The following is a 56,401-nucleotide window of genomic DNA, read 5'->3' as shown; positions in this document are numbered from 1 at the left end:
TCGTATCGAACAGGACTGGTATCGGGGGGTGGAGAATCTGGAGGCGGCCTCGGACAAGGCGTCAGCCAATCGAGCACGCAAGATTCTGCTTGAGAGCCTCGTGTCTTCCAGCGAGATCTTTGCCATCAAGCCCTATTTCCTCAGTGATGAATTCAGTCTTGTTGATGCGGCAGTGGCGCCGGTGCTGTGGCGTCTGCCTTCTCTGGGCATCCCCATGGACAAGTTGCCCAAGCCGATGCGGGATTACGCCCGGCGCGTTTTTGCCCGGGAGGCCTTTCAGCACAGCCTGACCGAGGCGGAAAAGGAAATGCACTGATCAACAGGGCCGTACGCGGGGGGTGGCTTTTCGTCACTCGTCGGTGCGAGGATGCCCTGCGACCCATGTCAGCAAGAGCAGCCGAGTTTGAGCCCTACCATGACTTCCAGCCGTCCCTACCTGATTCGAGCCATTTACGAATGGATCGCCGATAATGACATGACCCCCCACCTGCTGGTGGACGCGGCCCCGGAAGTGGTGGTGCCGCGCGAGTACGTGGAGGCAGGACGCATCGTGCTCAATGTGGCCCCCATGGCGGTCAGTGCCCTGAATATCGGCAACGATGAGGTCACCTTCAGTGCCCGTTTCGGTGGGCGCCCCATGAACGTCATCATCCCGGTGGATCGCGTGCTGGCCATCTACACGCGCGAGAATGGCCAGGGCATGATGTTCGCCGAGTCGGGGGATGGGGAGGAACCGCCGCCGGAGGGTGGTGGTGAGGACGGTGGCCCGAGCACGGGAGAATCCGGACCTCAGAAAAAGGGCCCCAGCCTCCGGGTAGTCAAGTAACCCCCACATACACAAACGGCACATCGGGGTGCCCTTCTGGTGGCGGTGCTACTGCGGGGAGGGGGGCACGCCCTTGCCCGGGTTCAGGATCCCCGCCGGATCGAAGGTGGCCTTGATGCCCTCCATCAGGCTGAGCACCTCTGTTCCAAGCTCCCGGCCCACGACATTCCGCTTGGCCAGCCCCACGCCATGTTCGCCGGAGATGCTGCCGCGCAGGTCCAGTACCAGGGTGAACACCTGATCCAGGCAGGCCCCGGCGGCCTTCATCTGGCGGGGGTCGTCGGGGTCGATCAGCAGATTGACGTGGATATTGCCGTTGCCCGCGTGACCGAAGCAGACGATGGTGATGTCGTGCTTGCGACCCAGGGACTCCAGACCCCGGATCAAATCGGGGATCCGGGAGACCGGCACGACCACATCCTCGTTGATCTTCTTGGGCGCAACGCGACGCAGGGCGGGGGAGAGAGCCTTACGGGTGGCCCAGAGGGCCTTGACCTCATCCTCGGAGCGGGCCAGTTCCACTTTCAGACAGCCTTCTCCGTGAGCCGCATCAGCCACTCGCCTGGCGGCCTCATCCAGCCCTGCCAGCGGGCCATCCACTTCGATCATCAGCAGGGCCCCGGCCCCCTCGGGCAGGCGTGCCTGGGAATAGTCCCGGATCATCTCAATGGCCCGGCCATCCATGAACTCCAGGGCACAAGGCACGACCGGTTGCGCCATGATGCGGGAGACGGCCTGGGCGGCAGCGTCCATGGAGCCATACACCGCCTGCAGGGTGCGCTTGGCCTCCGCCAGGGGGGTGAGGCGCAGGGTGGCCTGGGTGATGATCCCTAAGGTGCCTTCCGAACCGATCAGCAGGCGGGTGAGGTCGTAGCCCACCACGCCCTTGGTGGTGTAAACACCTGTGCGCAGCAGGCGCCCGCTGCCGGTCACGGCGGTCAGGCCCAGGGTGTTTTCCCGAGGGGTACCGTATTTCACGGCTCGCGGGCCCGCCGAGTTGTAGGCAAGGTTGCCCCCCACGGTACAGTAAGCCGCACTGGTGGGGTCCGGTGGCCAGAAAAAGCCGTGTTCGGCGGCGGCGTCCTGTACGGCCTGGTTGGTCACGCCTGGCTCCACCACCATCATCCGGTTGTCGGGGTCCACTTCCAGAATGCGGTTCATGCGCTCCAGGGACAGGACCACGCCACCCTGGTCGGGCACGGTGGCACCTGTGGTGCCTGTACCACGCCCGCGGGTCACCAGGGGGATCAGGTGGCTACGGCAGGCATCCACCAGGGCCTGGACCTGGCCGGTCTCGGTGGCAAAGGCCACCGCCTGCGGGGGGGCATGCAGGCGTGAGTTGTCGCCCCCGTAGGGCCAGCGATCGGCTGCTTCAGTGAGCAGATTGGCTGCACCAACCGAATCCCTGAGGGCCTTGATGGCCGCCTTGGGCAGCGGCTTGTCCGGGGCGGAAGCGGTCATGTGCGGATGCCCAGGAGTTGTCGGTCGATCAGGTCGCACAGGGAGTGGATGACCACCAGGTGGGTCTCCTGGATCCGTGCCGTGCGCTCCGCGGGAACACGGATTTCCACGTCGCGCTCCGTCAGTAACTCTGCCAGCGGCCCCCCATCCCGTCCGGTCAGAGCGATGACCTGCAGGTCACGCTCACGCGCGGCATGGATGGCCTCCAGAATATTGGGTGAGCGGCCGGAGGTGGAGATGGCCACGAGGACATCGCCCCCCTGACCCAGCACGCGGACCTGACGGGCAAAGATCTGCTCGAAGGCGTCGTCATTGGCGATGGAGGTGAGGGTGGAGGTATCGGTGGTCAGTGCAATGGCCGGGAGGCCCGGTCGGTCATGTTCGAACCGGTTGACCATCTCCGAGGCAAAATGCTGGGCATCCGCCGCCGAGCCCCCGTTGCCACAGATGAGCACCTTGTGTCCGCCCAGCAGTGCCCGCAGCATGTCGTTGGCAGCCAGTTCGATTGCCGGTGGTAGCATATCGGCCGCGGCCTGTTGGGTCTCCAGGGTTTCGGCAAAGGTCTGGCGGATGATGTCTTGCAGATTCATTGAATGGGCTCGGTTGAGTCAGGCGTGTGCCTGGAAGGCATTGGGGATCCACTGGATGCGGTCATCGGCCTCGATGGCGATGACATCGAGACGGGCCGGGCGCTGGCAACCATGAATTTGCAGATAATACGCCGCAGCGGCCAGGATACGCCGTTGTTTGCGGTGATTGATGCTGGCGGCGGCCCCCCCGTAGCGGGTGGATCGGCGCTGGCGTACCTCCACGAACACCAGGCTGTCCCGATCCTCCATGACCAGGTCGATCTCGCCCACCTTGCAACGGAACTGGGCGCGGAGGAACCGCAACCCCTGTGATTCCAGATAGGCCCGTGCACGGGCCTCGGCCACATCACCTTGGGCCCGTCGGTTCACCATGCTGCGTCGTCCAACGGGTTGATCAGCGCGTTACCGACACCGATCACCCGCGGTTCCCCCTCGATGAAACGGGCCCAGTTCAGTTCGCGGATGATACGCCGTTGCTCGTCCAGGTGCAGCCGGCCGGTCAGTCCCTGGTGGTGTTCGCCCGGGCGGCGGGCCAGGCGTTCCACCATCGAGCTGACCTGCAGAGCATCGAAGCCCAGGGCAACCAGTCTCGGCAATTGCCGTGAGATGTTCGAGAGTTGGTCATCCAGGGTTTCGCGCAGTTCCGGGCGAGGATTGGCGTGGTCCAGCAGCCAGGGGATGTCGGCAAAGACGATCCCGTTCAGGTCGGCATCGGCGCGGGCATCGGCGTGACCGGAGTAGATGTGTGATGTGGCGATCACCGGCAGGTCACCCGCCTGATAGTAGCGCAATTGCGGGCGAATCAGGCGAGCCTGGCGGGGGCCCCCGGAGAGGAAGATGACATCCACGTCGCTGCGGTAGCGGGGTTCGTCCCGGTCCGCCCCTCCGTCCTGCGATGGGCGGCGTCGATGTGTGGGGCGGGTGTCGCGGATCTGTAGTCCCTGGATGATGGTGTCGCTGTAATCCGTGGCCTCGGGGGCATAAAACTGCACATCACGCACCAGGCCGCCCAGTGCCTCGTAACGCGCTTCAAAGGCACGATGCAGACGGTCGCCCAGTTCGGTGCGGGGTACCATGACCACCGCATCCTGATGACCATCCAGCACCGCCCGTTCCGCCGCCTGGATGGCTTCATCCTCAGGGTTGAGCCCGAATTGATAGAGGGTGTCCGGGTAACTGTCGCGAGTCTCGGCCCGATTCAGCGCCAGCACGGGCACCGGTAGTGAAGATTCCCGGGCAAAGCGGTTCACCGCGGAGCGCTCCAGAGGGCCGATGACCAGGCTGGCGCCGGCTTCCACGGCCTTTTCGTACTGTGTCCAGTTTGCTTCCGGCTGGTCACCTGTGTCGTATACCCGCAGCGTTGTGCGTTCCTCCCGCGGGGTGTCGTAGTAGGCGGCCACGATGCCCTCAAGGATGGCATTGGCCGAGGATCCGAATCGTCCGGTCAGCGGCAGCAGTACTGCCACGTGATCCGGGTGCCGCGAGTAGGCGGCCCATTGCTCCCGCAGGCGCTCCAGGAAGAGCGGGTTGGCCGGATGGTCCTGGTGGCGTTCACGCCACTCATCCAGGGCTCTTTCCAGGGCGCGCGGGCTGGGGGGCGTGGTCTGCGCCACATGACCCAGATCCAGCCAGCCCCGAGTGACAGGCGAGCGCGCCTGCTCCCTCAGGGTCTCCAGGGTATCCCGGTCCCGTTCCTGGATGAGGGCCCAAAGTCGTTCGTATATGTGTTGCTGATGGTCCTCATCCGGCTGGCGTGCTCCCAGGGTGTCCCAGGTGTTCACTGCCTGTATCCAGTCCGCCCGGGCGGCATGGGCACGGGCCTCCACTTCCAGGGCCTGGCGGGCCAGGTGATCCGGCAGGGCACCGGGATTTTCCGGTAGCCTCTGGAGGGCGGTATCGGGATCCTCCTCCAGCCATGCCAGTCGTGCCGCCAGGATGTCCAGGCGCGCGGGCTCGTCACCTTCCAGACGGCGTGCGTCGATCTCTTCCAGTAACTGCCCGGCCCGGTCCCGCTGGGCGGGGGGGGCCTCCTCCCGGGTGAGAATCTCCAGTGCCTCCAATTGAACGCGCGCACGGGGTGTGGCTCTCAGGCCCTGTGCGATCTCCAGGTAAAGATCCGCTGCTTGCTTGTACTCCTGGGCCTCTTCAAGGGCTTGCGCCTGGGCCAGGCGGTCCTCGGCGTCGTCCATGGAGCGAGGGATGCCAGCGCAAGCGGAGATCAGCAGCATGATGACCAGCAGCATGGTCCCGGTTCGTGCCCCACGCCAGAGGGCACTTGCCCGGAGGGTGTTTCCGTGGAGGGCCTGGCCGGGGTGGGGTTGTCTGTCCATCAGTGATCCACAGGGTCGCATTGGGCGGGTGGCCGAGCCTTCCCGGCGCGCTTGTGCCGGGTTAGACTGACGTATTGTTTTCATGGGAATGTCAGTATCTTGGCCGAGGTCCAGTGTGTCAATTGAGGGTGGGGTGCTCCATGTGGTGGCCACGCCCATCGGAAATCTGGGGGATCTGTCCCCGCGCGCCGTGCAGGTGCTCGCCGGTGTCGACCTGATCGCAGCCGAGGATACCCGCCACACGGCCGGGCTGCTCGCCCACTGCGGGGTCCAGACGCCCCGGGTGAGCCTGCATGAGCACAACGAAGACCGACAGGTACCGGCCCTGATCCAGCGGCTCATCCAGGGAGAATCCCTGGCCCTGGTCAGTGATGCCGGCACCCCGTTGATCAGCGACCCGGGTTTTCGGCTGGTGGCGGCTGCCCGTGCCGCCGGCATTCGGGTAGTGCCCATCCCCGGTCCCGCCGCCCTGATCGCGGCCCTGTCGGCCAGTGGTCTGCCCTCCGACCGTTTCTGGTTCGAGGGGTTTCTACCCGCCCGCGCTCAGGCCCGTCGCCATCGCCTGGAGGCCCTGGCCGCGGTTTCCGGCACGCTCATCCTTTATGAGTCCAGTCATCGCATCCAGGGCAGTCTGGAGGATATGGCTCAGACTCTGGGCGGGGAGCGTCGGGCGGTGGTGGCCCGGGAGCTGACCAAGACCTTCGAACAGATTCAAGGGGGGCGCCTGGACGATCTGTGCGTCTGGCTGTCCAGCGACCCCAACCACGCCCGGGGTGAATTCGTTGTGCTGGTCACGGGGGCCCCGGATGCACCCGGCGAGGCCTTGACGGCTGAGGCACGGCGGGTGCTGGCACTGTGTCTGGCGCAGATGCCGGTGAAGCAGGCGGCGAAGCTGGCGTCGCAGATCACGGGCGCCCCCAAGAATGATCTCTATCAGCAGGCCCTGGTGCTCAAAGGGAAGGCGTGATGTCGACTCCTCATCCCTTGCCTCCGGCAATGGCTGATGATGGATGTTCATGCCTCTTGAAACTATCCAAATTTACAGTATGATGGGATCTGGAGTTGGCCAGACAGTCGCTGCGGACCCCACGTCGCAGAGGAAAGTCCGGGCTCCACAGGGCAGGGCGCCAGGTAATGCCTGGGCGGCGCGAGCCGACGGAAAGTGCCACAGAAAACATACCGCCGATGGTCCCCGCCTCCGGGCAGGGACACAGGTAAGGTTGAAAAGGTGCGGTAAGAGCGCACCGCGCGGGTGGTAACACGCCGTGGCAAGGCAAACCCCGTCCGGAGCAAGGCCAAATAGGGGTGCATTGGTGTGGCCCGCATTGCACCCGGGTAGGCTGCTAGAGGCGTGTGGTGACGCGCGCCCCAGAGGAATGATTGTCCACGACAGAACCCGGCTTACCGGCCGACTCCCCTCATTTTCCCTCCGGGGGCCTCCCGGCCCCCACTTTTCCCCACCGCCCCTTGTCTAAAAAAAGCTCGATGAGCCAAGCTCATGGAGCCTTTTTCGTATCCTGTTTTCAGAAGTGTCCTGCAACCAACTGACAAATATTGAAACCCTTCATGCAAGCCCCGGGTTCCCTCATTCCACCTGTGAAGGTTTTTGTAAGTATTTGTGACGCAAGTATAAATCTTCATGTCCGCGCCGGGCTTTTCCCTTGACACCCCCGCGAGGCCCTACCTATAGTGTAAAAAAGTGGGGAAACGTGGGGACCGGTGGTATGGGTGCGTGCTTTCAGGCACAGGCTCATACGTTCCCGTGACTCCGTCGCCACTCCTGCTGGTGGCGATTCAAAGGGCCCGGGGCTGTCGTGTTTCGAGGGATCACCAACCTGAATCTGGATACCAAGGGGCGTATGGCGATGCCGGCAAGGTATCGTGACCGTCTGATGGAATCCTGTCAGGGGCGTTTGGTGATCACCATTGATCGCGATGGCTGTCTGCTGGTGTATCCGCTGCCCGAGTGGGAGCGGATCGAGGAAGCCCTTGTCTCCCGCCCCAACATGGATCGCAAGACGCGCCGTACGCAGCGTCTGCTCGTCGGTCATGCGACTGAATGCGAGCTGGACGGGCAGGGGCGCATCCTGCTTCCAACGCCCTTGCGCGACTACGCCGGCCTGGAAAAACGTGCCGTGCTCGTGGGCCAAGGCAAGAAATTCGAATTATGGGACGAGGATGCCTGGACACGTTGCCGGGATGCCTGGTTGCAGGAAGAAGATGAAGATGGTGATCCCAGTTCGGCCCTTGAATCCCTCGTCCTTTAATGGGGGCGCGTCCGCCCCCGACAGTCATCGACCCGTTTTGCTGGAAGAGGCCCTGGCAGGGCTTGCGGTGCGGGAGGACGGCATTTATGTGGATGCCACCTTCGGGCGCGGGGGACACAGTGCGGCCATCCTCGAGTGTCTGGGGCCGGCGGGGCGTTTGATCGCGCTGGACCAGGATCCACAGGCGCAGGCCGTGGCCAGCCAGCGTTTGGGCGCCGAACCACGCTTCCAGTTTCTGCGGGGGTCATTCGCCAATCTGTCCGATCTGCTGGAAGGGTGCGGCGTCCTGGGGCGGGTGCAGGGGTTGCTTCTGGACCTGGGGGTTTCTTCGCCCCAGCTCGACGATGCCTCACGGGGGTTCAGTTTCATGAAGGATGGCCCGTTGGACATGCGCATGGATCCGGAACGGGGTGAATCCGCAGCCCGGTGGCTGGCCCGCGCCGAAGAAGGAGACATCGTCAAGGTCTTGCGGGATCTGGGTGAGGAGCGTTTCGCCCGGCGTATTGCCCGGCGTCTGGTGCAGGCCCGTGAGGAGGCCCCCGTGGAGAGGACCGGGCACCTGGCGGAATTGATCAGTGAGGCCGTGCCACGGCACGAGCGCCACAAGCATCCGGCCACACGCAGCTTTCAGGCCATTCGGCTGCATGTGAATCGGGAACTGGAATCCCTGGATGCCTGCCTTGCGCAGATTCCCCAGGTACTGGCCCCGGGTGGGCGCCTGGCGGTCATCAGTTTTCATTCCCTGGAGGATCGTCGTGTCAAACGTTTCATCCGTCGTCAGGTGGAAGGTGAGCCCGTCCCCAGGGGCTTGCCGGTCCGCGACCTGCCCCCCGGCCGTACGCTGCGTCACGTGGGTAAGGCGCAGCGATCCGGCGAGACTGAACTGGCTGTGAACCCAAGGGCTCGCAGTGCCGTGCTGCGTGTTGCCGAGCGTCTGTCGTGAACTGGCAACTCACCGGTCTGGCGATCCTGTTCGTGGCAGTCATGGCCAGCGCCCTGGCCGTGATTCACAGCAAGCATCAAAGCCGGGTGTTGTTCATGGAATGGCAAAGGGAGGTCAACCTGAGGGATGAATTGAATGTGGAGTGGGGGCAGTTGCAGTTGGAACAGAGTACCTGGGCCACCCATGGGCGGATCGAGGAGGCGGCGAGTCAGCGGCTGGACATGCGTCTGCCCGATAGCCGCACGACCGTGATCCTGCTGGAGTGACGATGAAAGAGGAAACCACAGGGGTATCCCGCTGGCGGCGCCTGGTGGTGCTGGGTGCGCTTGTGCTCGGCTTTTCCGCCGTGCTCGCCCGCGGCGTGGATCTGCAGGTGGTGCAGCAGGATTTCCTGCGCGGCGAAGGGGATGCCCGACACCTGCGCGTGGTTTCCCTCCCAGCCCACCGGGGCATGATCATGGATCGCGAGGGTGAACCCCTGGCGGTCAGTACGCCCGTGGATACGGTCTGGGCCAACCCCCAGGAGGTTCTGGAAGAGCCGCAGCGCCTGACGGAGGTGGCCCGGGTGCTGGGTTTGGAGCCGGCCGCTTTGCATCGGCGGGTGTCCGATCGGGCCGATCGTGAATTCGTCTACCTGCGTCGCCACGTGACGCCCGATGTGGGGATGCAGGTATCCGAGTTGAACGTGCCGGGCGTGGCGCTGCAGCGTGAGTACCGTCGCTATTACCCCATGGGAGAGGTGGCTTCCCATGTGCTGGGTTTCACCAATATCGACGACCAGGGGCAGGAGGGTATCGAGCTGGGCTACAACGCATGGCTGACCGGTGAGCCGGGGGCCAAGCGGGTGTTGCGTGATCGCTATGGACGGGTGATCCGTGACGTGGAAAACATCCGGCCGGCGAACCCCGGGCAGGATCTGCGCCTGACCATCGATCAGCGGCTGCAATACCTGGCTTATCGGGAACTCAAGGCGGCGGTGCATGCCCACGGTGCGCGGGCAGGATCAGCCGTCATCCTCGACGCTCATAGTGGCGATGTACTGGCCATGGTCAACCAGCCCTCCTATAACCCTAACAACCGTGACACCCTGCAGGGGGACCGGTTTCGCAACCGTGCCGTCACGGACCTGATCGAGCCAGGGTCCACCATCAAGCCCTTTACCGTGGCCGCTGCCCTCGAGTCGGGGCAGTTTCAGCCAGAAACCCTGCTGGAAACCAGCCCCGGCACCCTGCGTGTGGGGCGACACACCATTCGTGACATTCGCAATTATGGCCTGATCGACCTGTCCACCCTGCTGATCAAGTCTTCCAATGTGGGCGCCAGCAAGCTGGCCATGGCCATCGAGCCCCAGCAGTTGTGGGAGACTCTCTACCAGGTGGGCTTCGGTCGGGCCACCGGCAGCGGTTTCCCCGGGGAGGCCGGTGGCACCCTGCGCGATTTTCTCTATTGGCGCGAAGTGGATCGGGCCACTCTGGCCTTTGGTTACGGGGTGTCCGTATCCGTGCTGCAACTGGCCCGATCCTATGCCGCCATCGCCAATGAAGGGATGATGCCCGAGCCTCGTTTCGTGCAGTCCCAGGACTCCCGTCCGGGGCAACGGGTCATGCATGCCAGCACGGCCCGCACCCTGGTGGACATGCTGGAGGCCGCGGTGTCCCCCGAAGGCACCGGCGTGCGGGCGCGCGTGGAGGGTTACCGGGTGGCGGGCAAGACCGGTACGGTGCGTAAATCCACCGCTGGCGGTTACAGTGAGGGGCGTTACCTGTCCCTGTTCGCCGGCATGGCGCCAGCCAGCAACCCCCGACTCGTGATGGTGGTGATGGTGGACGAGCCCAGTGGCGATCAATACTACGGTGGGCAGGTGGCAGCACCCGTGTTTTCCAATGTGATGCGGGGCGCCCTGCGCCTGATGGACATCCCGCCGGACGACCTGCCCGAGTTGCGTTCCGTGTCCGGCTCCGGCCAGGGGCACCCGGCATGACCCTGCGCGGCGCTTCCCACCCTGCCTGGCGCCTGTCGGAGCTTCTGAATCCGCATGTGAGTGTGCCCGCGGAATGGGATCGAGAGATCACTGGCCTGTGTCTGGACAGTCGCCGGGCTCAACCCGGCGAAGTCTTTTTTGCCCTGGCCGGCCACGACCATCATGGGCTGACCCATGCCGCTGAAGCCATTCGCCAGGGCGTGGCAGCGGTGGTCTGGGAGCCTCTCAAGGGGGGCAGCGCGCCCCACCTGGGGGATGATGTTCCCTTTATTCAGGCACCGGACCTTCGCCGCTACCTGGGCCAGGTGGCGGCACGCTTTCATGGGCATCCGAGCCGATCCATGAAGGTGGTGGGCGTCACGGGTACCGATGGAAAGACCTCGGTGTCGCAGATTCTGGCGGCTGCCCTGGATAGCGAAAGCGCACCCTGCGGAGTGGTGGGAACCCTGGGCTGTGGTCGCTGGGGTGCGTTGCGTGACCCGGGGTTGACCACGCCTGACCCGGTCACCCTGCATCGGTGGCTGGCCGAGTTGAGCGCTCAGGGCATTCGCCAGGTGGTGATGGAGGTCTCCTCCCATGCCCTGGCCCAGCACCGGGTGGCAGGCGTGGACTTCGACCTGGCCATCCTGACCAACCTGGGCCACGATCACCTGGATTATCATGTGACCGCTGCCGCCTATGGCGAGGCCAAGGCCAGGCTGTTCGAATGGCCGGGCCTGAAAACGGCGGTGCTCAATCTGGATGACCCCTTCGGCCAGATGCTGGTCGGTCGCATTGAAGGTCACGTGCCGATTCTCGGCTATGGCCTGCGGCCCGATCCGGCAGGGCGGGATCATCTGCAGGCCTCGGATCTGCACCTCGGGCCCGAGGGTGTGCGTTGTCGGGTGCATACCCCCTGGGGCGACGGCGAACTGGAAACCCGGCTGCTGGGCCGGTTCAACGTGTTGAACCTTCTGGCCGCTCTGGGCGCGTTGCTCACTCTGGACGTCACCCTCTCCGATGCCCTGGAGCGCCTGTCGCGCAGTCCGGTCATCCCCGGGCGTATGGAGTGTTTCCGTGGCAGCCATGGGTCCACGCTCGTGGTGGATTATGCCCATACCCCGGAGGCTCTGACTCAGACTCTTCAGGCGGCGCGGGACCATTGCAGCGGGCATTTGTGGTGCGTGTTCGGCTGCGGGGGCAACCGGGACCGGGGCAAGCGCCCCCTCATGGCCAGGGCCGCCGAGCGGTATGCGGATCACGTGATCCTCACCAGTGACAATCCGCGATGGGAGGATCCCCTCACGATCATTGAGGAAGTGAGTCGTGGCTTTGCTCGCCCCGATGCGGTGCACATCGAGGTGGAAAGGGACGCAGCGATCCGTCATGCCTTCATGCAGGCCGGATCCCGGGATATGGTGCTGGTGGCCGGTAAGGGCCACGAAACCGGACAGGTGGTGGGCAGCGAGGTGCGACCCTACAGCGACCGGGATCTGGCCCTGGCCCTGACCGGGGGTGGCGCATGATGCGGCTCTCGCTTCAAGAAGTGGCGGCCCTGTGTGACGGCAGCCCGAGCGGCGGGAATGTCATCGTGACAGGGGTGTCGACGGATAGCCGCCAGGTATCCGGGGGATCGCTGTTCGTGGCCTTGCAGGGGCCGCGCTTCGATGCCCATGAATTCATTGACGCCTCCCTGCCGGCCGCCGCCGTCATGGTGAATCGTCCCGTGGTGTCCGGGCACCCCCGGATCCGGGTGAAGGATACCCGTCTGGCTCTGGGGGCGCTTGCCGCGGGGTGGCGCCGTCGTTGCCCGGCCGAGGTGGTGGCCCTCACCGGCAGCAATGGCAAGACCACGGTCAAGGAGATGCTGGCCGCCATCCTGCAGCAGGCGGGAGATACCCTGGCGACCCAGGGTAACCTGAACAACGAGATCGGCGTGCCCCTGACCCTGTTGCGTCTCTCCATGGAGCACCGGTTCGCGGTGATTGAGATGGGGGCCAACCACGCGGGGGAGATCGCTGGCCTCACCGCCCTGGCAGGCCCTCGGGTGGCGCTGATCACCAATGCCGGTCCGGCCCATCTGGAGGGCTTTGGCAGTCTGGAAGGCGTGGCCCGCGCCAAGGGCGAGATCTTCCAGGGGCTGGGCACCGACGGGGTGGCAGTGATCAACGCCGATGATGCCTATGCGCCGTTCTGGATGGGCCTGAATGCGGGGCGTCGCACGCTGCTGTTCGGCAGCAGTGAACAGGCACAGGTGCGGGTGGGGCAGGGCGCCGATGGCAAGGCATGGATTCGTCATGAAGGTGCGAGTGTGTGCCTGGACCTGGCCCTGCCGGGGGCTCATAACCGCCTCAATGCCGCCGCCGCCGCCGCCGCGGCCCTGGCGCTGGGTCTGGATCTTGACACCATCGCCGCCGGGCTGGCCTCGCTGGCCCCGGTGCCCGGGCGACTCATGCGGCGCCGCGGACCGCATGGTATCAACATCATTGATGACAGTTACAACGCCAATCCGGCCTCCACCCGGGCTGCCGTGGACATGCTGCTGGACGAGCCCGCGCCCCGGATCCTGGTCCTCGGCGACATGGGTGAGTTGGGGGGGGGCGGCCCCACCTTGCATCGTCAGACCGGTGAATACGCCGCCGCCCGGGGCATTGACCGACTGCTGGCGGTGGGCCCGCTGTGCCGCCACGCGGTGGAAGGTTTCGGGGCAGGCGCTACCCATTTCAAGGATCGGGAGGCCCTGATCCATACCCTGCAAGCAACCTCGGGTGAGGCCGGGACAATCCTGGTCAAGGGATCGCGGGGGCGACGCATGGAGCGCATCGTGGAAGCATTGATCACGCCGGATGAGCGGCAAGAAGAACCATCGGGGAGCCAAGAGCATGCTGCTCATTCTGTTTGAGTATCTGAGCCAGTACTACACCGCACTGAGCGTTTTCCAGTACCTGACCCTGCGTGCCATCCTGGGCGTGCTCACGGCGCTGCTGATCGCCCTTTGGGTCGGGCCCACCATGATCAAGCGCCTGACCCTGTACAAGGTGGGCCAGCATATTCGTGACGATGGCCCCCAGACCCACCTGGGCAAGGCGGGTACGCCCACCATGGGCGGGGCGCTGATCCTGGTGGCTGTGGCCGTCAGTACCCTGCTGTGGAGCGATCTGGGAAACCGCTTTGTCTGGATCGTGCTCATCGTCACCCTCCTGTTTGGGTTAATCGGTGGCATCGACGATTACTTGAAGCTGCGTTACGGCAACAGCCAGGGGCTGTCGGCCCGCAAGAAGTTGCTGTGGCAGTCGGTGGTGGCCTTTGCCACGGCGATCCTGCTTTTCTACACGGCGCAAAACCCCATCGAGACCACCTTGATCATGCCTGTCTTCAAGGATGTGGCCATCGATCTGGGGCTGTGGTTCATCCCCCTGGCCTGGCTGGTGATCGTGGGCTCAAGCAACGCGGTGAACCTCACCGACGGTCTCGATGGCCTGGCCATCATGCCCTGCGTGCTGGTGGCGGGAGCCCTGGGCGTATTTGCCTATGTCTCCGGCCATGTCGTCTTCGCCGACTACCTGGGTATTCCTTACGTGCCTGGCGTGGGGGATCTTGTCGTCTTTTCGGCCGCCCTGGTGGGGGCTGGCATGGGCTTTCTGTGGTTCAACGCCTATCCAGCGCAGGTCTTCATGGGCGATGTGGGTGCCCTGGCCCTGGGGGCGGCCCTGGGGGTGCTGGCGGTGACCACCCGTCAGGAGGTCGTGCTGGTGATCATGGGCGGCGTCTTCGTGGTGGAGACCCTGTCGGTGATTCTGCAGGTGGTCTCCTACAAGCTCACAGGGCGGCGCATCTTTCGCATGGCGCCGCTGCATCATCATTTTGAACTCAAGGGTTGGCCTGAGCCCCGGGTGATTGTCCGTTTCTGGATCATCACCGTGGTGCTGGTGCTCATCGGTCTGGCCACCCTCAAGATCCGCTGATGGCGGTGTGGACGTGACGAAGGCAATGAAGACCTTGATCGTGGGACTGGGCAGCACAGGGTTATCCGTGGCGCGGTATCTGACCGCCCGCGGCGAACCCTTCTGCGTGGCCGACTCCCGCGAGAACCCGCCCGGTGCCGAGGCGCTCAGGGCCCTGGCTCCGGAGGTTTCCCTGTACCGCGGGCCCTTCGACCCTGACCTGTTCGCCGGTTTCGAGCGGCTGGTGGTGAGCCCCGGTGTCAGTGTGCGGGAACCCGCGGTGCGGGCGGCCGTGGCGGCGGGTGCCCGGGTGGAGGGGGACATCGAACTGTTCGCTCAGGCCGCCACGGCTCCCGTGGTGGCCATCACGGGCTCCAACGGCAAGAGCACTGTGACCACCTTGCTGGGCGAGATGGCGCGTGCCACGGGGCGTCGGGTGGCGGTGGGCGGTAACCTGGGTCCCCCGGCCCTGGACCTGCTGAGCAACCCGGAGCCAGATCTGTATGTCCTGGAGTTATCCAGTTTTCAATTGGAGACCACCGACTCGTTGGCCTGTGCCGCAGCGGTGGTGCTCAATGTTTCCGCAGATCATCTGGACCGTTATCGTGACTTGTCCGACTATGCCGAAGCCAAGTCGCGGATCTACCGCCGGGCCCGGGCCGCAGTGATCAACCGGGACGACCCGGTGGTCAGTGCCATGCAGCCGGAGGTCTCCCCGGTGAGCTTTGGTCTGGATGTCCCCGAAACGGGGCAGTTCGGCCTGCATGTGCGCAGCGGCGTGCAATGGCTGTCGCGAGGGGAACAGACCCTGGTGGCCGAATCCACCCTGCGGGTGGCGGGAAGTCATAATATTGCCAATGCCCTGGCGGCCCTGGCCCTGGCCGATGCCGTTGGTCTGCCCCTGGAGACCAGTATCGTGGTGCTGGGGCGCTTCACGGGTCTGCCCCATCGCTGCCAGTGGCTGACCACCTTCCGGGGCGTGAACTGGTACAACGATTCCAAGGGCACCAACCTGGGGTCCACGCTGGCGGCCCTGACCGGTTTGCCCGGTCGCGTGGTGCTGATTGCTGGTGGTCAGGGCAAGGGGCAGGATTTCACCCCGCTGCGCCAGGTGGCCCAGGAGAGGGCCCGGGCGGTGGTGCTCCTGGGGCAGGATGCCGGTGTCATCGAACAGGCCCTGGACGGCGTCGTGCCGGTGGTGCGGGCCCGCGACCTGGATCAGGCCGTGGATGAGGCGGCCCGCCTGGCGCGCCGTAAGGACAGCGTGCTGCTCTCCCCGGCTTGCGCCAGCTTTGACATGTTCCGGGGCTACGAGCACCGCGGCGAGGTGTTCGAGGCGGCGGTGCGGAGGCTGGTGTCATGAAGATGCTGGATCTCCAGGCAAGCCGCGATGTGGGCACCCGTCTGACGGTGGAGATTCACCAGCGCATTGACGTGGGCCTGGCCCTGGTGGTGCTGGCCCTGCTGTCGCTGGGGCTGGTCATGGTGGCATCGGCCTCCGTTGGCATGGCCGAGCCCTTCTATTTTTTCCAACGGCAGGCGATCTTCGTGGCCCTGGGGATGACCGCCGCCTGGGTCCTGTATTCCCTGCGCCTGGCCTACTGGGAGCAGGCGGGTCTGCTGTTACTGATTCTGGTCTATGTGCTGCTGGTGCTGGTGCTGGTGCCGGGTGTGGGCAAGACGGTGAATGGATCCACCCGCTGGATCTCGTTGGGTCTGTTCAACCTGCAGGTATCCGAGGTGGTCAAGCTGCTGATCACGCTGTATCTGGCGGGTTACCTGGTGCGACATGGACGCCAGGTGCGCGAGAGCCTGATGGGCTTTGTCAAACCCATGCTGCTGCTGGCGCTGGTCACCCTACCGCTGTTGATGCAGCCGGACTTCGGGGCTGCGGTGGTGCTCATGGCCATTGGCCTGGGCATGCTCTTTCTGGGGGGTGCCCGTCTGTGGCAGTTCATCCTGCTGCTCGGTGTGGTGAGTGGTGCCATGGCCTACCTGGCGGTGCAGACCCCGTATCGTATTGCCCGCCTCACCGGTTTCATGGACCCCTGGACCGATCCTTTCAACACCGGTTTTCAGCTCACCCAGTCACTGATTGCCATCGGCAGTGGCTCCTGGTTTGGTGTGGGGCTGGGAGGCAGCGTACAGAAGCTGTTCTATCTGCCCGAGGCCCATAACGACTTCCTGTTTGCGGTGATGGCCGAGGAGCTGGGACTGGTGGGTATCTGCGTGGTGGTGGGTCTGTTCGTCTTTCTGATCTGGCGTAGTTTCGCCATCGGTCAGGCGGCCGAGGCGGCGGGCCACCGGTTCGGCGCCTATCTGGCCTACGGCATCGGCATCTGGATCGGGCTGCAGGCCTTCATCAATATGGGAGTGAACATGGGATTGCTGCCCACCAAGGGTTTGACTCTGCCGCTGATGAGTTATGGCGGTAGCTCGATGCTGGTGACCTGTGCCGCCATGGGATTGTTGGCGCGAGTCCATCGGGAAACCGTGGAAAGCGGAGGCTGGCGTCGCCGAAGCCCTCGACGCAAGATCCGACCGGAGGGGCTCGCATGAGTCGGCGTCCCATCCTGATCATGGCCGGTGGCACCGGCGGACATGTCTTTCCGGGGCTGGCGGTGGCGGCCCATCTGCAGGCTCGGGGTGAAGTGGTCTGTTGGTTGGGCACCGCGCACGGTCTGGAGGCCCGATTGGTGCCCGAGGCCGGCATTCCCTTCCACACCCTGCCGGTGAGCGGTCTGCGTGGCAAAGGGCTGGGTACCTGGCTGCTGGCACCCTGGCGGGTCGGTGTGGCCCTCTGGGCCGCCCTTGCCCTGCTCATGCGCCTCAAACCTCGCGCCGTACTGGGTCTGGGTGGTTTTGCCTCCGGCCCGGGCGGCCTGATGGCCGCGGCCCTGGGCCGGCCCCTGGTCATTCATGAACAGAATGCCATCGCGGGTCTGACCAATCGCTGGCTGGCGGGTCGCGCCGACCTGGTGCTCGAGGCCTTTCCTCACACCTTTGCGACCCGCCACGAGGCCATGACCGTGGGAAATCCCGTGCGCGAGCAGATCCTGCATCTGCCGGCACCCGCCGAACGCATGGCGGGTCGGGAGGGGCCGCTGCGCCTGCTGGTGGTGGGCGGTAGTCTGGGTGCCCTGGCCCTGAATACCTGTATGCCCCAGGCGGTAGCGCGGTTGCCCCGGGAGGCACGCCCATTGATCCGTCATCAGGCGGGTGAGCGCACCGTGGAGCAGGCCCGGGCAGCCTATCAGGCTGCCGACGTGGAGGCCCGTGTGGATGCGTTCATCGAGGATATGGCCGAGGCCTACGCCTGGGCCGACGTGGTGATCTGTCGCTCCGGTGCGCTGACCGTTTCCGAGTTGGCCGCTGCCGGCGTGGCCTCGATGCTGGTCCCCTATCCGCATGCGGTGGATGACCATCAGCGCACCAATGGACGCTATCTGGCCGATCCCGGGGCGGCCTGGTTGATCCCGCAAACGCAATTCAATGCCGAGGATCTGGCAGCGAGGCTGCAGGCCATGACTCGCCCGCAGTTGCTGGAGATGGCCGAGAAGGCACGCGCCCTGGCCCATCCCGAAGCGACCCGGCGGGTGGCCGAGGCCTGTCAGGCCCTGGCGCAGGGAGGAGAGGGGCAATGAATGCACCCACTGCCATGATCGGCATGCGTCGCATCCGCCGGATTCACTTTGTGGGCATTGGTGGCTCTGGCATGGGCGGTATCGCCGAGGTGCTGGCCAACCTGGGGTATCAGGTCAGCGGCTCGGATATGGCGGAGAACGCGGTCACCCGGCGCCTGGAAGGGCTTGGGGTGGATGTGCATCAGGGTCATGATGCCGCCCACGTGGCCCATGCCGATGTGCTGGTGATCTCCAGTGCCATCCGTCCGGACAATCCGGAGCTATGTGCAGCCCGTGAGCGGCGCATCCCGGTGGTGGCCCGTGCCGAGATGCTGGCCGAGTTGATGCGTTTTCGTTATGGCATTGCCGTGGCCGGCACCCATGGGAAGACCACCACCACCAGCCTGGTGGCGAGCCTGCTGGCCGAGGGGGGGCTGGACCCCACCTTCGTCATCGGCGGACGCCTCAACAGCACCGCTAGCCATTCCCGCCTGGGGCAGGGCAGTTACCTGGTGGCGGAAGCGGACGAAAGCGATGCCTCTTTCCTGTGTCTGCAACCGATGATTTCCGTGGTCACCAACATTGATGCCGATCATCTGGCAGCTTATGAGGGGGATTTTGGCCGGCTGCGGGATGCCTTTCTGGAGTTCCTGCATCACCTGCCCTTCTATGGTCTGGCGGTGCTGTGCGTGGATGATGGCCATATTCGCCAGTTGATGGACCGTATCGGTCGCCCCATGCTCACCTACGGGGTGGAGCAGCCGGCGGATGTGCGGGCCACACAGCTGCGGGCCAATGGCACCCGCACCCATTTCCTTCTGCACCTGCCGGGTCGGGATGCCGGCTTCCCGGTCACCCTCAACCTGCCCGGGCGTCATAACGTGCTCAATGCCCTGGCCGCCGTGGCCGTGGCCCACGAGTTGGGGGTGGGCGACGAGGCCATCCAGCGAGCGCTGCAGGGGTTTCAGGGGATCGGGCGCCGCTTTCAGGTGTACGGCGAATTGCAGACCGCGAGCGGCCAAGTGCTGTTGGTGGATGACTATGGTCATCATCCCACCGAGGTGGCCGCGACCCTGGCCGCCGCCCGCGCTGCCTGGCCGGATCGCCGCCTGGTGCTGGCGTTTCAGCCTCATCGTTATACCCGTACCCGGGACCTGTTCGAGGATTTCACCGAAACCCTGTCCGAGCCCGATGCGCTGGTCTTGCTGGAGGTCTATCCGGCGGGCGAGGAGCCGATTCAGGGGGCCGACGGCCGCACCCTGGCCCGGGCGATCCGCATGCGCGGACGGGTGGATCCGGTCTTTGTGGATGCCCCGGAGCGCCTGGTGGAGGCCCTCAAGGGTGTCCTCGAGGATGGTGACGTGCTGCTGACCCAGGGGGCCGGCAATGTGGGCGCGCTGTCTGCCAGCCTGCCGCGGGCCCTCGGGGCGACAGGAGGCCTGGAATGACTGCGGGCCATCTGCGAGGCGAACTGCGCATCAATGAATGGATGGCGCGCCACACCTCGTGGCGGGTGGGGGGGCCGGCGGATCGCTGGTATCGCCCTGCCGATGTGGAGGACCTGGGCCGCTTCCTCTCCGGGCTGCGTGCTGGGGAGCCCCTGCTGTGGGTTGGGCTGGGCAGTAATCTGCTGGTGCGTGATGGGGGCGTGCGCGGCACGGTGATCGCCTGCAGTGGCATCATGGATGAACTGGAGATACTGGAAGATGATCGGGTCCGGGCCGGGGCCGGGGTGACCTGCGCCAAGCTGGCCCGGTTCTGCGCCGAGCATGACCGGGTGGGTGGTGAGTTCTTCGCCGGGATCCCCGGCGCCTTGGGGGGTGCCCTGGCCATGAATGCCGGGGCTTGGGGGGATGACACCTGGTCCCATGTACGGGAGGTGGTGACCATCGATCGCCAGGGGCGGATGACGCGGCGTCACGCCTCGGAATACCAGGTGGGTTACCGCTCGGTGCGTGGCCCGGGAGAGGCGGGGTTTGTGGAGGCTGTGCTCCAGTTCCAGGCCGGCGAGGGTGCCCGCAGCCGCCAGCACATCAAGGCGTTGCTGGCCCGGCGCGGCAAGACCCAACCCATCGGCCAACCCTCCTGTGGCTCGGTGTTCCGCAATCCTCCCGGAGATCATGCGGCGCGACTGATCGAGGCCTGCGGGCTCAAGGGTTTTGCCATCGGTGGTGCCCAGGTATCCGAGAAGCATGCCAATTTCATCATTAATACCGGTGGTGCCCGGGCCCAGGACATCGAAGACCTGATGAACCATGTGCGCCAGGCAGTCCAGGCGCATGACGGTGTGGCACTGGAGTCGGAGGTGCGCATCGTCGGTGAACCGCATCGGGAGGCTCGGGCATGAATCATTCGAACGTGGCGGATTTTGGCAAGGTGGCGGTGCTCATGGGCGGCTGGTCCGCGGAGCGGGAGGTCTCACTGCGCAGCGGTGCCGAGGTGCTCAAGGCCCTGCGGTCGGCCGATGTGGACGCCCATGGAGTGGATGTCGGTCGGGACATCCTGGATGTGCTGGCGCGGGACCGCTACGACCGGGCCTTTATCGTCCTGCATGGCCGGGGCGGGGAGGATGGCGTCATCCAGGGGGCATTGGAGGTGCTGGGCCTGCCCTACACCGGCAGCGGCGTGGCTGGCTCGGCCTTGGGCATGGACAAACTGCTGACCAAGCGTCTGTGGCGTGGCACCGGTCTGCCCACGCCGGACTTCCGGGTGCTGGAGCAGGGCTCGGACCCCCAGGCGATCGTTGACGCCCTGGGCCTGCCCCTGATCGTCAAGCCGGCCCTGGAAGGCTCCAGCATTGGCATGTCCAAGGTGGCGCGGCTTGAGGCGCTGGCTCAGGCCCAGAAGACGGCTGCCCGGTGTGGCGGTCCCGTCTTCGCCGAGCGCTGGGTGCGTGGTGCCGAGTACACCGTTGCCATCCTGGACGGACAGGCACTGCCGCTGATCCGGCTGGAGACCCCCCGGGCGTTCTACGACTACGAGGCCAAATATCAATCGGAAGACACCCGCTACCACTGTCCCTGCGAGCTGCCCGCCGAGGAGGAAGAGCGGCTGCGGCGGCTGGCGCTGGATGCCTTCAAGGCGGTGTCCGGTGAGGGCTGGGGCCGGGTGGATCTGATGCTGGATGGACAGGGTGGCGCCTGGCTCATCGAGGTGAACACCGTGCCGGGCATGACGGATCACAGTCTGGTCCCCATGGCCGCACGGGCGGCGGGGCTGGATTTCCAGGCGCTGGTCGTCCGCATTCTGGCCACGACCCTGACGCCGGGAGGGCGGTAATGCAGTGCGCATGCGCAAACGCACCATGGCCCGGCGGCATCAACCGCAACCTCCCTGGTGGCGCCGGCCGTTGCTGCGCCGCGGCCTGCGCCTGGCATGGCTGGGAGGGCTGGTTGTGCTGCTGATGGCGCTTGTGACCCAGGGCGTGGAGCGTCTGCTGCATCCAGAGACCCTGCCAGTGCGCAGCGTGGTGATCGAGGGGGCGTTTCAGTACCTGGATCGCCAGGAGATATCGCAGACCCTGGCGCCCTATGTGGGCGGCGGCTTCTTCAGCCTCGACCTGCGGCCGGTGGAGCAAGCGGTGGAGGCAATGCCCTGGGTGTACGGCGTCTCGGTGCGCCGTGAATGGCCGGATCGCCTGAAGGTTCGGGTGGATGAGCAGGTGCCGGTGGCCGTTTGGGGCGAGGCCGCACTGCTCAATCAGTATGGTGAACTTTTTTACCCTCCGGTGGAGACTCACCCGGAGGGATTGCCCATCCTGAGGGGGCGTGAAGGTCGCGAGCGGCCGCTGATGGAACGTTATCTGGCCGTCCAGGCCCGTCTCGCGGATGTGGGGCTGGAAGTGGCGGGACTCAGGGAGGATGTGCGTCGCTCCTGGGTGATCCGGCTGCAGGATGGCAGTCAGGTGGTCATGGGGCGTGGCATGGATACGGATCGTCTGGATCGTCTGGTGCGCATGTATCCGCGATTGACGGAGCATCGGGATGAGCCCATCAAGCGCATCGACATGCGTTACACCAACGGCATTGCCGTCGCCTGGGAAGAGCCGACGGAGGCATCGGAATGAATGAATTGAAGACATGCATGACCAACAGGCAACAGCGGCAGACAGCGACCGTCCGGGTATGGGAGAAGAATACTTATGTCGAAGCGATCGGATAAGGGAATGATCGTCGGCCTGGATATCGGCACCTCCAAGGTGGAGGCCATCGTTGGCGAGATCACCGATGAGGGTGAGATCGAGATCGTTGGCATCGGTTCGCATCCCTCCCGGGGCCTCAAGAAGGGCGTGGTGGTCAATATCGAGTCCACCGTACAGTCCATTCAGCGGGCCATCGAGGAGGCCGAGTTGATGGCGGGCTGTCAGATCCACTCGGTGTTCACCGGCATTGCCGGGAGTCACGTGAAGAGCCTCAACTCCACCGGTGTGGTGGCCATCAAGGACCAGGAAGTCACGCCGGCGGACGTGGAGCGGGTGATTGATGCCGCACGGGCAGTGGCCATACCGGCGGACCAGCGCATCCTGCATGTGCTGCCCCAGGAATTCATCATCGATGAACAGGAGGGGATTCGCGAGCCGGTGGGCATGTCCGGGGTGCGCCTGGAGGCCAAGGTGCATCTGGTGACGGGCGCCGTGTCTGCAGCCCAGAACATCATCAAGTGTGTCCGCCGCTGTGGTCTGGAGGTGGATGACATCATCCTCGAGCAACTGGCGTCCAGTTACGCCGTGCTCACCGAGGACGAGAAGGAGCTGGGGGTGTGCCTGGTGGATATCGGTGGTGGCACCACCGATATCGCCGTGTTCACCGATGGGGCCATCCGTCACACGGCGGTGATCCCCATTGCCGGGGACCAGGTGACCAACGACATCGCCGTGGCCCTGCGCACGCCCACCCAGTATGCCGAGGACCTGAAGATCAAGTATGCCTGCGCCCTGCGGCAGCTGGCGGATCCGGAGGAGACCATTGAGGTGCCCGGCGTGGGGGACCGCCCGCCGCGCCGGCTTTCGCGTCAGACCCTGGCCGGGGTGGTGGAGCCCCGCTATGAGGAATTGATGTCTCTGGTGCAGTCGGAACTGCGGCGTTCCGGTTGCGAGGAACTGGTGGCCGCGGGCGTGGTGCTGACCGGGGGGTCCTCAAAGATGGAGGGCGTCGCGGAACTGGCCGAAGAGGTGTTCCATATGCCGGTGCGACTGGGATTGCCACATTACGTGACCGGGCTGGTGGATGCGGTTCGCAATCCAGTGCATTCCACCGGGGTGGGTCTGCTGTTGTTTGGTCATGAAAGCCGTCAGGAACGTACCGGCGAAGGGGTGCGTGGCGGTGGCATGAAATCGGTTTGGGCACGCATGCGCAGCTGGTTCCAGGGGAACCTGTGATGCGGGGCTGGGAAGGGAATGGCGAAGAATACACGGGAATGCGGCGACTGGCTGGGTGTGGTCGGGATTCGCAAAATCAATCAGGTTGAATGAACCAATGGGTTCTAGGAGGTAACAGAAATGTTTGAATTGATGGATACCTATCCGCAAAACGCGGTGATCAAGGTCATCGGCGTCGGTGGCGGCGGTGGTAATGCGGTACAGCATATGGTCAACGCTTCCATTGAGGGCGTGGACTTTGTCTGCGCGAATACGGATGCCCAGGCCCTGAAGCGTGTGGATGCCAAAACCCTGCTGCAGATGGGCGCCCATATCACCAAGGGTCTGGGGGCCGGTGCCGATCCCACCGTGGGTCGCGAGGCCGCCCTGGAAGACCGTGAGCGTATCCAGGAGATGATCGATGGGGCCGACATGGTCTTCATCACCGCCGGCATGGGCGGTGGCACGGGGACCGGCGCGGCGCCGGTGGTGGCGCAGATCGCCAAGGAAATGGGGGTGCTGACCGTGGCGGTGGTCACCAAGCCCTTCCCCTTCGAGGGCAAGAAGCGCATGCAGGTCGCTCAGTCGGGCATGGAGAATCTGGCCAAGTATGTGGATTCCCTGATCACCATTCCCAACGACAAGCTGCTCTCGGTGCTGGGCAAGAACGTCACCCTGCTGGATGCCTTCAAGGCGGCCAATGACGTGTTGCTGGGGGCGGTTCAGGGGATCGCTGAATTGATCACCCGTCCGGGCCTGATCAACGTGGACTTCGCCGACGTGCGCACGGTGATGTCGGAGATGGGCATGGCCATGATGGGTACGGGCACCGCCTCCGGTGGTGATCGCGCCCGGGTGGCTGCTGAGGCTGCCATCTCCAGTCCGCTGCTGGAGGATGTGAACCTTTCCGGGGCCCGCGGCATCCTGGTGAATGTGACCGCTGGCATGGACATGTCCATCGGTGAGTTCGAGGAAGTGGGCGCCGCCGTCAAGGAATTTGCCTCCGAAGACGCCACCGTGGTGGTGGGTACGGTGATCGATCCGGACATGAGCGACGAATTGCGCGTGACCCTGGTGGCCACCGGTCTGGGCACCCCCGGGCAGGCCACTCGTCCCACCCGGGAAAAGCCTGCCGTCAAACTGGTGGAGACCCACCAGGTGGCCGCCGCTGGCGGCGGTGCGGCAGCCGCGGCTGTGCAGCAGGGGCAGTCGGAGCTGGAAGTGGTCGATTACGAGAAGCTGGATCGCCCCGCAGTCATGCGCAAGCAGCAAGGCAATGGGGGGTACGATTCTTCCGGTAACACCAATATGGACTACCTGGATATCCCGGCCTTCCTGCGCAAACAGGCTGACTGATCATGGTCTGTGGAGGACGGTGGGTGCCCCGCGTGGTGGGGTACCCACCCCCGCGCGGGCGCCCACCGGGGAGATCGGGCCGATGATCGGCCGTTTATGCTGCACTGCACATTAGATGATGCTGTGCTATAGTCGACTGCTTTTATCGACGCCGGTCCGGCCCTGGCGGGAACGGCAGGGCGCCCTTCGGGGGCTGTCCGACGCTTCGAGGACATCACTGTGATCAGACAACGCACACTCAAGAACACCATCCGGGCCACCGGGGTGGGGCTTCACACCGGGGAGAAGATCTACCTGATGTTGCGCCCGGCCCCGGCAGATACCGGCGTGGTCTTCCGTCGCGTGGATCTGGATCCAGTGGTGGAGATCAAGGCGCACCCCGAGAATGTCGGGGATACCTGCCTCTCCACCACCATGGTGGATGGTCCCGTGCGGGTGTCCACGGTGGAGCATCTGCTCTCTGCGGTGGCAGGTCTGGGTATCGATAACCTTTATGTCGAGGTCAGCGCTGCCGAGGTGCCCATCATGGATGGCAGTGCGGGGCCCTTCGTCTTTCTGATTCAGTCAGCGGGGATCGTCGAACAGAACGCGCCCAAACGCTTCATTCGGATCAAGAAGCCGGTGGAAGTGCGTGAGGATGACAAGTGGGCCCGCTTCGAACCCTTCGATGGCTTCAAGGTCGCCTTCTCCATCGGCTTTGATCACCCGATCTTCAGTGGAGGTATCCAGAGTGCCGAGCTGGATTTTTCCACCACGTCCTTTGTCAAGGAAGTGAGTCGGGCCCGCACCTTCGGTTTCATGCGGGATATCGAGGCCCTGCGCAGCAAGCAGCTGGCCCTGGGGGGCAGTCTGGATAATGCCGTGGTACTCGACGACTTCCGTGTGCTCAACGAAGACGGCCTGCGTTATGAGGATGAGTTCGTGAAGCACAAGATCCTGGATGCCATCGGTGATCTGTACCAGTTGGGCTACAGCCTGATCGGCGCGTTTGAGGGCTACAAGTCAGGTCATGCCTTGAACAATCGCCTGATCCGCCAGCTGATTCACCAGCCGGATGCCTACGAGATCGTGACCTTCGAGGACGAATCCGAGCGCCTGCCCATCTCTTACGCTCAGGCGGCCACCGCCTGACGACTGCTGCATCAACCCTGCGTTGAAAAGCGACGCAGGGTCTGCCTGAGTTCAGGATCCCCCACTGAGTCCGCGGCTCGGGACAGGGCCTCGCGAGCCTCTTCGTTGAGCGGGGGTAACGGCTTGCCGGGGCGCGGTGTAAAGGCTTGCATCACCGGTCGCACGCGGATCTTCACCGACCGGGCGCTGATGCCGTGATAGGCCTTCATCTGCTTGAGGATTTCCCGCTGCATGTAGCGTAGCTGATGCGCCCAGGTGCCGGAGTCCGTCACCAGGATCAATACGCCTTCCTTGATGTTTCCCACCCAGCAATGGTCCCGTAGCCCCGGCGGCAGCAGAGTGCGCACACTCTGAGTCATGGCCTCCAGCCGTCGCGCCTGCTCCAGCATCGTGGGATCGAGATAGGTTCGAGGGGCACGCATGGTGAATGCTCCGAAGCGGGTGTGGGCGTGAATGGTTTCCCTTGAACGGGCTGCTTCGTTATTATCTCAAAGTTTGTCGTTTTGTACGGGATTGTGCCAGGCACATCCCCGCCTTATTCCGGCTCGCGGTTTGGTCGGGTGGTGTCACTCACAAACTCAGGTCGTCATGCAGATCATTCTACTCGCAGGTCAGGGCCAGAACGGTCCGCGTCGTATCCAATGTGCCCGTTGGCAACAGTTTGCTGTGCCCCTGGCCGCCTTGATGGTGGTCGGCGGCCTGCTGCTGTGGGCCGGATACCAGTGGGGAAGCCGTCAGGCTCCTTCGGATGCCATCGTCATTCAGTGGGAACAGGCGTTGGTCGAGCAGCGCCAGCAACTCGCCCAGGCCCGGGATACCACCGAGGCCAGTCTCGACGCCCTCACCATCAGGGTGGCCCGGCTTCAGGCTCAGGCCGCCCGCGTGGACGCCCTGGGGAGCAAGCTGGTGAGCATGGCCGGCCTGGAGGATGGCGAATTCGACTTTGCCGGCTTGCCCGGTATTGGCGGTCCCGAGGATGTCCTGCAGGACACCCGGCGGTCGGATCTGATGCGGGAACTGGACGCCCTGGCCCAGGTTCTGGACGATCGGGAGTCCCAGTTGCGGCTGCTGGATCAGTTGATCCTCTCCGGGCAGTTGCAGGAGGAGGTCACCCCCGCGGGTCGCCCGGTGAAGACGGGCTGGATGTCCTCCGGCTATGGCACCCGCACCGACCCCTTCACCGGCCGCCAGGCCTTTCATCGGGGGGTGGACTTTGCCGCCCGGCCTGGCACCGAAATCATTGCGGTGGCCGGCGGTATCGTGGTGTTTGCCGACGATAACGATGCCTTTGGCAAACTGGTGGAGATCGATCACGGTAACGGCTATGTCACGCGCTATGCCCACAATCGGGATATGCGGGTCTCGGTGGGCGATGCGGTGCGCAAGGGCGACGTGATCGCAACCATGGGCGCCACCGGCCGGGCCACCGGCACCCATGTGCATTTCGAAGTGCTCAAGGATGGTCGTCATACCAATCCTCATCGCTTCATCCAGTCCTCCGGCTAGACAGCCCGGGTGGGCTCATCGGGCGCGGTCCCCGGCCTCCTGCGCCCCGGTGGACGATCAGTTATCATGGCCGAACAAAAACCCAGTCACGCAGCGCGAAACCTTCATGGTCACAACCCTCGTAAGAAAGATCTTCGGCAGTCGTAACGACCGCCTCGTCAAGCGCTATGCCAAAGTGGTGGAGCGCGTCAACGAACGGGAGGAAGAGGTCAAGGCCCTCTCCGAAGAGGCTCTCAAGGCCAAGACCCGGGAATTCCGTGATCGTCTGGCCAAGGATGAGACCCTGGAAGATCTCATGCCCGAGGCCTTCGCCGTGGTGCGCGAAGCCGGTCGGCGGTTCATGGAGATGCGCCATTTCGATGTGCAGCTCATCGGTGGCATGGTGCTCAATGACGGTCGCATCGCCGAGATGCGCACCGGTGAGGGCAAGACCCTGGTGGCCACCCTGGCGGCCTACCTCAATGCCCTGCCCGCCAGGGGCGTGCACGTGATCACGGTGAACGACTACCTGGCCCGCCGGGATGCGGCCTGGATGGGGCGTGTCTATCATGCGCTGGGGCTGTCCGTGGGGGTGATCAATGCCTCTGGTGGCAAGGGTGTGGACAGCGCCTCCTATCTTTTCGATCCCGATTTCCCTGGTAACGACGAGGCGCCGCTGCACCTGCGCCCGGTGACCCGTCGGGAGGCCTATGCGGCTGACATCACCTATGGCACCAACAACGAATATGGTTTCGATTATCTGCGCGATAACATGGCGTTCCGCGCCGAGGATCGGGTACAGCGGGATCTGGCCTACGCCATCGTCGACGAGGTGGACTCCATCCTCATTGACGAGGCCCGCACGCCACTGATCATTTCCGGGCCCACCAGCGAAAACTCCGACCTCTACACCCGGATGAAGGACATTGTTCCTCAATTCATCCCTCAGGAGGACGAGGAGTCCGAGGGTGACTACGTGGTGGACGAGAAGGCGAAGCAGGTCTTTCTGTCCGAGGACGGTCAGGAAAAGGCCGAGCAACTGCTGCTGGAAGCCGGTCTGCTCAAGGAAGGCCAGGGCCTGTTCGATGCCGCCAGCATCCCCGTGCTGCATCACCTGAACGCGGCCCTGCGGGCCCACGCCTTGTTCCAACGGGACGTGCAGTATCTGGTGCGGGACAACAAGGTCCTCATCATTGATGAATTCACTGGCCGGGTGATGACGGGGCGGCGTTGGTCCGATGGTCTGCACCAGGCTGTGGAGGCCAAGGAAGGAGTGCCGATCCAGAACGAGAACCAGACGCTGGCATCCATCACCTTCCAGAACTTCTTCCGCCTCTACGACAAGCTGTCCGGCATGACCGGCACGGCCGATACCGAGGCCTACGAGTTCCAGCATATCTATGCCCTGGAGGTGGTGGTGATCCCCACCAACCGCCCCATGGTGCGCAATGACATGCAGGATCTTGTCTACATGACCCAGCAGGAGAAGTACAAGGCCATCATCGAGGAGATCAAGGACTGCAGGGAACGCAAACAGCCCGTGCTGGTGGGTACCGCCTCAGTGGAGGCCTCGGAGACCCTGGCCAAGCTGCTCAACAAGGAAAAGATCCATCACGAGGTGCTCAACGCCAAACAGCATGAGCGCGAGGCCCATATCATTGCGCAGGCAGGTCGTCCCGGTGCGCTGACCATCGCCACCAACATGGCCGGTCGCGGGACCGACATTGTTCTGGGAGGTAGCCTGGATGCGGAGCTGGAGGGCCTGGGGGAGACGCCGGATCCAGAGCAGGTGAAGAAGATCCGGGCCGATTGGGAAAAGCGCCACGAGGCAGTCCTGGAGGCCGGTGGCCTGCATATCATCGGGTCCGAGCGCCACGAGTCCCGACGTATCGACAACCAGTTACGTGGTCGCGCGGGCCGTCAGGGGGATCCCGGCTCAAGCCGCTTCTTCCTGTCTCTGGAAGACAACCTGATGCGCATCTTTGCCTCCGACCGGGTCAAGGCGGTGATGCAGCGCCTGGGAATGAAGGAAGGCGAGGCCATCGAGAATGCCTGGGTCACCAAGGCCATCGAGAATGCCCAGCGCAAGGTGGAAGGACACAACTTCGATATTCGCAAGAGCCTGCTGGAATACGATGATGTGGCTAACGACCAGCGCCGGGTGGTCTACGAACAGCGCCGGGAGTTGCTGGACTCGGAGGATATTTCCGACACCATCGAGCCCGTGCTCCATGATGTACTCGACCAGACGGTGAGCCAGTATATCCCCCCCGGTTCCATTGAAGAGCAGTGGGATGTTCCCGGCCTTGTCCAGGCCCTGGAGAGCGAGTTCGGTATGAAGCTGGATATTGCCGACTGGCTGGAGAAGGACGATGATCTCCACGAGGAGACCCTGCGGGAGCGCCTGAAAGAGGCATTCCACACGGCACTCAAGGCCAAGGCTGACGTGGTGGGACCGGAAATGATGCGCCGCATCGAGAAGGACGTCATGCTTCAGGTGCTGGACAGCCACTGGAAGGAGCATCTGGCCGCCATGGACTACATGCGCCAGAGCATTGGCCTGCGTGGCTACGCCCAGCGTAACCCCAAGCAGGAGTACAAGAAAGAAGCCTTTGCCATGTTTGAGTCTCTGCTGGAGCGCGTCAAGCATGACGTGGTGTCCATGCTGATGCGGTTGCAGGTGCGTTCCGCCGAGGATGTGGCGGCCCTTGAGGAACAGACGCGCACCACCACCAGGCCCTCGAAGATGCAGTTCCAGCATGCGCAGCCAGGTAGCCCCCTGGGCGAGGAAGAACCGGCGCGTGGTGCCCAGGGCGGCAGCGTTCCTCAGCCGATGGGTCAGGGTGCTCCTCGGGGCGGCGATGCCGGTCAGTCAGAGGATGAGCAGGAACAGCCCTACCGTCGGGAAGAACCCAAGCTGGGGCGCAACGACCCCTGCTGGTGCGGTTCTGGCAAAAAGTACAAGCATTGCCACGGCAAGCTGGATTGAGCCATGGCCGTTCACCTCTTTGAACCCGAGTGCCTGCTGCCCATCGCCGGAGTGCGCCTGTGCGCCGTGGCAGCAGGTATTCGCTACAAGGGCCGCGATGACCTGGTGTTGATGGAGTTGGCGCCCGGTAGTCGCTGTGCTGCTGTCTTCACGCGTAACGCCTTCTGTGCTGCGCCGGTGCATGTGGCGCGGGACCACCTGGCCCGGGAGGCGCCGCGCTATCTGCTGATCAATGCCGGCAATGCCAATGCGGGAACCGGCGCGCCAGGCATGCAGGCAGCGCAGGCCTGCTGCGCCGCCGTGGCCAAGGCGGGTGATACCCAACCGGAGCGTGTGCTGCCTTTCTCCACCGGCGTGATCGGGGAACCCCTGCCCGTGGAGCGTATCGTCGATGCCCTGCCAGCGGCGATGGAAGGACTGAACGCGGAAGGGTGGAAGGGCGCCATGCGCGCTATCATGACCACTGACACGGTGGGCAAGGGGATCAGTGAGCGGGTGGAACTCTCCGGTGGTACGGTTACCCTCACCGGCATTGCCAAGGGCTCCGGCATGGTCCATCCGGACATGGCCACGATGCTGGCCTACGTGGCCACTGATGCGCGGGTGGAATCCGATCAGCTGCAGGCCATGCTGGAGCGATGTACCGATCAGAGTTTCAATGCCATCACCGTGGACGGCGATACCTCCACCAACGATGCCTGCGTCCTGGCTGCCACCGGGGCCTCCGGTGTGGCAGTGGAGAGCGCCGAGGATCGCGGCCTTTTCGAGGCAGCCCTGCTGCGCATCTGCCGCAGCCTGGCTCAGGCCATCGTCAGGGACGGGGAGGGGGCCACCAAGTTCGTCACCGTGCGGGTAACCCGTGCCCGGGATGCCCGGGAGGCGCGCGCTGTTGGCATGACCGTGGCCCAATCGCCATTGGTGAAGACGGCCCTGTTTGCCTCTGATCCCAACTGGGGCCGTATCCTGGCCGCCGTGGGGCGCGCCGGCCTGCCGGCGCTGGACGTGGATGCAGTGACCATCCATCTGGGTGACGTGCGAATCGTTGCCGACGGTGGGCGGGCGCCGGAGTACACTGAGCAGGACGGTCAACGGGTCATGGATCAGGCGGACATCATGATCACCATCGACCTGGGGGGGCGGGGGCATGAGCAGGCCGAAGTGTACACCTGTGACTTCTCTTACGACTACGTGCGCATTAACGCCGAATACCGTTCCTGAACCTCGGGAGAGGGCGCATGGCCACCTGTGACGACCGCTCGCCCCTGCCCGTGGTGGTGGCCGTGATCATGGATGATCAGGGTCGGTGTCTGATCACCCGTCGCCCTCAGGATGTCCACCAGGGGGGGCGCTGGGAGTTTCCAGGAGGGAAGCGGGAGCCAGGGGAGTCCCGCGACCAGGCCCTGACCCGCGAGCTTGCCGAGGAACTGGGCATCACCCCCCTGAGTCATGAACCCTTGATCTGCCTGACCCATGATTACCCGGACCTGCAGGTTCACCTGGATGTGGTCCGGGTGACTGACTTTCAGGGCACCCCCCAGGGCCTGGAAGGTCAGCCCCTGAAATGGGTGCCTGTTCGGGCCCTGGATGCCCGCAATTTCCCAAAGGCCAATCGCTCCATTATCCGGGCCCTGTCCCTGCCGGACCGCTATCTCATCACCCCGGATCACTGGGATCCGGAGCAGTTGCGGGTGCATCTGGAGTGCAGTCTTGGGGACCCCGCCGTGAGTCTGGTGCAACTGCGTGCCCCGCAACTGGACGTTGGGGCCTATGCCGCTCTGGCCGAGGATGCCCTGGCCCTGTGTCGGCGCCAAGGGGTTCGGCTCATGCTCAATGCCGATCCCGCGCTGGCCCGGGAACTGGGAGCGGATGGCGTTCACCTGAATCATCAGCGGCTTTGCGATTGGCGCGGGCGACCGTCCGGGTTGGCCTCCGATTTCCTGATGGCAGCCTCGGTGCATGATGAGGTCTCCATGACGCAGGCCCGACAGGCGGGCTGTGATTTCGTCGTGGTTTCCCCCGTGGCGCCTACCAGGACGCATCCCGGGGTCGCACCGCTGGGCTGGACCCGCTTCGCGTCATTGGCTGACCAGGCCGCCTGTCCGGTTTATGCCCTGGGCGGGATGACCCCCGAGGACATCCCGCGTGCCCGTGCCCATGGGGGGCAGGGGGTGGCCGGTATCCGTGGGGTCTGGCCCGCTTGTTCATCCGACTAGGAGTGTCTGTTCATGAACCTTCGAAATCCTCCTCCGTGGCAGGTTCTGACGGTGATCCTGCTGGTCCTTGGCCTGAGTATCTGGGGCAGCGAAACCTGGTTGCGCCCGATGCTGGACCCTGGCGCCGGGGATCGGGTGCTGCTGGAGATGCCCGAGGGCTGCGAGCTGAATCGTGCAGGCTGCACCGTGGGGCTGGATGGAATGCGCCTGACGCTTCGCGGTCCGGATACCATCCCGCCACTGGAGGACTTTGATCTGATTCTGGAAGCCCAAGGGCCGGTGGAGCCCCTGGAGGTATCCTATATCATGCCGGGCATGGACATGGGCGTGAACCGATTCGCGTTCGGGGCGGGCGATGAAGGCATATGGCATGCCCCATCGGCCCTGCCCGTATGCATGTCAGGGCGCCTGGACTGGCTGGCCCAGGTGCGGTTTGCCTACGAAGGGCGGGAGTATGAGGTGCGGGTTCCGGTGCTGCTCAGTCGCCCGGCACGCGGCACGCAGGACTGAAGCCACGTTGTCCCCTGCGCGCCGTTGCTACAGGGCGCAGCACGTCAGCGAGAACGAGATATCCCCCTGGCACTGCGGGGCCCTTTCGCGCATGTCGCCTGGCTGCAGGAAACGCACATTGAAGCGTTGTCGCCCGGCGCTGATCTCGGGGTAGAAGGAGGCGTTCTGGGGCAGTGCGATGCGGATGATCTGCCAGGGCTGACTGGTGTCCAGGGTCTGTTCGTAGAAACCTTTGCTGGCGGTGAGATTCTGCGGTGCCCCGGCGTTGCGAATGAGTTCCAGAATGAGACCCACAGCCTCGTGAATGTCATCGAAGGGGCGAGCCCATTCCTCCAGCAGTTTGCGGCGTTCGGAGATCGGTCGCATCAGCCAGAAATGGTAGGCGGGTAGGTCAAAGTCGCAGGTGCCTCCGGGAATGGCCACCCGCTGGCGAACACTGTTGAAAAAGTCGTTGCCCTTGACCTGCTGGTCCAGCTGGCCATTGATGGTGTGAATGTTCTCGATCAGTTTGCGTTGTTGATCAATCACCGCCTGCAGGCGCCGCTGATCCACACCAGGATCTTCCTTGAGCCGGCTCAGATTGGTGGTCTGACGCTCCAGTTCCTTCATGAGTTCGCGTTTAAGATCCACCCGGTTGGTCAGGTTGAGTAACTCGATCAGGGTGAGCAGGGCGTTGTGGGTGTCGGGGCCGCCATCGTGCTGCAGGCTGTGCCAGAATCGGTGCATCAATACCTCCAGGCGCATGAACAGGCGCATGCGCTCGTGGAGAGGCTGTTCGTAGATGATGGATCCCTTCACAGGTGCGACCGAAGGCGGATTGTGGACCACATACTCGTTATTTTCCGCTTTGCGGCCGAAATTCACAAACATGTTATCACCTCTGAAGTATGGGGCCGGCCCCGGGGTCGTGGCGGGTCCGCGCTGTTTCAGCGGCCGGTAGACAGGTCCAGATACCGCCGGTGCAGCGCCTCTACCTGGCTTTCAAGGACATCGGGTGCGCTGCTGTTGTCGATGATGTCGTCAGCGGCTGCCAGGCGCTGGGCGCGGGTTGCCTGCGCATCAAGGATCGCCTGAATCTGCTGCGGGGAGACCCTGTCACGCGCACTGGCCCGGGAGCGCTGCAGGTCCTCAGGGCAGTCCACCACGAGCACCCGGTCCACGCGTCCCTGCACGCCCGATTCCACCAGCAAGGGGATCACCAACATGCAGTAAGGGGCGTGAGTTTCTGATTGTTGGCGGTCCATCTCGGCCCAGATCATAGGGTGTAACAGGGATTCCAATCTGTGACGCGCTTGGCTGTTCTGGAAGACCAATTCCCGCAGGGCAGCCCGGTCCAGGTGGCCGTGGGCATCCAGAATGGTATCGCCGAAGGCCTCGCCAAGGCACTTCAGCCCCTCGCTGCCCGGTTCTACCACCTGCCGGGCCACCACGTCCGAGTCAATCAGCCCGGCGCCACGCGCCTGGAACAGGCGTCCGACCGTGGACTTGCCGCTGCCGATGCCTCCGGTCAGGCCGACGGTCAGCATGGGGGGGGGGGCTCCATGGACAGGAGGGGGGGACGCATCAGACCAAGGCCTGCAGATACACCCTGATGATGGCATCTCCCCATAGCAGGGCGATGAAACCGGCGGCGGCCAGGTAGGGGCCGAAGGGGATGGGGATATCACGGTCCCGTCCCCGGGTCACGATCAGGGCGATGCCCACCACTGCGCCGACCAGGGAGGACAGCAGGATGACCAGCGGCAGTACCTGCCAGCCCAGCCAGGCCCCGATCAGGGCGAAGAGCTTGAAGTCCCCATAGCCCATGCCCTCCTTGCCCGTGAGCAGCCGGAAGGCATGGTACACCAGCCACAGGCTGAGATAGCCGGCAATGGCGCCGATGACGCTGCTGGTGGCATCAGTGAACAGGCCGGGCAGGTTGACGATCAGACCGAGCCATAGCATGGGCAGGGTGATCATGTCCGGCAGCAGGGTGGTGCGCAGGTCGATCACCGCCAGGGCGATGAGAGACCAGGTGTACAGCAGGGCGGCGCCAGCGGCCCAGGTGAATCCGAAGTGCCAGACCACCAGCATGGACAGCAACGCCGTGGCCGCCTCCACCAACGGGTACTGGGGTGAGATGCGGGCGCCGCAGGACGAGCAACGCCCCCGCAGGAACAGGTAGCTCAGCACCGGAACGTTTTCCACAGCCTTGATGTGGTGTCCACAATGGGGGCAGCCGGAGCGAGGGACGACCAGATTGTAAGGGCCGGCCACCTCGCCACCGTCTCCGCCTTGCCCCTGGGCCTGCAGCCAGGCCCGGGCCTCGCTCTGCCACTGACGCTCCATCATGATGGGCAACCGATGGATCACTACGTTGAGGAAGCTGCCGATGAGCAGGCTGAACAGCCCGGTCACGGTGAGCAGCAGCCAGGGGGTGTTCGCCATGAGTTCAATCACACCACGGCCCCCAGCTGGAAGATGGGCAGATACATGGCGATCACGAGACCGCCCACCACGACACCCAGGAAGGCCATGATCATGGGCTCCATGAGGCTGGAAAGGCCGTCGACCATGTTGTCCACTTCCTCCTCGTAGAAGTCGGCCACCTTACCGAGCATCTCATCCAGGGAGCCTGATTCCTCGCCGATGGCTACCATCTGCACCACCATGTTGGGGAAGACCCCGGTGTTGCGCATGGCCTGTTGCAGTTGGGTACCCCCGGCCGTTTCGTCACGCATGCGCATCGTGGCCTCGTAATAGAGGGCATTGCCTGTGGCCCCTGCCACCGATTGCATGGCCTCCACCAGCGGCACACCGGCAGAGAACATGGTGGACAAGGTGCGGGCAAAGCGGGCAATGGAGGCCTTGCGCAGCAGTTCCCCAACCACCGGAATCTTCAGGGACCACAGGTCCAGTTGGCGCCTGAAGCCGGGAGATCGTCGCTTACCCTGGACGAAGGCGAATACCGCCAGGGCAATCCCTCCGAAAATTCCCCACCAGTAATTCTGGAAGAAATCGGAAATGCCGATCACGAACTGGGTGAACACGGGGAGGTCGGCGCCGAAGCCCTGGAAGAGATCCTGGAACTGAGGTACCACGAAGATCAGCAGAATGGCCGTGACGATGAAAGCCACCACGATGACCGCTGCCGGGTAGAACATGGCCTTCTTGATCTTGGCCTTGAGCGACTCGGTCTTCTCCTTGTAGGTGGCGATGCGGTCCAGCAGCGTCTCCAGGGCTCCCGATTGTTCACCGGCGCCCACCAGGTTGACCACCAGGTTGTCGAACTGGAGCGGATGCTTGGCCAGGGCGCTGGCGAAGGTGGAGCCCCCCTCCACGTCTGCCTTGATGCGCAGGATGAGTTCCTGCATGGAGGGGTTTTCGTGGCCCCGGCCCACGATCTCGAAGGCCTGCACCAGCGGCACGCCGGCGCTCATCATGGTGGACATCTGTCGCAGGAACACGGCAATGTCCTTGGGCGTGATTTTCTTCTTGCCCCCGAACAGGGGCTTGGGCTTCTTGCGGACCTTGAGGGGATTGATGCCCTGGCGGCGCAGATCTGCCTTGGCCAGGTTCTCATTGATGGCCGTGGTCTCTCCCTTGACCCGGGCTCCCTTCTTGTCCACGCCTTCCCAGACAAACACGGTCATTGTCTCGGCCATGGCTTAATCCTTGGTGATGCGGTTGATTTCTTCAAGGCTGGTGATGCCGGCCTTGACCTTGAGCAGTCCTGAGCGGCGCAGGTCCGGGACGCCTTCCTTATCAGCCTGTTCGGCCAGCTGCATGGCATTCCCCCCTTCCAGGATCAGTCGCTGCATGCCTTCGGAGATGGGCAGCACCTGGTAGATCCCGACGCGACCCTTGTAACCCAGGGTGCAGCGATCGCATCCCACTGGCTTGAACAGCTTGATGCCCTCCTTGACCTCCTGTTCGGTAAATCCCTCCTCCAGCAGCACGTCGTTGGGTACATCGTGGGGCGTTTTGCAATGATTGCACAGGCGTCGTCCCAGCCGTTGGGCAATGATCAGCAGGATGGAGGAGGCGATGTTGTAGGAGGGGACACCCATATTGGCCAGTCGGGTGAGGGTCTGGGGAGCATCGTTGGTGTGCAGGGTGGACAGCACCAGATGGCCTGTTTGAGCCGCCTTGATGGCAATCTCGGCGGTTTCCAGGTCGCGTATCTCCCCTACCATGATGATGTCCGGATCCTGACGCAGAAAGGCCCGCAGGGCGCTGGCGAAGGTGAGGCCCACCTTGGGGTTGACGTTTACCTGATTGACGCCGGGCATGTTGATCTCGGCCGGGTCCTCGGCGGTGGAGATGTTGCGGTCCGCCGTGTTGAGGATGCCCAGGCCCGTATACAGGGAGACCGTCTTGCCGGAGCCGGTGGGGCCGGTGACCAGGATCATGCCATAGGGCTTGCTCAGGGCATTCAGATAGAGTTCCTTCTGATGCGGCTCATAGCCCAGCTCGTCAATACCCAGGAAGGCACTGGTCGGATCCAGGATACGCAGTACCACCTTCTCGCCATACAGCGTGGGGCAGGTGTTCACGCGAAAGTCGATGGCGCGGTTCTTGGAGAGTTGCATCTTGATGCGCCCGTCCTGGGGGATGCGGCGCTCGGAGATGTCCATGCGGGACATGACCTTGATGCGGGCAGTGATGCGGGGTGCCAGGTTGGCGGGCGGATGGGCCACCTCCGAGAGCACTCCGTCCAGGCGAAAGCGCACCCGAAAATTCTTTTCATAGGGCTCGAAATGGACGTCCGAGGCCTTCTTGTTGATGGCATCCAGCAATACCTTGTTGACGAAGCGCACCACCGGCGTGTCGTCGATGTCGCTTTCCGAGACATCCTGCCCCCGATCGTCCTCGTCACCCTTGATTTGCAGATCGTCCAGATCGTCGTCCATGAGGCCTTCCATCATGGCCCCGGAGTCGTTGAGGGCATCCTCGATCAGTTTGACCAGCTTGTCCTGCTCCACCAGCACCGGCTCGGTGGCAATGCCGGTATTGAACTTGATCTCATCCAGGGCCGTGAGGTTCATGGGGTCGGCCAGGCCGACGAACAGGCGGTTGCCGCGCTTGTACAGGGGCAGGGCCTGATGCTGGCGGACCAGCTTTTCATCCATGAGGTTCTTGGGCAGATGATCCCGATCCAGGGTGTCCAGGTCGAATAGCGGGGTGCCAAACTCCTCGCAGGCAGACTGTGCCAGGCCGCGGGCCTGGACCAGGTTCTCGTCCACCAGGTAAGCCACCAGCGGCACACGCTTCTTGCGCGACTGCTCCAGAGCCCGGTTGGCGTCTGCCTCGTTGAGCTGGCCATCCTGGACAAGCCTGCGGGCAAGGCCGCTCAGGGGGATGGAACTGGCTGGTGTGGACATGGGCGACCGTTCAGGCAGAGGGTTGCAAGGGGGTAGTCTCGGGGTAAAGGACGCCAGGCTCAAGCCCCGCGCCGCCTGTGGACCTGTCTTGATCCGTTATGAGTATATGGGCATTCCCCGTTGACGTCATTTCACGATACCGCTCACCGTGGTGTCAGGGGGTCTTCAGACCCAGTCGGTGTAATCGAAAACTCAGTTGGCGCATGCTTAGCCCAAGCCTTTGCGCTGTTTTCTCTCGATCGCCGCCGACCGCCTCCAGGGCCTCCAGAATCACCCGTTTTTCCTCATGGGCCAGGCGTTCCTCCAGTGGCAGCCGACCGGTGTCCGCTGCCGGGGCGGGTGGTTCCGCGGCCCGGGGGAGTTGCAGGTCTTCTGCCTGGATGAGATCCCCGTCGCACAGCGTGGCGGCTCGCTCCAGGATGTTTTCCAGCTCCCGCACATTGCCCGGATAGTGATAACCGGCCAACTGGGTCATGGCTGCCCCACTCAGGCGCCTGGGGGATTCCCCCCAGCGCTCGGCCAACCGCCCAAGGATGTAGTCGGCCAGCCGGGGCAGATCTTCAAGCCGATCGCGCAGGCTGGGTACCTTGAGCTCGATGACATTGAGGCGGTAATACAGGTCCTGGCGAAAGCGGCCGTTTTCCACCTCGGTGGCCAGATCCTTGTGGGAGGCCGAGAGGATGCGTACATCCACGGCGATCTCGCGGGCCGCGCCTACCGGCTTGATGGCCCGTTCCTGGATGGCGCGCAGCAGTTTCACCTGCATGTGCAGGGGCAGTTCCGCGACCTCGTCCAGAAACAGGGTGCCTCCCTGTGCGGCCTGGAACAGGCCCTGCTTGTCGGTGACCGCTCCGGTGAAGCTGCCCTTGATATGCCCGAAGAATTCACTCTCCATGAGCTCGGCGGGGATGGCGCCACAGTTGACGGGCACCAGGGGGCGTTCGGCCCGGGGGCCCAGCCGGTGGATCTCCTGGGCCACACGCTCCTTGCCGCTGCCCGACTCGCCCAGGATGTAAACGGGGGCCTGACTGCGGGCCAGCTTGGCGATGGTGGCCTTGAGCCTGAGCATGGCCGGGGCATTGCCCAGCAGGTTATCGTCCTCCTGGCTGGCCTCGTGGGCCCGGTCGACGCGGGCAGTGGCCGTTGGAGCCGAGAGTTTGAGGGCACTGCTCACCAGGTCCCGCAGTGTGGTGAGGTCGACGGGTTTGGAGACGAAGTCGAAGGCACCGGACTTGAGTGCCTGTACGGCCGTGTCCATGCTGCCATAGGCCGTGATCACCGCCACCGGCAGGCAGGGGTGATGGGCCTGGATGTGTTCCACCAGTTCGATGCCGTCACCGTCGGGCAGACGCATGTCGGTGAGGCACAGATCAAAGGCCTCACTGCCCAGCAGGGCCTTGGCGTCGCGCACCGATCCGACAGAGCGGGTATGCAGTTTCATGCGGCCCAGGGTGATCTCCAGGAGTTCCCGGATGTCCGGCTCATCGTCGATGATCAATACGTGCTGGATGCCCATGGGGTGGATATCGGCTGAGGCTCAAGGGGCCGGTTCGGTCGTGGCGTGTTCGGGCATGGGGAACCGGATGCGAAAACAACTGCCGCCGGTGGGAAGGGGCAGGTATTCCAGTCCGCCTCCATTGTTCTCGCACAGTTCCCGTGCAATGTATAGCCCCAGCCCGGTTCCCTGGTTGCCGGACGTCACGAAGGGTTCGAAGAGCTGACGCGCGATGCCGGGCTTGACCCCGTGGCCCTCGTCGATCACGTCCACCACGGGTTGCCGGGAGATGTCCTGGGTGCCGCCCTGAATGCGGATGCGCGGCGGCTCGCCAGCGCGGGTGCCATAGCGTAAGGCATTCACGCACAGATTCCACAGAACCTGGTGGAGTTGTTCCGGATCGAAATGCCCGCGTGCATCATCGGGCCGGATGGCCACCTGTAGTTGGTCCGGTTCCAGATGGTAATGCCGCCGGAACTCCTCCGTAAACCGTTCCAGCCAGGGCTTGAGGGACAGGGATTCCCCCCGAGGCGAAGCCTGCCGGGAGAGGCCGAGGATGTTCTGGATCAGCGCGTTCATGCGCTGGCTCTGATCCTGGATGATCCCTGCCAGGCGGCGATCTGCCGGGTCCAGGGATTCCGATTCTCCCAGTAGTTGGGCCGCATGGCTGATGGCCCCCAGGGGGTTGCGGATCTCGTGGGCAATACTGGCGGTCAGGCGGCCCAGTGAGGCCAGCTTGATGGCCTGCATCTGCCGATGCAGTTCGGCGGTATCCTCCAGAAAAATCAGGGTCCCCACGGCACGATCCACCCCCAGTCGGGTAAATCGTACCCGCAACTCCGGCCCGTAAGCCCCTGCCTCCAGGGTTTGATGACTTTGGGCACCTGGCTTTGCCAGCCAGTCTTGCAGGGCAGTCTCGATCTGTGGGGATATCTTCTCAAGGTCGCTGGGGTTGTCGGGGCTGGGATTGCCCAGCAACCCCCAGGCCGCTTCGTTGATCAGATGCACATGGCCGGTGTCATTCACGACGATGACACCTGATTGCATGCGCTCGATGATGTGGGCATTGAGTTCGGCCATGTTGGCCAGGTCCACACTGTGACGCTCCGCCCGCGCCTCGCTCTCCCGCACCCGGCGGGACAGCACCAGCCCCAGCAGGGCCGTGGCGAACAGGGCAGCACCCAGCAGCCCCGTCTGGGTCAGCGCCGCGTCCCGGGTGGGGTCGACCAGATAGCCGTGTATCTGCGCCAGCAGCAGAGCGATGGAGCCCAGCGCCGCAAAGAACAGCGCCGGGCGTCCCGGGGCCAGCACACTCAGTCCGACCATGGCCGGAATGGTGAGCATGCCCAGGCCGCTGCTCACGCCGCCGCTGGCGTACATGAGCAGGGTGATGCACAGGGTATCGGTGATGGCCTGGGTGTAGACCTGGATCTCCGCCGAGGGCGTGTACAATCGCGCCGCCGTGCCGAATCCGAAGCTCAGCACCAGGTATAGGGACGCGCACAGCAGAAACAGGCGCGGGTGGGACTGCCCCAGGGTTTCCGGGCCGGTGCCCAGCACCACCAGAGCCACCAGCATCCCGGCAACAAAGAACCGATACAGGCTGAACAGTCGGAGCGCCCGCCAGACATCGTCCATGGGGCGCCGTGTCCAGCCAGAACGGGACAGGCCGAAGAGCTTCATGCCCCGTCAGGCGGGGGCGGCAGGGCGAGGGGAGTCATGCCGCGACGCGTGTTATTCTCGTGTAGACTCTTGAGCAAGTGCCAGATCCCGGTGATCGTTGGAGCAGAAGGCCCGCGGGCCTTCCTTCACCGCTTCATTCTCCGGTACATGCAGGCCACAGTACTCACAACGCAGCATGTGACCGGAACTCACTTGCTGTGGGTGCTTGGGGCGTTTCACGTCCGGTGTTTTAAGCAGCAGTCGGACCACCATGAAGACCAGTACGAAGGCGGCAATCAGGAACAGGATGTTCATGGGTACGGTGATTCGGGTTTGAGTGGTGTATAAAAAGGTACTACATAAAAGGCGTCGGCAGTGAGTATGTGATCAGCCATTCCGGGTCTGACCCTTGATGTGTCGGGCGACCCGCCGGCGAAATTCACCCCTTTGATACTCAGGATCCATGAACCTTCACGAATTTCAGGCCAAGACCCTGTTCAGAGAACACCAGATCCCCGTGCCCGAGGGGATCCCCATTCAGCGTCCCGAGGATGTGGACGAGGCCATGGAGCAACTGGGCGGTGATGCCTGGGTGGTCAAGGCCCAGGTTCATGCGGGTGGCCGGGGCAAGGCCGGTGGGGTCAAGCGGGTGCGGGGGCGCGGCGAGTTGCTGGCGGCCGTGTCGGATCTGCTGGGGACCACCCTGGTGACCCACCAGACCGGCCCCGAAGGTCTGCCGGTCAATACCTTGTTGATGGAGTCCCTTACCGATATCCAGCGGGAGCTCTACGTGAGCCTGCTGGTGGATCGTGGCACCCGCAGGGTGGCGGTGATGGTCTCCGCCGCCGGGGGCATGGATATCGAGGAGGTGGCCGCCAAGACCCCTGAAAGACTGCTTACCCAGTTTGTCGATCCGGCCGCCGGCATCATGCCCTACCAGGGGCGTCGCGCCGCCTTCGCCCTGGGCCTGGAGGGCAAGCAGGTGGGGGCCTTCGTGAAGCTGCTCACCCGGCTGTATCAGCTCTTCGTCGATAGTGACGCCAGTCTGGTGGAGGTCAACCCCCTGGTGGTCACCGGCAACGGCGAGCTCATCGCCCTGGACGCCAAGGTGAACATCGACGACAACGCCCTGTACCGTCGCCCGGCTCTGGCAGACATGCGCGACATCTCCCAGGAGGAGGCACGCGAGGCCCAGGCACGGGAACACGAACTGAACTACGTGCGACTGGATGGCAACATCGGCTGCATGGTCAACGGCGCCGGCCTGGCCATGGCCACCATGGACCTGATCAAGCTCCATGGGGGCGAGCCTGCCAATTTCCTGGACGTGGGAGGCGGCACCACCGCGGCGCGGGTGGCCGAGGCCTTCAAGCTGATCCTCTCCGATGATGCGGTGAAGGCGGTGTTCGTGAACATCTTCGGCGGTATCGTGCGCTGCGATCTGATTGCCGAGGGGATCATCGCGGCGGTCAAGGAAGTGCATATCACCGTCCCGGTGGTGGTGCGGCTGGAAGGCACCAACGTGGAACAGGGGCGCCAACTCCTGGCGGACAGTGGCTTCAACATCATCACCGCACCCAGCCTGACCGAGGGCGCCCAGCAGGTGGTCAAGGCGGCCTCCGAGGCCTGACCGGATCACTCCCATCCCGACGAATCAGCCAGACTCACAAGGGCGGACACGGACTTTTTATGAGCATCCTGATCGACAAGAACACCCGCGTCATCTGCCAGGGCTTTACCGGCAAGCAGGGCACTTTCCATTCGGAGCAGGCCATCGCCTATGGGACCTGCATGGTGGGAGGGGTCACCCCGGGTAAGGGGGGGCAGACTCACCTGGAACTGCCCGTTTTTGACACCGTGCATGATGCGGTCACAGAGGCGGGCGCCCAGGCCACCATGATCTACGTGCCGGCTGCCTTCGCGGCAGACGCCATCCTGGAAGCAGCGGATGCGGGCATCCAGGTCATCGTCTGCATCACCGAAGGCATTCCGGTGCTGGACATGCTTCGCGTTCGAGCGGCCCTGGCGGGCAGTTCAGTGCGCCTCATCGGCCCCAATTGTCCGGGCGTGATCACCCCGGGGGCCTGCAAGATCGGCATCATGCCGGGGCATATTCACGAGCCCGGCCGGGTGGGTATCGTCTCTCGCTCCGGTACCCTGACCTACGAGGCCGTGAAACAGACCACCGACGCTGGCCTGGGGCAGAGTACCTGCGTGGGCATTGGCGGCGACCCCATCCATGGCATGAACTTCGTGGACTGTCTGGAACTGTTCGAGCAGGACCCTCAGACCGAGGGCATCATCATGGTGGGCGAGATCGGTGGCACCGCCGAGGAAGAGGCCGCCGCCTATATCCAGAAACACGTCAGCAAGCCCGTGGTTGCCTACATCGCCGGCGTGACGGCCCCGCCGGGGCGGCGCATGGGCCATGCCGGGGCCATTATCTCCGGGGGCCAGGGTACGGCAGACCAGAAATTTGCGGCCCTGCAGGCGGCTGGCGTGGCCGTGGTCCATTCTCCCGCCGACATGGGCCAGCGCCTCAAGGAATTGCTGGGCTGAGGGCATCGCATCCCGACATGACCCGGGCCCGGGTCCGGGCGACGTTTGCCGTCGCCGGTCCCGGGCCCTTTTCTGTATAGAGACCGCATTGATTCCATGACTCAGACCGTGAAGATCGCCTTGGCCCAGATGAACCTCATGGTGGGCGACGTTGAAGGCAACGCCGAGCGAATCATCCAGGCCGCTTGCCAGGCCCGCGACCGCCATGAGGCTCAGTTGGTTCTGTTCCCCGAGTTGGCCCTGACCGGCTACCCACCGGAAGACCTGCTCATGCGCGGCAGCCTGCTGGACCGAGTTGTGCAGGCCCTGGATGAGGTGGCCGCCCAGGTACGGGGTATCGATGTCCTGTTGGGGGCACCGCTTCGCGACCGCGGCGGCCTATGCAATGCGGCAGTATGGCTGCGGGATGGTCAGGTGCTGGCCCGTTACGACAAGCAGGTCCTCCCCAACTACAGCGTCTTCGATGAAAAACGTTATTTCCGTCCCGGTGATGAAGCCTGCGTGGTGGAAGTGGGTGGACTGCCCATGGGCGTCACCGTCTGCGAGGATATCTGGCAGCCGGAGCCGGCCCAGCGGGCCCGGCAGGCTGGCGCGCGGCTCATCCTCAACATCAATGCCTCGCCCTTCCATCGGGATAAACACCAGGAGCGTCTGGAGGTGCTGCGTACGCGGGTGGCCGAGACCGGGCTGCCCATCGCCTATCTGAACCTGGTGGGCGGGCAGGACGAACTGGTGTTCGACGGCCATTCCATGGCGGTGGATGCCGAGGGCAGCTTGCGCTTGTGCGCCCCTCCCTGGCAGGAGGGCGTGTACCTGCTGGAGGTGCAGCACGATGCCGGAAATATCAGATTTTCCGGTGGGATCGTGGCGCCTCCCCAGCCGCCTGAAGCCAGCCTCTACGACGCCCTGGTGCTGGGGGTGCGTGACTACGTGAACAAGAATGGTTTCAAGGGGGCCGTGCTGGGCCTGTCCGGCGGGATCGACTCGGCCCTGACGCTATGTATTGCCGTGGATGCCCTGGGGCCGGACGCAGTGGAAGCCATCATGATGCCCTATCACTATACCGCCGGCATGAGCCGGGAGGATGCCGCGGCCCAGGCAAAGCTGCTGGGTGTGCGCTTTCGGGAGATTCCCATCGCGCCCATGGTGGAAGCCTTCATGGGTGGTTTGTCGGAGGCGTTTGCCGGCCTGGCCGCCGATACCACCGAGGAGAACATTCAGGCCCGTTGTCGAGGGACCATCCTGATGGCTTTCTCCAACAAGACCGGCCGCATGCTGCTCACCACCGGCAACAAGAGTGAAATGGCCGTGGGCTATGCCACCCTCTACGGGGATATGGCCGGGGGCTTCGCGCCTTTGAAGGATCTTGCCAAGCTCTGGGTGTATCGCCTGGCACGCTACCGCAACCAGCGTGGACCTGCCATCCCGGAGCGGGTGATTGAACGTCCCCCCTCGGCGGAACTGGCCCCCGATCAGTGCGACGAGGACAGCCTCCCACCATACGAGATCCTGGACGCCATCCTGGAGCGTTTTGTGGAGCGGGATGAATCCTTCTCTCGCATTGTCGATGCCGGCTACGACGAGGCAGTGGTCAGGCGGGTGATCGGCCTGGTCCTGCGCAATGAGTACAAACGCCGCCAAGCCCCCCCGGGTGTGCGGGTCACGCCGCGGGCCTTCGGCAAGGATCGGCGCTATCCCATTACATCCGGCTATGGCAGGCTGTTAAGATAACACCCCTGTCATTTCATCCTGACCGCGCCGCGCATCCTGCGGCTCAAACGGAATCCGGAACCCATGAAAAAGATCGAAGCCATCATCAAGCCTTTCAAACTCGAAGACGTGCGCGAAGCCCTCATGGAAATCGGCGTCACCGGGCTGACCGCCACGGAAGTGAAGGGTTTCGGGCGCCAGAAGGGTCATACCGAACTCTATCGTGGCGCCGAATACGTGGTGGACTTCATCCCCAAGGTCAAACTGGAAATCGGCGTCGATGACAGCCTGGTGGACGCCTGTGTGGACGCCATCATCAAGGCCGCCCGCACCGGCAAGATCGGCGACGGCAAGATCTTCGTCACCGACATGGAGCGAGCCATTCGCATCCGCACCGGCGAGGAGAATACCGACGCGTTGTAAGCCCCCTGGGCCAGAGGGCGGCCTTTGGATGCCATCCGGGTCACCTCTGGCGTCGTCGACTTCGGGTACACCGCCCGGGTCGTTCGCGAACGACCCCTACAGGGTCAGGGATTAAAGGGGGCTGTCCCCATTACGGATGGAACGGCCCCCACCCCGATAAAAGGGGTCTGTCCCCATTACGGATGCAGGTGTGCACCGGGGGCGAGGTGTTGTCAGCGGGTGTTCACCGCATGGATGCGGTGGCCAAGCCTACAGGGACGTATTCACGGCGTCCCGCGGACAACACCTCGCCCCCGGTGCACACCGGTCGAAGCCTCCAGTCACCGCCCCCCGTCAACGAGACCCCGCAAACCCGCCCCGAACGAGCCGAAAAGGGGTCTGTCCCCATTTTGGGGGATGCCCCGCCAGTCGGCCCCGCTATCTATCGGTAGGTCATGACCTCATCCAGGCGGCGCCGATGGGAAGCCTCCGGGATCTCCGCCGGATATCCTACACACAACAGTGCCACCGGACGCAGGCCGGACTCGAGCCCGAGCGCGTTGATCACCGCGTCCTCGTCGAAGAAGCCCACCCACGTGGACCCCATCCCGGCAGCCACTACGGCCAGTTGCGCATAGGCGGCAGCGATGGTGGCATCCTGCAGCGCGTACAGCTCCCGCCCACGCTCACCATATTGTTGCTCGGCCCGTGCCGCGTCCGTGCAGAACATCAGGCACACCGGCGCCTGGGCGATGAAGGCCTGATCATGGGCGGCGCTCACCAGGGACTGGCGCAGTGCGGAATCCGTGATGCAGATGATCCGATAGGACTGCAGATCCCCCGCCGAAGGTGCAGTGACGGCAGTCTCCAGAATGGCATGCAGCTTTTCCGGCTCCACGGGCATGTCGGGCTGGTAACTGCGGATGGAATGACGGTGCCTGACGGTCTGAAAGAAATCCCACATCCCGGTTGTCTCCTCGTGCCTGTGCGATGATCGGGCGCCCGACGTCAAACGGGTGCGCTGGTCCCATGTGGCAGGGCTGCCAGTTCGTCGGCCCTGTTCGGGAAATTCTGCCTCAGCACCCGCAGGGCATCCTCGGCCAGATCGTCCATGTCCAACTCCCGGTACGCCCGAACCATGATCTCCAGGGCGTCGGGCACGGCCCCCGAGCCGTCGTAATGCTCCAACACATATCGACCCCGCTGAGCGGCCGCCAGCCAAGCCCCGCGGCGCATGTAGAAGTCGGCCACATGCATCTCGTGGGCTGCCAGCATGTTGCGCAGCCGCACCATGCGCTCGCGTGAATCCTGCGCATAGCGGCTGTCGGGGAAATATTGCAGAAGAGTGCCAAAATCCTCGAAGGCAGTGCGCAGCGGCACCGGGTCACGGCGGGCCTGATCCTGCGGCACCCAGCGATTCAGGAAACTCTGGTCACGTTCATAGTTGGTCAGGCCCCGCAGATAATAGGCGTAGTCCGCATGGGGGTGACGGGGGTTCATCTGCAGGAATCGGTCGATGGCGGCGATGGCCATTTCCGGTTCCTGGGCCTTGTAATAGGCGTAGGCAATCTCCAGCTGCCCCTGCTGGGCGTGTCGACCAAAGGGGAACCGGGCCTCCAGGGTTTCGTAGTGTTCCACGGCCTGGTCATAATTGCCCCGCTCAAGCGCGGCCTTGGCCTCTTCGTAAAGCTGGCTGGCGGACCAGTCCCGCGTCGGGTCCTGGCGCATGGCGCCGCAGCCGGAGATCAGGGCGGCAAGGAGAATCAGAATCAGGGTATTACGAAGAGCGGACATGGGGGCCACGGCGAATCAAGCATCAGCCCCGGAGTATACTAAGGACCCGGGCGGTAAAGCCATCGAAGTGCGTGCGTCCCGGGACCTTCGACACCCACAAGACATGATGTGTGAATCCATGCCCCAGACCACCATTCACCTGGACGCCACCATCCCAACGGATCTGGCGGGAAAACGCCTGGATGCGGTCCTGGCACGCCTGTTCACCGACTATTCCCGCGGTCGCATCCAGCAGTGGATCGAAGCGGGTTGGGTGCGTGTGGATGGTGTGGCACCGCGTATCCGTGATAAGGCCGCCGAAGGCGCCTTGGTGGAGGTGCGCGCCTGTCTGGACGCGCCGGGAGAGGACGCCCCTCAGGATCTGCCCCTGGAGATCGTCCATGAGGACGATTGCCTGATCGTGATCCACAAGCCCGTGGGGTTGGTGGTACATCCTGCGGCCGGCCATCCAAGGGGCACCCTGGTGAATGCCCTGTTGCATCATGCGCCGGAGCTGACGCATCTGCCCCGGGCCGGCATTGTTCATCGCCTGGACAAGGACACCTCGGGTCTGCTGGTGGTGGCCCGCACCCTGGAGGCCCATACTGACCTGGTGCGCCAGTTGCAGGCACGCACGGTGGGTCGGGAATATCTGGCGCTGGTTCAGGGTGAAATGGTGGCCGGTGGCACGGTGGATGAGCCCATCGGCCGTCACCCGGTGGATCGCAAGCGCATGGCCGTGGTGAGTGGGGGGCGACCTGCAGTCACCCATTATCGAGTGGAAGAGCGGCTGGAGGGCTTCACTCTGTTGCGTGTGGGCCTGGAAACCGGCCGTACCCACCAGATCCGCGTACACATGGCCCACCTGCGCCACCCCATCGTGGGAGACCCGGTTTACGGTGGACGACTTCGGCTGCCCGCCGGACTGCCTGACGGCGCCATCGAGACGATCCAGGGCTTCCGTCGTCAGGCCCTGCATGCCACCCGTCTGACCCTGGTGCATCCTGGCAACGGCGATACGGTCTCCTGGGAAGCACCCCTGCCGCAGGATATGGCAGACTTGCTGGCCTGTCTGCAAGGCGGTTGATTGTCTGTCGCCGGAGCCATTTCATCGAAAAAAACAAGTGACATAATGGCAGGCGCATGATGCGTGTCATGCGCCTTTGATCCTGGGGCCGCCTTATGGAATTTCTGCACGAACGAGACCTGGAGCAAGTCCAGGAATACCTGGAGGAGGGGGATCTTGCCGGCGTGCGCGAGCGCCTGGACGAGATGCGCATACAGGATATTGCCCATGTGCTCATGGAGCTGGAGCCCGACCCCCGCCGGGAGGTGTTTCGTCTGCTGCCGCCCGGTCGTCGGGTGGATGTGTTTTCCTATCTGGACCCCCATCATCAGCTGCAGTTGATCAAGCAGGTGTCCGTGGACGAGGGGCGCTATCTGCTCTCGGAGATGCTACCGGACGATTTGACGGCCTTGCTGGAGGATCTGGACCGGGACCAGGTGCGCAAGTTATTGCGTTTGCTGCCCTTTCGTTCCATCCGTCGGGCACTCAGCCTGCTCGGCTATCCCGAGGACAGTTGCGGACGTCTGATGACCACGGCCGTGGTCAGCGTGCGCCCTGAATGGACCATGGCCCGGGCCCTGGATCATCTGCGTGTGCAGGCCGGGCGGGGCGAGACGGTCAACCTGGTGTACGTGACCGATGACGAGGGGGTGCTGCAGGGCGTGCTGGCCCTGAAGCATTTTCTCAAGCAGCAGACAGAGACTCTGGTCTCTGGCTTGATGACCCGCAACGTCATCTCCATCGACGCCCAACAGCCTCAGGAAGAGGCCCTGCACATCATGCGTCACTACGACCTGCCGGCCCTGCCGGTGGTGGATGAGGATGGCGAGCTGCTGGGTATCATCACCGTGGATGATGTGCTGGACGTGGAGGAAGAGGAAACCACCGAGGATTTCCAGAAGATGGGAAGCGTCGGGGCTCTGAACCTCAGTCTGCGCGATGCCCGACCATGGTTGTTGTACCGCAAGCGGGTGGGCTGGCTGCTCATCCTCGTGGGCCTGAACATTCTGGGGGGTTACATCATCGCCGGGTATGAGCAGTCCATTGAAGCGTTGGTATTGCTGGTGTTCTTCCTGCCTTTGGTGATTGCAGGTGGGGGTAACGCCGGGGCACAGTCCTCCACCCTGATGGTGCGTTCCCTGGCAACCGGAGATGCCAGGCCAGGCGATTGGCTGCGTCTCTGGGGGCGGGAGTTGGCCGTGGCCGGGGCACTGGGTCTGACCATGGGCGCCACCGTCTCCCTGCTGGGGCTCTGGCGCGGTGGGCCGGAGATCGCTCTGATGCTCTCGTTGGCCATGCTCTTGATTGTCATGGTGGGCAGCATGGTCGGGATGATCCTGCCGTTCATCCTGTCTCGCCTGCGACTGGATCCTGCCACCGCCAGTGCTCCGCTGGTCACGTCCATCGCTGATGTGGCCGGTATCACGATTTATTTCGGTTTGGCGGCGGCAATGCTGGGACTGCCGCGCTAGTTGAGGAGCAGGTACGTGGACATGATAGAAACCATCAGCCCGGATGTCTTCAAGGCGCACCTGGAAAATCCGGATCCGGAGGCCCTGGGCACGATGCTGGACGCGTTGCAGGATCAGGACCTGGCGGCGTTGACGGCGCATCTGGAACCGGAGGCCTGGGGTGTGCTGATCCGGCTGTTGCCGGATGACCGTGCCCCGGACGTTTTTTCCTATCTGACTCAGGAGCAGGAGCAGCGCATTCTTCAGGATCTGACTGACGAGGAGACGTCGCAGCTGCTCAGGCGCTCTTCCTATGACGATACGGCTGCGTTGATCGACAGCCTTCCGGATGATCGTGCCCGGGAGGTGATGGATCTGTTGCCGGATCGGCATCAGTGGGTGATCAAGAGCCTGCTGGCCTATCCGGAGGAAAGTGCCGGGCGGCGCATGACGCCGGGGTTTCTTGCGGTTCGCCCCCATTGGACCCTGGAGCAGGCCCTGGATCACTTGCGCCGTGAGTTCGAGGCGAGCGAGACCGTCAATGTGGTGTTCGTCACCGATGGGGAAGGGCGGTTGCTGGGGGCCGTGAAACTCAAGGAGTTGCTGGTGGGTTCTCCGCGGCGTCGAGTGGATACACTGCTGCGCGAGGATGTGGTGCGCGCCCAGACCCGCATGGACCAGGAGAAGGCCGCCAGTCTGATTCGTCATTATGACCTGGAGGTTTTGCCGGTCGTGGACGAACGGGACATCCTCGTCGGCATCATCACCGTGGACGATGTCATGGATGTGGCGACCGAGGAGACCACGGAGGACTTTCTGCGCATGGGGAGTGTGGGCGTGGGGTCCACGGTCACCAGCCTCAGGGACGTGGCGCTGGGGGTGCTTTATCGCAAGCGGGTTGGCTGGCTGCTGATCCTGATCTTTGTGAATATGGTCAGTGGCGCGGCGATCTCACTCTTTGAACAGGCCATCGAGACGGTGGTGGCGCTGGTCTTTTTCCTCCCGCTGGTCATTGCCACAGGGGGGAATGCGGGCACTCAGGCATCAACACTGATGGTGCGTTCGCTGGCCACCGGGGACGTGCAACTCAGGGATGGCCTGAAGCTGTGGGGCAAGGAGTTGTTTGTCTCCATTGCCTTGGGGGGCACTCTGGGCCTGGCGGTCTGGGGGGCGGGCATCTGGCTCGGTGGGCCCCAGGTGGGTCTGGCGGTGGCGATCGCGATGGTGCTGGTGGTGATCGTCGGTAGCATGCTGGGGCTCATGTTGCCCCTGCTGCTGACTCGACTCAACATGGATCCGGCCACTGCCAGCGCGCCGCTGGTCACGTCCATTGCGGACGTGGGGGGTATCCTGGTCTATTTCGGGGTGGCGACGCTGGTGCTGCAACTCAGCGCGTAGCCCTTTGTGTGAGGTGGCAAGGGTGGACAATAGCCCCTCTCCCGCTGGCGGGAGAGGGGAGGGAGGTTGGCTTACATCTCCCGACCGAAGGCTTCCTTGAAGCGGGCCTCGATGTCAGCGCGGCTGGGTGCATGGTTCTGCGGGCCCACCTGTTCGATCTTGATGGCGCCCATCAGGGATGCGATGCGACCGGTGGTTTCCCAGTCCAGGTCGTTCGTCAGACCCCACAGCAGGCCGGCGCGATAGGCGTCGCCGCAGCCGGTCGGGTCTTCAATGCCCTTGATGGGGGCTGCCGGCACGTGGATCTTGCCGTTCTGGGTGTAGATGTCGGACCCCTCGCCGCCGCGGGTGATGATGAGGGTGTCCACGTGGGTGGCCAGTTCCTCATGGCTCCAGCCAGTACGCTCGCTCATCAACTGAGCCTCGTAGTCGTTCAGGGTGACGTAGGTGGCCTGTTCCACAAAGCGGCGCAGGTCGTTGCCGTCGAACATGGGCATGCCCTGGCCCGGATCGAAGATGAACGGGATGCCGGCTTCCACGAACTGCTCGGCGTGCTGGATCATGCCGTCGCGGCCATCGGGGGAGACGATGCCGATCTTCACGCCGCTGGCGTCGCTCACCTTGTTGCGATGGGATTCGCCCATGGCGCCTGGGTGGAAGGCGGTGATCTGGTTGTCGTCCTGGTCCGTGGTGATGAAGGCCTGCCCGGTGTAGTGCTCAGGGACGACAGTGATGTGTTTCTGGGTAATGCCGCACTTGTCCATCCACTCGGCATAGGGATCAAAGTCAGCGCCAACGGTGGCCATGGGCAAGGGGTCGCCGCCCAGGAGCTTCAGGTTGTAGGCGATGTTGCCGGCGCAGCCGCCGAATTCCCGACGCATCCCGGGTACCAGAAAGGACACGTTGATCATGTGGACCTTTTCGGGAAGGATGTGGTTCTTGAAACGGTCGGGAAAGACCATGATGGTGTCGTAGGCGTACGAACCGCAGATAAGAGCAGACATCGGATCTCCTGGCTTGGTTGAATGGGTGACCGACCGTGGGGTCGGCCTGGTGCTCCGGGCGAGCGCCGTGGCCTGTCCGTGAGGCCCGGCGGGAGGCCGGGGTGGCGTGGCTCCTTGGGGAGCCCACGCAGGATCGTGGACAGGCAAGAGAGATGTTGTCAGCCGCCCATGATAGTGGTGTTGGCTCTCAATTGCGAATCGGGGCCGGTGGCGGTATCGTCAAGGGCGGCCTGGAACCGTTTCTGCGTTTGCCGTCAATGAGGAGGGTGACATCCATGAGTGCTGCCTCGACAACCCTGCACCGGCGTCGTCAGACAATGGGAGAGGAAATCGCCAATAGCGTGAGCCATGGGCTTGCCCTGGTGGCGGTGATTGTGGGGATTCCGTTCCTGATTCTGGAGGCGGTGCGTTCGGGGAGTGCAGGTTTTGTGGTCGGGGCGAGTGTGTTTTCGGCCACCATGGTGGTTCTCTATCTGTCTTCCACTCTTTACCACGCCATGCCTCATGGTCGGGTGAAGCGGGCCTTCCGGGTAGTGGATCACTCGGTGATCTTTTTGATGATTGCCGGCACCTATACGCCCTTGACTCTCGGCGTTCTGGGTGGGCCCTGGGGTTGGACATTGTTCGGCCTGGTCTGGGGTCTGGCGGGGCTGGGGGTGTTGCTGAAGGTGTTCAATAGTCTGTCTCACCCCTTTCTGTCCACGGGGTTGTATCTGCTCATGGGCTGGTTGGTGGTGATTGCCATCGTGCCTCTCTTCAAGCTGATGCCCACGCCGGGTTTGATCTGGCTGGTGGCTGGTGGATTGGCTTATACCGGTGGCGTGGTTTTCTATGCGCTGGATCAGCGTGTGCCTTATGCCCATTTCATCTGGCATCTGTTCGTGATCGCGGGGACGGTTTGTCATTATTTCGCGATTCTTTGGTATGGGGCTTGAGTTTGGGTGCCCTCTGTAAGTTCTGTGCTGAGCCTCCGGGTGGGTGGAGCCCCCGGGGGACGCTGTGAATACATCCCTGTAGGCTTGGCCACCGCATCCATGAGGTGAACACCCCCGGGGGGGGGCTCCACCCACCCGGAGGCTTTTGGTTCATGTGGCCTCCGCGGGGCGCTCCCTGTGGGTTTTGTGGTGGGTCTTCGGTTACAGACGCGCCCTTCTCCCTTCTGGGGAGAAGGGCCGGGGATGAGGGGGGAAGCGGGCGCTGTGCCGGTCCTCGCCCCTCACCCCAACCCCTCTCCCCACGGGGGAGAGGGGCTTGGAATGTACATGTCATCACCCGGACTGACTCGCCTCCGTGATGCATGAGCGTTATTGGCGGGCTTCGGTGGGGCAGATCAGAGGGAGGCAGGCGTTGTCCTGGGGCTGGGCATCGGGCGATGCGGTCACGGTTTCCAGGGTGTGCTGGTAGAAGGACTCGTTGGGGGCCATTCGCAGGGCGCAGGTGACGGCCTCGAGGGCCTGGGTGCCGCAGCCGCGGGCATGGAGGACGTGGGCCAGGTTGTTCCAGGCGGCGTGGGCCTCGGGGTCTGTCTGGATGAGTTGCCGGAAGGCCTGTTCAGCGCCGGTGTGGTCCTCGAGGGCGTACAGGGTATTGCCCAGGCCGATCCAGGCCACGGGGTGTTCCGGCCAGTGGCGGGCGGCGGTCTGGTAGGCAGTGGCGGCGGTGTCGAGTTGACCAGTGGCTTCCAGAGCGTTGGCCGCGCGCAGCCAGGGGAGGGGCTGGGCCGTGGTGGGCAATTGGCCGGGCGGCTGAACCACGAAGGCCCAGTAGTCGCCGCGACGCCAGGTGCGCTCGAAGACGGGCATGGGCGTGACATGGCGGCGGATGGTGCCTGATCGCAGGATGATCTCTTCTGCGTCCAGATCGAATCCGATCACCACGGCGTAATGCCAGTAGGGGAAGACGTTGAGGCCCAGGTTCTGGAAGACCAGCACTGGCTGGCCCGCGGCCACTTCCTTGAGGAGTGTTTCCATGTGGGGTTCGATGACGTAGGCCACGAATCCGCGGGCCCTTGCGGAGGCCAGCATTTCGGTCTGCAGGCTGCCTTGCCGTTCGGGTAGGTAGACCTCATCCACCAGGTCGTCGGGCTGAACCATCAGACCACGGGCTCCCAGCACGGTGGCCAGGGCCGCCGGGCCGCATTGATAGAGTTCCTGGGGGTGGAAGGGGGTCTGATCCAGTTCCACCTGACGAGGTATTTCATCGGGAGGCCCACGCAGCAGCTCGTGGGTTTGCAGCGGGGTGGCGCAGCCGTTGAGTAGCAGCACTGCCAGCAGCAGGCACATGAGTCCCACGGGGGTGGTCCACCCCCGCAGCCATCGTCTCGGGTCATGTGTCATGACCGGGGGTGGGTCAGTTCACCGGGCGCACGAAGGGGAAGATGTCGGTGGCGCCGATGGCGTCGGTGATGATGAAGACGATGAAGATCAGTACCACGACGCCCAGTACACTGGCGGAGCCCACAGGCATGTCTTCGATGCGCTCGTTCAGTTCGCGGACTTCCTGGTCGGTCATCCGTGCCACTCGCTGGGCGGCCTCGCTGGGGTCTACGCCCAGGGCGGAGAGTTGTTCGCGCACATCATCCCGCTCCAGGGTGGCCAGCAGTTGTTCCCGGTCTACCTGGGCCTGTTCGGACAGGATGAGTTGATCCGTTCCCACCATGGAGGCGTGCAGGGGCGCAGTGCCGGCCGCCAGCAGGGCGACGATGCAGACCAGGGCGATCAGGCGTTGCACAAGGGGATTTCTTTTCATGATGGTCCTCAAGCGTGGGTGGAGTGTCCATGCATTCTCAGCCGCGCAGTGGCTTTGGTCAAATGTCATTATCCGGGTTGTCATGGTGGGTTGCTGGATGAGTGGGGGCTGTTCGGGATGGCCTGTGGCGCTTGCTGGTGGCATCGTCAGGCGGTGTTTCAACGGATTGGGTGGACAGTTGCGTTGGGGCAGATGTGCACCTAACCTGACCCGGCAACCCATGCGGTGAGTGCCATGAAGCGGGCCTCTTTCAAGGAAATCTTTGGTTGGGCGATGTTCGACTTCGCCAACCAGGCCTATACCTTGCTGATCATCACGGTGATCTTCGGTGATCTGTTCACGCGGGTCATCGTTGGCGATGTTGAGACGGACTATCGTCTGGGTAATTTGCTGTGGAGCATTGCCCTGGCGGTGAGCTACCTGTTGGTCGTGGTGGTGGGGCCAGTGGCAGGCGCAATCATGGATTTTTCCGCTGTTCGCAAGCGCTTTCTGTTTGCCAGCTACGTGCTGACGGTGATCACCACCGGGCTGTTGTACTTCGTGGCCCCGGGGTATGTGTGGTTGGGCATGTTGCTGATCATCTGCTCGAATTTTGCCTACGCCATCGGTGAGTCGTTCATTGCCAGTTTCCTGCCCGAGCTGGGGCCCCGCGAGGAATTGGGATGGATCTCGGGGTTTGGTTGGGCCCTGGGTTATGTGGGTGGGCTGGTGGCGACGGCCTTTGCCTTGGTCATGCTTGGGGAGGTCAGCCAGGAGAATTTTGATCGCATCCGTTGGGTGGGTGCG

The 56,401-nt window shown here is 63.9% G+C and carries 52 protein-coding genes and 1 other RNA gene (1 of these 53 cut by a window edge); 35 read left to right on the top strand and 18 right to left on the bottom strand.

Going from position 1 to position 56,401, the window contains the following annotated elements; all coding sequences use genetic code 11:
- Both LPW29_RS03025 and LPW29_RS03020 read left to right on the top strand, forming a co-directional pair.
- A protein-coding gene (locus tag LPW29_RS03025; protein WP_090250775.1) for a glutathione S-transferase N-terminal domain-containing protein crosses the window boundary here: on the top strand, positions 1–316 show its 3' portion. The gene continues 311 nt to the left of window position 1, outside the view; 316 of the gene's 627 nt are visible here — the last part of the coding sequence; its start codon lies beyond the left edge, outside the window; it ends in the stop codon at positions 314–316.
- A 99-nt stretch (positions 317–415) separates the two neighbouring features.
- The gene (locus LPW29_RS03020; protein ID WP_090250778.1) at positions 416–826 is read left to right on the top strand and encodes a ClpXP protease specificity-enhancing factor; all 411 of its coding nucleotides are present in this window, start codon (positions 416–418) and stop codon (positions 824–826) included.
- A 48-nt stretch (positions 827–874) separates the two neighbouring features.
- On the opposite strand, the gene LPW29_RS03015 is transcribed toward LPW29_RS03020, so the two are convergent.
- Genes LPW29_RS03015 through LPW29_RS03000 form a run of 4 tightly spaced genes read right to left on the bottom strand, consistent with a single transcriptional unit; the run spans position 875 to position 5,120 of the window.
- Complete coding sequence (locus LPW29_RS03015) at positions 875–2,287, bottom strand: FAD-binding oxidoreductase (RefSeq protein WP_238626794.1); 1,413 nt, start codon at positions 2,285–2,287, stop codon at positions 875–877.
- Entirely contained in the window at positions 2,284–2,877 is a 594-nt protein-coding gene (locus LPW29_RS03010) for a phosphoheptose isomerase (RefSeq protein WP_238626793.1), read from the bottom strand. The genes LPW29_RS03015 and LPW29_RS03010 overlap by 4 nt, the downstream gene beginning before the upstream one ends.
- A gap of 18 nt (positions 2,878–2,895) precedes the next feature.
- Entirely contained in the window at positions 2,896–3,249 is a 354-nt protein-coding gene (locus LPW29_RS03005; protein ID WP_090250784.1) for a YraN family protein, read from the bottom strand.
- Positions 3,243–5,120, bottom strand: coding sequence for a penicillin-binding protein activator (locus LPW29_RS03000; RefSeq protein WP_238626792.1), 1,878 nt, complete (start codon positions 5,118–5,120; stop codon positions 3,243–3,245). Before LPW29_RS03000 ends, LPW29_RS03005 begins: the two co-directional genes overlap by 7 nt.
- Before the next feature lie 175 nt (positions 5,121–5,295).
- Here LPW29_RS03000 and rsmI point away from each other — a divergent pair, with 175 nt between their 5' ends.
- The 19 genes from rsmI (at position 5,296) to lpxC (ending at position 25,787) form a co-directional block, all read left to right on the top strand.
- The gene (rsmI, locus tag LPW29_RS02995) at positions 5,296–6,174 is read left to right on the top strand and encodes a 16S rRNA (cytidine(1402)-2'-O)-methyltransferase (protein ID WP_238626790.1); all 879 of its coding nucleotides are present in this window, start codon (positions 5,296–5,298) and stop codon (positions 6,172–6,174) included.
- A gap of 91 nt (positions 6,175–6,265) precedes the next feature.
- Positions 6,266–6,627, top strand: an RNA gene (rnpB, locus tag LPW29_RS02990) — RNase P RNA component class A.
- A 394-nt stretch (positions 6,628–7,021) separates the two neighbouring features.
- Positions 7,022–7,474, top strand: a complete 453-nt coding sequence (mraZ, locus tag LPW29_RS02985; RefSeq protein ID WP_238626788.1) for a division/cell wall cluster transcriptional repressor MraZ — start codon at positions 7,022–7,024, stop codon at positions 7,472–7,474.
- Positions 7,434–8,417: a 16S rRNA (cytosine(1402)-N(4))-methyltransferase RsmH gene (rsmH, locus tag LPW29_RS02980; RefSeq protein WP_238626834.1), complete on the top strand. Its 984-nt coding sequence runs from the start codon at positions 7,434–7,436 to the stop codon at positions 8,415–8,417. Before mraZ ends, rsmH begins: the two co-directional genes overlap by 41 nt.
- Entirely contained in the window at positions 8,414–8,683 is a 270-nt protein-coding gene (gene ftsL / locus LPW29_RS02975; RefSeq protein WP_090250799.1) for a cell division protein FtsL, read from the top strand. The genes rsmH and ftsL overlap by 4 nt, the downstream gene beginning before the upstream one ends.
- A 2-nt stretch (positions 8,684–8,685) precedes the next feature.
- A complete protein-coding gene (locus tag LPW29_RS02970) occupies positions 8,686–10,398 on the top strand; it encodes a peptidoglycan D,D-transpeptidase FtsI family protein (RefSeq protein ID WP_238626786.1) in 1,713 nt (570 codons plus the stop codon).
- The gene (locus LPW29_RS02965) at positions 10,395–11,903 is read left to right on the top strand and encodes a UDP-N-acetylmuramoyl-L-alanyl-D-glutamate--2,6-diaminopimelate ligase (protein WP_238626783.1); all 1,509 of its coding nucleotides are present in this window, start codon (positions 10,395–10,397) and stop codon (positions 11,901–11,903) included. The genes LPW29_RS02970 and LPW29_RS02965 overlap by 4 nt, the downstream gene beginning before the upstream one ends.
- Positions 11,900–13,279, top strand: coding sequence for a UDP-N-acetylmuramoyl-tripeptide--D-alanyl-D-alanine ligase (locus LPW29_RS02960; protein WP_238626781.1), 1,380 nt, complete (start codon positions 11,900–11,902; stop codon positions 13,277–13,279). Before LPW29_RS02965 ends, LPW29_RS02960 begins: the two co-directional genes overlap by 4 nt.
- On the top strand, positions 13,260–14,342 hold the full coding sequence (gene mraY / locus LPW29_RS02955; protein WP_090250809.1) for a phospho-N-acetylmuramoyl-pentapeptide-transferase: 1,083 nt from the start codon (positions 13,260–13,262) through the stop codon (positions 14,340–14,342). Before LPW29_RS02960 ends, mraY begins: the two co-directional genes overlap by 20 nt.
- Positions 14,343–14,367: 25 nt before the next feature.
- A complete protein-coding gene (murD, locus tag LPW29_RS02950) occupies positions 14,368–15,684 on the top strand; it encodes a UDP-N-acetylmuramoyl-L-alanine--D-glutamate ligase (RefSeq protein ID WP_238626779.1) in 1,317 nt (438 codons plus the stop codon).
- On the top strand, positions 15,681–16,880 hold the full coding sequence (gene ftsW, locus LPW29_RS02945; RefSeq protein ID WP_238626777.1) for a putative lipid II flippase FtsW: 1,200 nt from the start codon (positions 15,681–15,683) through the stop codon (positions 16,878–16,880). The genes murD and ftsW overlap by 4 nt, the downstream gene beginning before the upstream one ends.
- Complete coding sequence (gene murG, locus LPW29_RS02940; protein ID WP_238626776.1) at positions 16,877–17,965, top strand: undecaprenyldiphospho-muramoylpentapeptide beta-N-acetylglucosaminyltransferase; 1,089 nt, start codon at positions 16,877–16,879, stop codon at positions 17,963–17,965. Before ftsW ends, murG begins: the two co-directional genes overlap by 4 nt.
- Positions 17,962–19,392: a UDP-N-acetylmuramate--L-alanine ligase gene (gene murC, locus LPW29_RS02935; RefSeq protein WP_238626774.1), complete on the top strand. Its 1,431-nt coding sequence runs from the start codon at positions 17,962–17,964 to the stop codon at positions 19,390–19,392. The genes murG and murC overlap by 4 nt, the downstream gene beginning before the upstream one ends.
- A complete protein-coding gene (gene murB / locus LPW29_RS02930; protein ID WP_238626773.1) occupies positions 19,389–20,291 on the top strand; it encodes a UDP-N-acetylmuramate dehydrogenase in 903 nt (300 codons plus the stop codon). Before murC ends, murB begins: the two co-directional genes overlap by 4 nt.
- Positions 20,288–21,223 (top strand): D-alanine--D-alanine ligase, encoded by a 936-nt coding sequence (locus tag LPW29_RS02925; RefSeq protein ID WP_238626772.1) that lies wholly within the window; start codon positions 20,288–20,290, stop codon positions 21,221–21,223. The genes murB and LPW29_RS02925 overlap by 4 nt, the downstream gene beginning before the upstream one ends.
- Before the next feature lie 10 nt (positions 21,224–21,233).
- Positions 21,234–22,010: a cell division protein FtsQ/DivIB gene (locus LPW29_RS02920; RefSeq protein ID WP_238626771.1), complete on the top strand. Its 777-nt coding sequence runs from the start codon at positions 21,234–21,236 to the stop codon at positions 22,008–22,010.
- A gap of 75 nt (positions 22,011–22,085) precedes the next feature.
- Positions 22,086–23,321: a cell division protein FtsA gene (ftsA, locus tag LPW29_RS02915; protein ID WP_238626769.1), complete on the top strand. Its 1,236-nt coding sequence runs from the start codon at positions 22,086–22,088 to the stop codon at positions 23,319–23,321.
- Between the two features lie 120 nt (positions 23,322–23,441).
- Positions 23,442–24,656, top strand: coding sequence for a cell division protein FtsZ (gene ftsZ / locus LPW29_RS02910; protein ID WP_090250833.1), 1,215 nt, complete (start codon positions 23,442–23,444; stop codon positions 24,654–24,656).
- Positions 24,657–24,875: 219 nt separating this feature from the next.
- Positions 24,876–25,787, top strand: a complete 912-nt coding sequence (lpxC, locus tag LPW29_RS02905) for a UDP-3-O-acyl-N-acetylglucosamine deacetylase (protein WP_090250837.1) — start codon at positions 24,876–24,878, stop codon at positions 25,785–25,787.
- Positions 25,788–25,798: 11 nt separating this feature from the next.
- On the opposite strand, the gene LPW29_RS02900 is transcribed toward lpxC, so the two are convergent.
- A complete protein-coding gene (locus tag LPW29_RS02900; protein WP_090250840.1) occupies positions 25,799–26,209 on the bottom strand; it encodes a DUF721 domain-containing protein in 411 nt (136 codons plus the stop codon).
- A gap of 166 nt (positions 26,210–26,375) precedes the next feature.
- On the opposite strand from LPW29_RS02900, the gene LPW29_RS02895 reads away from it, so the two are divergent.
- From LPW29_RS02895 to LPW29_RS02875, 5 genes are all read left to right on the top strand, one after another.
- Positions 26,376–27,293 carry a M23 family metallopeptidase gene (locus LPW29_RS02895; RefSeq protein WP_238626767.1) on the top strand — a complete coding sequence of 306 codons (918 nt, stop codon included), beginning with the start codon at positions 26,376–26,378 and terminating at the stop codon, positions 27,291–27,293.
- Positions 27,294–27,399: 106 nt separating this feature from the next.
- Positions 27,400–30,261 (top strand): preprotein translocase subunit SecA, encoded by a 2,862-nt coding sequence (gene secA, locus LPW29_RS02890; RefSeq protein ID WP_238626765.1) that lies wholly within the window; start codon positions 27,400–27,402, stop codon positions 30,259–30,261.
- Between the two features lie 3 nt (positions 30,262–30,264).
- Complete coding sequence (gene argJ, locus LPW29_RS02885; RefSeq protein ID WP_238626764.1) at positions 30,265–31,479, top strand: bifunctional glutamate N-acetyltransferase/amino-acid acetyltransferase ArgJ; 1,215 nt, start codon at positions 30,265–30,267, stop codon at positions 31,477–31,479.
- A gap of 17 nt (positions 31,480–31,496) precedes the next feature.
- On the top strand, positions 31,497–32,474 hold the full coding sequence (locus LPW29_RS02880; RefSeq protein ID WP_238626763.1) for a Nudix family hydrolase: 978 nt from the start codon (positions 31,497–31,499) through the stop codon (positions 32,472–32,474).
- 12 nt (positions 32,475–32,486) lie between these two features.
- Complete coding sequence (locus LPW29_RS02875; RefSeq protein WP_238626762.1) at positions 32,487–32,984, top strand: hypothetical protein; 498 nt, start codon at positions 32,487–32,489, stop codon at positions 32,982–32,984.
- A 27-nt stretch (positions 32,985–33,011) separates the two neighbouring features.
- Here the strand turns inward: LPW29_RS02875 and zapD are convergent, their stop codons facing one another.
- The 8 genes from zapD to LPW29_RS02835 all read right to left on the bottom strand — a co-directional run bounded on the left by zapD (position 33,012) and on the right by LPW29_RS02835 (position 41,819).
- On the bottom strand, positions 33,012–33,854 hold the full coding sequence (gene zapD / locus LPW29_RS02870) for a cell division protein ZapD (RefSeq protein WP_238626760.1): 843 nt from the start codon (positions 33,852–33,854) through the stop codon (positions 33,012–33,014).
- Between the two features lie 56 nt (positions 33,855–33,910).
- The gene (coaE, locus tag LPW29_RS02865) at positions 33,911–34,510 is read right to left on the bottom strand and encodes a dephospho-CoA kinase (RefSeq protein WP_238626759.1); all 600 of its coding nucleotides are present in this window, start codon (positions 34,508–34,510) and stop codon (positions 33,911–33,913) included.
- Between the two features lie 37 nt (positions 34,511–34,547).
- Positions 34,548–35,411 (bottom strand): prepilin peptidase, encoded by an 864-nt coding sequence (locus tag LPW29_RS02860; RefSeq protein WP_238626758.1) that lies wholly within the window; start codon positions 35,409–35,411, stop codon positions 34,548–34,550.
- An 8-nt stretch (positions 35,412–35,419) separates the two neighbouring features.
- Positions 35,420–36,628, bottom strand: coding sequence for a type II secretion system F family protein (locus LPW29_RS02855; protein WP_238626757.1), 1,209 nt, complete (start codon positions 36,626–36,628; stop codon positions 35,420–35,422).
- Between the two features lie 3 nt (positions 36,629–36,631).
- A complete protein-coding gene (gene pilB / locus LPW29_RS02850) occupies positions 36,632–38,347 on the bottom strand; it encodes a type IV-A pilus assembly ATPase PilB (protein WP_238626755.1) in 1,716 nt (571 codons plus the stop codon).
- 154 nt (positions 38,348–38,501) lie between these two features.
- Positions 38,502–39,863: a sigma-54-dependent transcriptional regulator gene (locus LPW29_RS02845; RefSeq protein ID WP_238626754.1), complete on the bottom strand. Its 1,362-nt coding sequence runs from the start codon at positions 39,861–39,863 to the stop codon at positions 38,502–38,504.
- Between the two features lie 21 nt (positions 39,864–39,884).
- Entirely contained in the window at positions 39,885–41,525 is a 1,641-nt protein-coding gene (locus LPW29_RS02840) for a two-component system sensor histidine kinase NtrB (RefSeq protein ID WP_238626752.1), read from the bottom strand.
- A 51-nt stretch (positions 41,526–41,576) separates the two neighbouring features.
- Entirely contained in the window at positions 41,577–41,819 is a 243-nt protein-coding gene (locus tag LPW29_RS02835) for a PP0621 family protein (RefSeq protein ID WP_090250867.1), read from the bottom strand.
- A gap of 148 nt (positions 41,820–41,967) precedes the next feature.
- On the opposite strand from LPW29_RS02835, the gene sucC reads away from it, so the two are divergent.
- From sucC to LPW29_RS02815, 4 genes are all read left to right on the top strand, one after another.
- Complete coding sequence (gene sucC / locus LPW29_RS02830; RefSeq protein WP_238626751.1) at positions 41,968–43,134, top strand: ADP-forming succinate--CoA ligase subunit beta; 1,167 nt, start codon at positions 41,968–41,970, stop codon at positions 43,132–43,134.
- A gap of 59 nt (positions 43,135–43,193) precedes the next feature.
- Entirely contained in the window at positions 43,194–44,063 is an 870-nt protein-coding gene (gene sucD, locus LPW29_RS02825; protein ID WP_238626750.1) for a succinate--CoA ligase subunit alpha, read from the top strand.
- 96 nt (positions 44,064–44,159) lie between these two features.
- Positions 44,160–45,794, top strand: coding sequence for an NAD+ synthase (locus tag LPW29_RS02820; RefSeq protein ID WP_238626748.1), 1,635 nt, complete (start codon positions 44,160–44,162; stop codon positions 45,792–45,794).
- A 63-nt stretch (positions 45,795–45,857) separates the two neighbouring features.
- Complete coding sequence (locus LPW29_RS02815; RefSeq protein WP_090250878.1) at positions 45,858–46,196, top strand: P-II family nitrogen regulator; 339 nt, start codon at positions 45,858–45,860, stop codon at positions 46,194–46,196.
- Between the two features lie 421 nt (positions 46,197–46,617).
- On the opposite strand, the gene LPW29_RS02810 is transcribed toward LPW29_RS02815, so the two are convergent.
- Both LPW29_RS02810 and LPW29_RS02805 read right to left on the bottom strand, forming a co-directional pair.
- On the bottom strand, positions 46,618–47,139 hold the full coding sequence (locus LPW29_RS02810) for a nitroreductase family protein (protein ID WP_238626746.1): 522 nt from the start codon (positions 47,137–47,139) through the stop codon (positions 46,618–46,620).
- A gap of 44 nt (positions 47,140–47,183) precedes the next feature.
- Positions 47,184–47,969: an outer membrane protein assembly factor BamD gene (locus LPW29_RS02805; RefSeq protein ID WP_090250882.1), complete on the bottom strand. Its 786-nt coding sequence runs from the start codon at positions 47,967–47,969 to the stop codon at positions 47,184–47,186.
- Positions 47,970–48,087: 118 nt separating this feature from the next.
- On the opposite strand from LPW29_RS02805, the gene rluD reads away from it, so the two are divergent.
- From rluD to mgtE (LPW29_RS02790), 3 genes are all read left to right on the top strand, one after another.
- Entirely contained in the window at positions 48,088–49,035 is a 948-nt protein-coding gene (gene rluD, locus LPW29_RS02800) for a 23S rRNA pseudouridine(1911/1915/1917) synthase RluD (protein ID WP_238626745.1), read from the top strand.
- A gap of 95 nt (positions 49,036–49,130) precedes the next feature.
- Positions 49,131–50,486 (top strand): magnesium transporter, encoded by a 1,356-nt coding sequence (mgtE, locus tag LPW29_RS02795; RefSeq protein WP_238626743.1) that lies wholly within the window; start codon positions 49,131–49,133, stop codon positions 50,484–50,486.
- 21 nt (positions 50,487–50,507) lie between these two features.
- On the top strand, positions 50,508–51,863 hold the full coding sequence (gene mgtE, locus LPW29_RS02790; protein WP_238626742.1) for a magnesium transporter: 1,356 nt from the start codon (positions 50,508–50,510) through the stop codon (positions 51,861–51,863).
- Between the two features lie 71 nt (positions 51,864–51,934).
- On the opposite strand, the gene LPW29_RS02785 is transcribed toward mgtE (LPW29_RS02790), so the two are convergent.
- The gene (locus tag LPW29_RS02785; RefSeq protein ID WP_090250889.1) at positions 51,935–52,867 is read right to left on the bottom strand and encodes a carbohydrate kinase family protein; all 933 of its coding nucleotides are present in this window, start codon (positions 52,865–52,867) and stop codon (positions 51,935–51,937) included.
- A gap of 275 nt (positions 52,868–53,142) precedes the next feature.
- On the opposite strand from LPW29_RS02785, the gene trhA reads away from it, so the two are divergent.
- Positions 53,143–53,802 (top strand): PAQR family membrane homeostasis protein TrhA, encoded by a 660-nt coding sequence (gene trhA / locus LPW29_RS02780; protein ID WP_238626741.1) that lies wholly within the window; start codon positions 53,143–53,145, stop codon positions 53,800–53,802.
- A gap of 369 nt (positions 53,803–54,171) precedes the next feature.
- Here trhA and LPW29_RS02775 read toward each other — a convergent pair whose 3' ends face one another.
- Both LPW29_RS02775 and LPW29_RS02770 read right to left on the bottom strand, forming a co-directional pair.
- Positions 54,172–55,149: a PA2778 family cysteine peptidase gene (locus tag LPW29_RS02775; protein ID WP_238626833.1), complete on the bottom strand. Its 978-nt coding sequence runs from the start codon at positions 55,147–55,149 to the stop codon at positions 54,172–54,174.
- Between the two features lie 67 nt (positions 55,150–55,216).
- Complete coding sequence (locus tag LPW29_RS02770) at positions 55,217–55,615, bottom strand: DUF6627 family protein (RefSeq protein WP_238626739.1); 399 nt, start codon at positions 55,613–55,615, stop codon at positions 55,217–55,219.
- Between the two features lie 234 nt (positions 55,616–55,849).
- On the opposite strand from LPW29_RS02770, the gene LPW29_RS02765 reads away from it, so the two are divergent.
- Positions 55,850–56,401 (top strand): MFS transporter (locus LPW29_RS02765; RefSeq protein ID WP_238626737.1); only part of this gene is annotated, 552 nt, incomplete at its 3' end.

Origin of the sequence: Ectothiorhodospira sp. 9100, assembly GCF_022227565.1 — a bacterium.
In the GTDB taxonomy this organism is placed as follows: domain Bacteria; phylum Pseudomonadota; class Gammaproteobacteria; order Ectothiorhodospirales; family Ectothiorhodospiraceae; genus Ectothiorhodospira; species Ectothiorhodospira marina.
This window is presented reverse-complemented; position numbering and strand designations above follow the sequence as displayed.

Excerpts from the sequence above, each read along its gene's own strand:
- LPW29_RS02845 (WP_238626754.1), bottom strand. The coding sequence starts at position 39,863 with ATGGGCATCCAGCACGTATTGATCATCGACGATGAGCCGGACATCCGG.
- rluD (WP_238626745.1), top strand. The coding sequence starts at position 48,088 with ATGCCCCAGACCACCATTCACCTGGACGCCACCATCCCAACGGATCTG.
- rsmH (WP_238626834.1), top strand. The coding sequence starts at position 7,434 with ATGGTGATCCCAGTTCGGCCCTTGAATCCCTCGTCCTTTAATGGGGGC.
- ftsW (WP_238626777.1), top strand. The coding sequence starts at position 15,681 with ATGAAGATGCTGGATCTCCAGGCAAGCCGCGATGTGGGCACCCGTCTG.
- LPW29_RS02970 (WP_238626786.1), top strand. The coding sequence starts at position 8,686 with ATGAAAGAGGAAACCACAGGGGTATCCCGCTGGCGGCGCCTGGTGGTG.
- coaE (WP_238626759.1), bottom strand. The coding sequence starts at position 34,510 with ATGCTGACCGTCGGCCTGACCGGAGGCATCGGCAGCGGCAAGTCCACG.
- ftsA (WP_238626769.1), top strand. The coding sequence starts at position 22,086 with ATGTCGAAGCGATCGGATAAGGGAATGATCGTCGGCCTGGATATCGGC.
- LPW29_RS02805 (WP_090250882.1), bottom strand. The coding sequence starts at position 47,969 with ATGTCCGCTCTTCGTAATACCCTGATTCTGATTCTCCTTGCCGCCCTG.
- LPW29_RS02895 (WP_238626767.1), top strand. The coding sequence starts at position 26,376 with ATGCAGATCATTCTACTCGCAGGTCAGGGCCAGAACGGTCCGCGTCGT.
- mgtE (WP_238626743.1), top strand. The coding sequence starts at position 49,131 with ATGGAATTTCTGCACGAACGAGACCTGGAGCAAGTCCAGGAATACCTG.
- murC (WP_238626774.1), top strand. The coding sequence starts at position 17,962 with ATGAATGCACCCACTGCCATGATCGGCATGCGTCGCATCCGCCGGATT.
- LPW29_RS03015 (WP_238626794.1), bottom strand. The coding sequence starts at position 2,287 with ATGACCGCTTCCGCCCCGGACAAGCCGCTGCCCAAGGCGGCCATCAAG.
- LPW29_RS02875 (WP_238626762.1), top strand. The coding sequence starts at position 32,487 with ATGAACCTTCGAAATCCTCCTCCGTGGCAGGTTCTGACGGTGATCCTG.
- rsmI (WP_238626790.1), top strand. The coding sequence starts at position 5,296 with ATGTCAGTATCTTGGCCGAGGTCCAGTGTGTCAATTGAGGGTGGGGTG.
- LPW29_RS02840 (WP_238626752.1), bottom strand. The coding sequence starts at position 41,525 with ATGAAGCTCTTCGGCCTGTCCCGTTCTGGCTGGACACGGCGCCCCATG.
- pilB (WP_238626755.1), bottom strand. The coding sequence starts at position 38,347 with ATGTCCACACCAGCCAGTTCCATCCCCCTGAGCGGCCTTGCCCGCAGG.
- mraY (WP_090250809.1), top strand. The coding sequence starts at position 13,260 with ATGCTGCTCATTCTGTTTGAGTATCTGAGCCAGTACTACACCGCACTG.
- murG (WP_238626776.1), top strand. The coding sequence starts at position 16,877 with ATGAGTCGGCGTCCCATCCTGATCATGGCCGGTGGCACCGGCGGACAT.
- LPW29_RS03020 (WP_090250778.1), top strand. The coding sequence starts at position 416 with ATGACTTCCAGCCGTCCCTACCTGATTCGAGCCATTTACGAATGGATC.
- LPW29_RS02835 (WP_090250867.1), bottom strand. The coding sequence starts at position 41,819 with ATGAACATCCTGTTCCTGATTGCCGCCTTCGTACTGGTCTTCATGGTG.
- LPW29_RS02770 (WP_238626739.1), bottom strand. The coding sequence starts at position 55,615 with ATGAAAAGAAATCCCCTTGTGCAACGCCTGATCGCCCTGGTCTGCATC.
- murD (WP_238626779.1), top strand. The coding sequence starts at position 14,368 with ATGAAGACCTTGATCGTGGGACTGGGCAGCACAGGGTTATCCGTGGCG.
- ftsZ (WP_090250833.1), top strand. The coding sequence starts at position 23,442 with ATGTTTGAATTGATGGATACCTATCCGCAAAACGCGGTGATCAAGGTC.
- LPW29_RS02860 (WP_238626758.1), bottom strand. The coding sequence starts at position 35,411 with ATGGCGAACACCCCCTGGCTGCTGCTCACCGTGACCGGGCTGTTCAGC.
- LPW29_RS02965 (WP_238626783.1), top strand. The coding sequence starts at position 10,395 with ATGACCCTGCGCGGCGCTTCCCACCCTGCCTGGCGCCTGTCGGAGCTT.
- zapD (WP_238626760.1), bottom strand. The coding sequence starts at position 33,854 with ATGTTTGTGAATTTCGGCCGCAAAGCGGAAAATAACGAGTATGTGGTC.
- mgtE (WP_238626742.1), top strand. The coding sequence starts at position 50,508 with ATGATAGAAACCATCAGCCCGGATGTCTTCAAGGCGCACCTGGAAAAT.
- LPW29_RS02880 (WP_238626763.1), top strand. The coding sequence starts at position 31,497 with ATGGCCACCTGTGACGACCGCTCGCCCCTGCCCGTGGTGGTGGCCGTG.
- murB (WP_238626773.1), top strand. The coding sequence starts at position 19,389 with ATGACTGCGGGCCATCTGCGAGGCGAACTGCGCATCAATGAATGGATG.
- LPW29_RS03005 (WP_090250784.1), bottom strand. The coding sequence starts at position 3,249 with ATGGTGAACCGACGGGCCCAAGGTGATGTGGCCGAGGCCCGTGCACGG.
- secA (WP_238626765.1), top strand. The coding sequence starts at position 27,400 with ATGGTCACAACCCTCGTAAGAAAGATCTTCGGCAGTCGTAACGACCGC.
- LPW29_RS02815 (WP_090250878.1), top strand. The coding sequence starts at position 45,858 with ATGAAAAAGATCGAAGCCATCATCAAGCCTTTCAAACTCGAAGACGTG.
- LPW29_RS02925 (WP_238626772.1), top strand. The coding sequence starts at position 20,288 with ATGAATCATTCGAACGTGGCGGATTTTGGCAAGGTGGCGGTGCTCATG.
- LPW29_RS02775 (WP_238626833.1), bottom strand. The coding sequence starts at position 55,149 with ATGTGCCTGCTGCTGGCAGTGCTGCTACTCAACGGCTGCGCCACCCCG.
- LPW29_RS02920 (WP_238626771.1), top strand. The coding sequence starts at position 21,234 with ATGCGCAAACGCACCATGGCCCGGCGGCATCAACCGCAACCTCCCTGG.
- LPW29_RS02810 (WP_238626746.1), bottom strand. The coding sequence starts at position 47,139 with ATGTGGGATTTCTTTCAGACCGTCAGGCACCGTCATTCCATCCGCAGT.
- LPW29_RS02785 (WP_090250889.1), bottom strand. The coding sequence starts at position 52,867 with ATGTCTGCTCTTATCTGCGGTTCGTACGCCTACGACACCATCATGGTC.
- LPW29_RS03010 (WP_238626793.1), bottom strand. The coding sequence starts at position 2,877 with ATGAATCTGCAAGACATCATCCGCCAGACCTTTGCCGAAACCCTGGAG.
- LPW29_RS03000 (WP_238626792.1), bottom strand. The coding sequence starts at position 5,120 with ATGCTGCTGGTCATCATGCTGCTGATCTCCGCTTGCGCTGGCATCCCT.
- sucD (WP_238626750.1), top strand. The coding sequence starts at position 43,194 with ATGAGCATCCTGATCGACAAGAACACCCGCGTCATCTGCCAGGGCTTT.
- sucC (WP_238626751.1), top strand. The coding sequence starts at position 41,968 with ATGAACCTTCACGAATTTCAGGCCAAGACCCTGTTCAGAGAACACCAG.
- LPW29_RS02820 (WP_238626748.1), top strand. The coding sequence starts at position 44,160 with ATGACTCAGACCGTGAAGATCGCCTTGGCCCAGATGAACCTCATGGTG.
- LPW29_RS02900 (WP_090250840.1), bottom strand. The coding sequence starts at position 26,209 with ATGCGTGCCCCTCGAACCTATCTCGATCCCACGATGCTGGAGCAGGCG.
- trhA (WP_238626741.1), top strand. The coding sequence starts at position 53,143 with ATGAGTGCTGCCTCGACAACCCTGCACCGGCGTCGTCAGACAATGGGA.
- LPW29_RS02960 (WP_238626781.1), top strand. The coding sequence starts at position 11,900 with ATGATGCGGCTCTCGCTTCAAGAAGTGGCGGCCCTGTGTGACGGCAGC.
- LPW29_RS02855 (WP_238626757.1), bottom strand. The coding sequence starts at position 36,628 with ATGGCCGAGACAATGACCGTGTTTGTCTGGGAAGGCGTGGACAAGAAG.
- argJ (WP_238626764.1), top strand. The coding sequence starts at position 30,265 with ATGGCCGTTCACCTCTTTGAACCCGAGTGCCTGCTGCCCATCGCCGGA.